The 57,265-nt window shown below is 69.7% G+C and carries 53 protein-coding genes and 1 riboswitch (1 of these 54 cut by a window edge); of the genes, 34 read left to right on the forward strand and 19 right to left on the reverse strand.

The genetic code is table 11. The features are described from left to right. The first annotated feature begins 33 nt into the window (after nt 1-33). On the forward strand, nt 34-747 hold the full coding sequence (locus tag ASD43_RS06575; protein ID WP_056415089.1) for a TrmH family RNA methyltransferase: 714 nt from the start codon (nt 34-36) through the stop codon (nt 745-747). Nucleotides 748-855: 108 nt separating this feature from the next. Here ASD43_RS06575 and ASD43_RS06580 read toward each other — a convergent pair whose 3' ends face one another. Further along, a complete protein-coding gene (locus ASD43_RS06580) occupies nt 856-2,175 on the reverse strand; it encodes an MATE family efflux transporter (protein WP_056415090.1) in 1,320 nt (439 codons plus the stop codon). Nucleotides 2,176-2,326: 151 nt separating this feature from the next. On the opposite strand from ASD43_RS06580, the gene ASD43_RS06585 reads away from it, so the two are divergent. The 4 genes from ASD43_RS06585 (at nt 2,327) to ASD43_RS06600 (ending at nt 6,494) form a co-directional block, all read left to right on the forward strand. Further along, nucleotides 2,327-2,902, forward strand: a complete 576-nt coding sequence (locus ASD43_RS06585; protein WP_056415094.1) for a J-domain-containing protein — start codon at nt 2,327-2,329, stop codon at nt 2,900-2,902. Nucleotides 2,903-2,952: 50 nt separating this feature from the next. Further along, entirely contained in the window at nt 2,953-4,917 is a 1,965-nt protein-coding gene (locus ASD43_RS06590) for a M13 family metallopeptidase (RefSeq protein ID WP_056415096.1), read from the forward strand. A 154-nt stretch (nt 4,918-5,071) separates the two neighbouring features. Continuing rightward, nucleotides 5,072-5,995 (forward strand): serine hydrolase, encoded by a 924-nt coding sequence (locus ASD43_RS06595; RefSeq protein ID WP_056415099.1) that lies wholly within the window; start codon nt 5,072-5,074, stop codon nt 5,993-5,995. 103 nt (nt 5,996-6,098) lie between these two features. Further along, nucleotides 6,099-6,494 (forward strand): hypothetical protein, encoded by a 396-nt coding sequence (locus ASD43_RS06600; protein WP_056415103.1) that lies wholly within the window; start codon nt 6,099-6,101, stop codon nt 6,492-6,494. A gap of 33 nt (nt 6,495-6,527) precedes the next feature. Here the strand turns inward: ASD43_RS06600 and ASD43_RS06605 are convergent, their stop codons facing one another. Then, nucleotides 6,528-7,970: an MFS transporter gene (locus ASD43_RS06605; protein WP_056415107.1), complete on the reverse strand. Its 1,443-nt coding sequence runs from the start codon at nt 7,968-7,970 to the stop codon at nt 6,528-6,530. An 83-nt stretch (nt 7,971-8,053) separates the two neighbouring features. Beyond that, complete coding sequence (locus ASD43_RS06610) at nt 8,054-9,517, reverse strand: peptide MFS transporter (RefSeq protein WP_056415110.1); 1,464 nt, start codon at nt 9,515-9,517, stop codon at nt 8,054-8,056. Between the two features lie 89 nt (nt 9,518-9,606). Here ASD43_RS06610 and ASD43_RS06615 point away from each other — a divergent pair, with 89 nt between their 5' ends. Beyond that, complete coding sequence (locus ASD43_RS06615; RefSeq protein ID WP_056415113.1) at nt 9,607-10,296, forward strand: GNAT family N-acetyltransferase; 690 nt, start codon at nt 9,607-9,609, stop codon at nt 10,294-10,296. A gap of 89 nt (nt 10,297-10,385) precedes the next feature. Further along, nucleotides 10,386-11,771 (forward strand): glycine--tRNA ligase, encoded by a 1,386-nt coding sequence (locus ASD43_RS06620; RefSeq protein ID WP_056415115.1) that lies wholly within the window; start codon nt 10,386-10,388, stop codon nt 11,769-11,771. 33 nt (nt 11,772-11,804) lie between these two features. On the opposite strand, the gene ASD43_RS06625 is transcribed toward ASD43_RS06620, so the two are convergent. Continuing rightward, complete coding sequence (locus tag ASD43_RS06625; RefSeq protein WP_056415117.1) at nt 11,805-12,374, reverse strand: HhH-GPD-type base excision DNA repair protein; 570 nt, start codon at nt 12,372-12,374, stop codon at nt 11,805-11,807. Between the two features lie 34 nt (nt 12,375-12,408). Next, nucleotides 12,409-13,719, reverse strand: coding sequence for a glutamyl-tRNA reductase (locus ASD43_RS06630; RefSeq protein WP_056415120.1), 1,311 nt, complete (start codon nt 13,717-13,719; stop codon nt 12,409-12,411). A 61-nt stretch (nt 13,720-13,780) separates the two neighbouring features. On the opposite strand from ASD43_RS06630, the gene hemE reads away from it, so the two are divergent. From hemE to ASD43_RS06685, 11 genes are all read left to right on the forward strand, one after another. Beyond that, on the forward strand, nt 13,781-14,803 hold the full coding sequence (gene hemE / locus ASD43_RS06635) for a uroporphyrinogen decarboxylase (protein ID WP_056415122.1): 1,023 nt from the start codon (nt 13,781-13,783) through the stop codon (nt 14,801-14,803). A 172-nt stretch (nt 14,804-14,975) separates the two neighbouring features. Continuing rightward, nucleotides 14,976-15,314, forward strand: coding sequence for a metalloregulator ArsR/SmtB family transcription factor (locus ASD43_RS06640; RefSeq protein WP_056415125.1), 339 nt, complete (start codon nt 14,976-14,978; stop codon nt 15,312-15,314). Between the two features lie 59 nt (nt 15,315-15,373). Further along, on the forward strand, nt 15,374-16,951 hold the full coding sequence (gene hemG / locus ASD43_RS06645) for a protoporphyrinogen oxidase (protein WP_056415128.1): 1,578 nt from the start codon (nt 15,374-15,376) through the stop codon (nt 16,949-16,951). 205 nt (nt 16,952-17,156) lie between these two features. After that, nucleotides 17,157-17,564: a hypothetical protein gene (locus ASD43_RS06650; RefSeq protein WP_056415131.1), complete on the forward strand. Its 408-nt coding sequence runs from the start codon at nt 17,157-17,159 to the stop codon at nt 17,562-17,564. A 1-nt stretch (nt 17,565) separates the two neighbouring features. Continuing rightward, complete coding sequence (locus ASD43_RS06655; RefSeq protein WP_045253313.1) at nt 17,566-17,973, forward strand: phage holin family protein; 408 nt, start codon at nt 17,566-17,568, stop codon at nt 17,971-17,973. After that, nucleotides 17,960-18,241 carry a hypothetical protein gene (locus ASD43_RS06660; protein WP_188042287.1) on the forward strand — a complete coding sequence of 94 codons (282 nt, stop codon included), beginning with the start codon at nt 17,960-17,962 and terminating at the stop codon, nt 18,239-18,241. The genes ASD43_RS06655 and ASD43_RS06660 overlap by 14 nt, the downstream gene beginning before the upstream one ends. Nucleotides 18,242-18,335: 94 nt before the next feature. Beyond that, nucleotides 18,336-19,013, forward strand: coding sequence for a hydrogen peroxide-dependent heme synthase (gene hemQ, locus ASD43_RS06665; RefSeq protein WP_045253314.1), 678 nt, complete (start codon nt 18,336-18,338; stop codon nt 19,011-19,013). Between the two features lie 7 nt (nt 19,014-19,020). Beyond that, entirely contained in the window at nt 19,021-20,037 is a 1,017-nt protein-coding gene (gene hemC / locus ASD43_RS06670; RefSeq protein ID WP_056415134.1) for a hydroxymethylbilane synthase, read from the forward strand. Next, nucleotides 20,034-20,825 carry a uroporphyrinogen-III synthase gene (locus ASD43_RS06675; protein ID WP_056415136.1) on the forward strand — a complete coding sequence of 264 codons (792 nt, stop codon included), beginning with the start codon at nt 20,034-20,036 and terminating at the stop codon, nt 20,823-20,825. Before hemC ends, ASD43_RS06675 begins: the two co-directional genes overlap by 4 nt. Beyond that, a complete protein-coding gene (hemB, locus tag ASD43_RS06680) occupies nt 20,822-21,799 on the forward strand; it encodes a porphobilinogen synthase (protein WP_056415140.1) in 978 nt (325 codons plus the stop codon). Before ASD43_RS06675 ends, hemB begins: the two co-directional genes overlap by 4 nt. A 292-nt stretch (nt 21,800-22,091) precedes the next feature. Next, nucleotides 22,092-23,444: a glutamate-1-semialdehyde 2,1-aminomutase gene (locus tag ASD43_RS06685; protein ID WP_056415143.1), complete on the forward strand. Its 1,353-nt coding sequence runs from the start codon at nt 22,092-22,094 to the stop codon at nt 23,442-23,444. A 209-nt stretch (nt 23,445-23,653) separates the two neighbouring features. Here ASD43_RS06685 and ASD43_RS06690 read toward each other — a convergent pair whose 3' ends face one another. Then, nucleotides 23,654-24,928 carry an HNH endonuclease signature motif containing protein gene (locus tag ASD43_RS06690; protein WP_056415148.1) on the reverse strand — a complete coding sequence of 425 codons (1,275 nt, stop codon included), beginning with the start codon at nt 24,926-24,928 and terminating at the stop codon, nt 23,654-23,656. 147 nt (nt 24,929-25,075) lie between these two features. On the opposite strand from ASD43_RS06690, the gene ASD43_RS06695 reads away from it, so the two are divergent. Then, nucleotides 25,076-25,525, forward strand: coding sequence for a hypothetical protein (locus tag ASD43_RS06695; RefSeq protein ID WP_056415150.1), 450 nt, complete (start codon nt 25,076-25,078; stop codon nt 25,523-25,525). Nucleotides 25,526-25,606: 81 nt separating this feature from the next. Here ASD43_RS06695 and ASD43_RS16975 read toward each other — a convergent pair whose 3' ends face one another. After that, nucleotides 25,607-27,106 (reverse strand): ATP-binding cassette domain-containing protein, encoded by a 1,500-nt coding sequence (locus ASD43_RS16975; RefSeq protein ID WP_082539297.1) that lies wholly within the window; start codon nt 27,104-27,106, stop codon nt 25,607-25,609. A 121-nt stretch (nt 27,107-27,227) separates the two neighbouring features. Here ASD43_RS16975 and ASD43_RS06705 point away from each other — a divergent pair, with 121 nt between their 5' ends. The 3 genes from ASD43_RS06705 (at nt 27,228) to ASD43_RS06715 (ending at nt 32,425) form a co-directional block, all read left to right on the forward strand. Beyond that, nucleotides 27,228-28,289, forward strand: a complete 1,062-nt coding sequence (locus ASD43_RS06705) for an enoyl-CoA hydratase/isomerase family protein (RefSeq protein WP_056415153.1) — start codon at nt 27,228-27,230, stop codon at nt 28,287-28,289. Nucleotides 28,290-28,457: 168 nt separating this feature from the next. After that, nucleotides 28,458-30,185, forward strand: a complete 1,728-nt coding sequence (locus ASD43_RS06710) for an ABC transporter ATP-binding protein (RefSeq protein ID WP_056415155.1) — start codon at nt 28,458-28,460, stop codon at nt 30,183-30,185. Continuing rightward, complete coding sequence (locus ASD43_RS06715) at nt 30,182-32,425, forward strand: ABC transporter ATP-binding protein (protein ID WP_056415158.1); 2,244 nt, start codon at nt 30,182-30,184, stop codon at nt 32,423-32,425. The genes ASD43_RS06710 and ASD43_RS06715 overlap by 4 nt, the downstream gene beginning before the upstream one ends. Before the next feature lie 84 nt (nt 32,426-32,509). Here the strand turns inward: ASD43_RS06715 and ASD43_RS06720 are convergent, their stop codons facing one another. Next, on the reverse strand, nt 32,510-34,132 hold the full coding sequence (locus ASD43_RS06720; protein ID WP_056415161.1) for a D-alanyl-D-alanine carboxypeptidase family protein: 1,623 nt from the start codon (nt 34,130-34,132) through the stop codon (nt 32,510-32,512). 82 nt (nt 34,133-34,214) lie between these two features. Then, nucleotides 34,215-34,324, forward strand: a riboswitch (TPP riboswitch). On the opposite strand from ASD43_RS06720, the gene ASD43_RS06725 reads away from it, so the two are divergent. From ASD43_RS06725 to ASD43_RS06745, 5 genes are all read left to right on the forward strand, one after another. Continuing rightward, nucleotides 34,318-34,986: an ECF transporter S component gene (locus ASD43_RS06725; protein ID WP_056415164.1), complete on the forward strand. Its 669-nt coding sequence runs from the start codon at nt 34,318-34,320 to the stop codon at nt 34,984-34,986. (Overlaps the previous riboswitch by 7 nt.) After that, the gene (locus ASD43_RS06730) at nt 34,983-36,443 is read left to right on the forward strand and encodes an ABC transporter ATP-binding protein (RefSeq protein WP_235564057.1); all 1,461 of its coding nucleotides are present in this window, start codon (nt 34,983-34,985) and stop codon (nt 36,441-36,443) included. Before ASD43_RS06725 ends, ASD43_RS06730 begins: the two co-directional genes overlap by 4 nt. Continuing rightward, nucleotides 36,440-37,237, forward strand: coding sequence for an energy-coupling factor transporter transmembrane component T family protein (locus tag ASD43_RS06735; RefSeq protein WP_056415167.1), 798 nt, complete (start codon nt 36,440-36,442; stop codon nt 37,235-37,237). Before ASD43_RS06730 ends, ASD43_RS06735 begins: the two co-directional genes overlap by 4 nt. Nucleotides 37,238-37,457: 220 nt before the next feature. Continuing rightward, nucleotides 37,458-38,489, forward strand: coding sequence for a TerC family protein (locus ASD43_RS06740; RefSeq protein WP_056415170.1), 1,032 nt, complete (start codon nt 37,458-37,460; stop codon nt 38,487-38,489). A 94-nt stretch (nt 38,490-38,583) separates the two neighbouring features. Then, on the forward strand, nt 38,584-39,885 hold the full coding sequence (locus ASD43_RS06745) for a hemolysin family protein (RefSeq protein ID WP_056415172.1): 1,302 nt from the start codon (nt 38,584-38,586) through the stop codon (nt 39,883-39,885). 3 nt (nt 39,886-39,888) lie between these two features. Here ASD43_RS06745 and ASD43_RS06750 read toward each other — a convergent pair whose 3' ends face one another. Further along, the gene (locus tag ASD43_RS06750) at nt 39,889-40,614 is read right to left on the reverse strand and encodes an aminoglycoside 3'-phosphotransferase (protein WP_056415176.1); all 726 of its coding nucleotides are present in this window, start codon (nt 40,612-40,614) and stop codon (nt 39,889-39,891) included. A gap of 182 nt (nt 40,615-40,796) precedes the next feature. On the opposite strand from ASD43_RS06750, the gene ASD43_RS06755 reads away from it, so the two are divergent. Both ASD43_RS06755 and ASD43_RS06760 read left to right on the forward strand, forming a co-directional pair. Further along, on the forward strand, nt 40,797-41,558 hold the full coding sequence (locus ASD43_RS06755; RefSeq protein WP_056415179.1) for an SDR family NAD(P)-dependent oxidoreductase: 762 nt from the start codon (nt 40,797-40,799) through the stop codon (nt 41,556-41,558). A 56-nt stretch (nt 41,559-41,614) separates the two neighbouring features. Next, nucleotides 41,615-42,445, forward strand: a complete 831-nt coding sequence (locus ASD43_RS06760; protein ID WP_056415183.1) for an SDR family oxidoreductase — start codon at nt 41,615-41,617, stop codon at nt 42,443-42,445. 36 nt (nt 42,446-42,481) lie between these two features. On the opposite strand, the gene ASD43_RS06765 is transcribed toward ASD43_RS06760, so the two are convergent. Beyond that, entirely contained in the window at nt 42,482-43,231 is a 750-nt protein-coding gene (locus ASD43_RS06765) for a sulfite exporter TauE/SafE family protein (RefSeq protein WP_056415185.1), read from the reverse strand. Between the two features lie 22 nt (nt 43,232-43,253). Continuing rightward, on the reverse strand, nt 43,254-43,829 hold the full coding sequence (locus ASD43_RS17520) for a ribosomal protein L7/L12 (RefSeq protein WP_056415187.1): 576 nt from the start codon (nt 43,827-43,829) through the stop codon (nt 43,254-43,256). A 70-nt stretch (nt 43,830-43,899) separates the two neighbouring features. Between ASD43_RS17520 and rlmN the strand changes: the two genes are divergently transcribed. Further along, nucleotides 43,900-45,204, forward strand: coding sequence for a 23S rRNA (adenine(2503)-C(2))-methyltransferase RlmN (gene rlmN, locus ASD43_RS06775; RefSeq protein WP_188042288.1), 1,305 nt, complete (start codon nt 43,900-43,902; stop codon nt 45,202-45,204). Here the strand turns inward: rlmN and ASD43_RS06780 are convergent. Further along, entirely contained in the window at nt 45,153-45,791 is a 639-nt protein-coding gene (locus ASD43_RS06780; RefSeq protein ID WP_056415193.1) for an NAD(P)H-dependent oxidoreductase, read from the reverse strand. The two genes, rlmN and ASD43_RS06780, sit on opposite strands and share 52 nt — an antisense overlap. 66 nt (nt 45,792-45,857) lie before the next feature. Between ASD43_RS06780 and ASD43_RS06785 the strand changes: the two genes are divergently transcribed. From ASD43_RS06785 to ASD43_RS06795, 3 genes are all read left to right on the forward strand, one after another. After that, entirely contained in the window at nt 45,858-46,427 is a 570-nt protein-coding gene (locus ASD43_RS06785; protein ID WP_056415196.1) for a TetR/AcrR family transcriptional regulator, read from the forward strand. Nucleotides 46,428-46,571: 144 nt separating this feature from the next. Beyond that, nucleotides 46,572-48,203: a DUF4407 domain-containing protein gene (locus tag ASD43_RS06790; protein ID WP_056415200.1), complete on the forward strand. Its 1,632-nt coding sequence runs from the start codon at nt 46,572-46,574 to the stop codon at nt 48,201-48,203. An 80-nt stretch (nt 48,204-48,283) separates the two neighbouring features. Next, nucleotides 48,284-49,297 (forward strand): aldo/keto reductase family protein, encoded by a 1,014-nt coding sequence (locus tag ASD43_RS06795; RefSeq protein ID WP_056415203.1) that lies wholly within the window; start codon nt 48,284-48,286, stop codon nt 49,295-49,297. A gap of 92 nt (nt 49,298-49,389) precedes the next feature. Here the strand turns inward: ASD43_RS06795 and ASD43_RS06800 are convergent, their stop codons facing one another. From ASD43_RS06800 to ASD43_RS06815, 4 genes are read right to left on the reverse strand one after another with little or no spacing between them, the layout of a single operon-like run. Then, nucleotides 49,390-50,301 (reverse strand): carbohydrate ABC transporter permease, encoded by a 912-nt coding sequence (locus tag ASD43_RS06800; protein WP_200946574.1) that lies wholly within the window; start codon nt 50,299-50,301, stop codon nt 49,390-49,392. Continuing rightward, complete coding sequence (locus tag ASD43_RS06805) at nt 50,298-51,248, reverse strand: carbohydrate ABC transporter permease (RefSeq protein WP_045253334.1); 951 nt, start codon at nt 51,246-51,248, stop codon at nt 50,298-50,300. Before ASD43_RS06805 ends, ASD43_RS06800 begins: the two co-directional genes overlap by 4 nt. Before the next feature lie 3 nt (nt 51,249-51,251). Beyond that, a complete protein-coding gene (locus tag ASD43_RS06810) occupies nt 51,252-52,565 on the reverse strand; it encodes an ABC transporter substrate-binding protein (protein ID WP_082539298.1) in 1,314 nt (437 codons plus the stop codon). Between the two features lie 52 nt (nt 52,566-52,617). Next, nucleotides 52,618-53,853, reverse strand: a complete 1,236-nt coding sequence (locus tag ASD43_RS06815) for an aminotransferase class V-fold PLP-dependent enzyme (protein ID WP_056415206.1) — start codon at nt 53,851-53,853, stop codon at nt 52,618-52,620. Between the two features lie 165 nt (nt 53,854-54,018). Here ASD43_RS06815 and ASD43_RS06820 point away from each other — a divergent pair, with 165 nt between their 5' ends. Beyond that, complete coding sequence (locus ASD43_RS06820; protein ID WP_056419277.1) at nt 54,019-54,732, forward strand: FadR/GntR family transcriptional regulator; 714 nt, start codon at nt 54,019-54,021, stop codon at nt 54,730-54,732. A gap of 53 nt (nt 54,733-54,785) precedes the next feature. Here the strand turns inward: ASD43_RS06820 and ASD43_RS06825 are convergent, their stop codons facing one another. The 3 genes from ASD43_RS06825 to ASD43_RS06835 form a co-directional block, all read right to left on the reverse strand. After that, complete coding sequence (locus ASD43_RS06825) at nt 54,786-55,298, reverse strand: glycine cleavage system protein R (RefSeq protein WP_056415209.1); 513 nt, start codon at nt 55,296-55,298, stop codon at nt 54,786-54,788. A 269-nt stretch (nt 55,299-55,567) separates the two neighbouring features. Continuing rightward, complete coding sequence (locus ASD43_RS06830; RefSeq protein ID WP_157550878.1) at nt 55,568-56,137, reverse strand: hypothetical protein; 570 nt, start codon at nt 56,135-56,137, stop codon at nt 55,568-55,570. 92 nt (nt 56,138-56,229) lie between these two features. Continuing rightward, nucleotides 56,230-57,265, reverse strand: the 3' portion of a protein-coding gene (locus tag ASD43_RS06835) for a PLP-dependent cysteine synthase family protein (protein ID WP_056415216.1). Its footprint extends 23 nt past the window's final position; only the last 1,036 of its 1,059 coding nucleotides appear in the window; its start codon lies off the right edge, out of view — the gene reads right to left on this strand; it ends in the stop codon at nt 56,230-56,232.

Consider the following 57,265-nt stretch of genomic DNA (forward strand, 5'->3'; position numbering starts at 1 on the left):
TGCGAGCCGTCGTGCGGCGGATAGCCTGACGGGATGGATGAGCAGACGCCCGCAGGCCCGGCGGAGACGGGCGACACCTCGGGGACAGGCGACACGTCGGAGACAAGCAGATCCTCAGACGCAGGCGGATCGTCGGCGCAGCCCGGGTACGGGGTAGGCCCCTGGCCCGGAGGACCCGTGGAGTGGCCGCAGGGGGAGCAGTACGACCCCGAGTTGCTCGCCGCCGGTGACACCCGCAACGTGATCGATCGCTATCGGTACTGGCGGATGCCGGCGATCGTCGCCGACCTCGACACGAAGCGGCATCCGTTCCACGTGGCCATCGAGAACTGGCAGCACGACATGAACATCGGCTCGATCGTGCGCAGCGCCAACGCATTCCTCGCCGACACCGTGCACATCATCGGTCGTCGCCGCTGGAACAAGCGCGGCGCCATGGTGACCGACCGCTACCAGCACGTCGTCCACCATGAGGATGTGCAGACCTTCGCGGCGTGGGCGGCGGCCGAGGGCATCCCGATCATCGCCGTCGACAACGTCGAGGGGGCGGTGCCCGTCGATCGTGCCGAGCTGCCGCAGAGCTGCGTCCTGCTGTTCGGGCAGGAGGGGCCGGGTCTCTCGGACGAGGCGCTCGCCGCGGCATCCGGGCACATCGAGATCACCCAGTACGGCTCGACCCGGTCGATCAACGCGAGCGCGGCCGCAGCCGTGATCATGTACGAGTGGTGCCGGAGGCACGCGGGCTGAACCTCGGGTTCCTGCGCAGCCGTCAGTCCCGGTCCAGGGCTGCGCGGCCCACCTGTCCGGGATTCCGAGATACGTGGAGAACGTCGAGTCCTGCGCGTGTGTGCAGGATCAGACTCCGGCGGTGAGCCAGCGTCCTGAGCGCACCCGCCAGCCGAGAGTGCCGAGGCGAGCGAGCAGGTACACGCCGAAGAACGCGACGGCGAGCCAGATGAGTCCGGGGGCACCGTCGACGCCGGTCGCGGCGATGATCCAGAGCGCGGGGAGGAACGGCAGGAGGTTGAGCACGCCGGCGAGTGCGAGGTATCGGGCGTCGTTCGCGCCCATCAGCACGCCGTCGAGCACGAAAACGACACCGGCGATCGGCTGGGCGACCGCGAGGATCAGCAGCGCCGGCTGCACGAGCGCCGCGATGTCGGGATCGCCGGTGAACACGATGCCCAGCACGCCGGACAGGACGGCGATCAGCGCCCCCACGATCACCCCGAACCACACGCCCCACGCGACCGTCCGTGCCAGCACGCGCTGCACCTGCCTCTGGTCGCCGGCGCCGAGCTCCTTGCCGATCAGGGCCTGCGCGGCGATCGCCAGCGCATCGAGGGCGAAGGCCGCTGCCGAGAAGATCGTGAACACGATCTGCCAGCCGGCGAGCTCGTCCGTGCCGATGCCCGTGGCCACGGCGACGGTCACGAGCAGCGCTGCCCGCAGACTCACCGTGCGCAGGAACAGCCAGCCCCCGGACCGCGCGGTGCGGCCCATGCCCTCGCGCTTCACCGTCAGCGAGGCATCATGGGTCACGGCGAGCCGTCGGATGACCAGCACGTAGGCGCCGACCATCCCCCACTGCGCGACCACGGTGCCCGCCGCGGAGCCGGCGATGCCCCAGCCGAGCCCGTAGATGAAGACGACGTTGAGCAGGGCGTTCGCCCCGAACCCCAGCCCGGCGATCCACAGCGGCGTGACCGTGTCCTGCATCCCGCGCAGCAGTCCGGTCGCCGCGAAGACGATCAGCATGGCGGGGAGACCCCACATCGATACGACGAGGTAGTCGTTGGCCTGGGCGGCGACGGCATCGCTCGCTCCGAACAGCGACACCAGCCACGGCGAGGCCACGGCGCCGGCCGCCGCGAGCACGGCGCCGAGTGCCAGCGCCAGCCACATGCCGTTGATCCCGACCGACACGGCCTCGCCGGGGCGGCCGGCCCCGAACAGGCGAGCGACCGCGGGCGTCGTGGAGTAGGCGAGGAAGACCATGAGCCCGACCACCGTCTGCAACACGGCGCCGGCGATGCCGAGTCCGGCCAGCGGCGTCGTGCCGAGGTGCCCGATGAGCGCGGCGTCGACGATGAGGAAGGCGGGTTCCGCGATCAGCGCGCCGAGCGCGGGGACGGCGAGGCGCAGGATCTCGCGGTTGAGGGTGCGCTCGGTCATCCTCAGAGCCTATGGGCTGACACCGACCGACCCGCGTCGACACCGACGTGTATGGACTCCATCGACGTGTATGCACTCCACCGACGTGTATGGCCTGACACCGACCGACCCGTGTCGTCGCCTCCGGCCGTACCCTGGAATCACCCACCGGATGCCAGGGAGGTGCATCGTGTCGGACCCCCGCGAGGCCGCAGCCCGATACCGCGCGCGGCAGCAGAGCGACGGCGCGGAGGATGACGCGGAGTCCGCCGAGGCTCCGGGCATCGCGGCCGCCACCGATCGCGCGGCGTTCATCGAGACGGCCATCCAGGTCGCGATCCGGCGGGGCGACTTCGACGATCTGCCCGGCGCGGGCAAGCCCCTCGACGGGCTCGGCACCCACCACGACCCCGACTGGTGGATCCGCCGCAAGATCGAGACCGAGAACCTCACCGGGCTCGGACCGCCCGCGATCCTGCTCCGCACCGAGGATCGCGAGCTCGACGCCCAGCTCGACCTCCTGGGGCGCGAGAGCGACGTCCGTGATGTCCTCGTCGACTTCAACAGGCGCGTCGTCGACGCGCGACGGCAGCTGCAGGGCGGCCCGCCGGTCGTGACGAGCACTCGCGACGTCGACGCCGAGGTCACCGCCTGGGCCGAACGGCGCGCCGCCAGGCTCGCCGCCCGTGCCGCGGAGCCGCCGGAGCAGCCGCGGCGTCGGAGATTCGGTCTCGGACGCCGGGCCTGATCCTCGCGCCCGCCGACCCGGATGTCGGACCGGCGCATAGGCTGGGTCGCATGACAGATGTGCTCCCTTCCGGCCTCGAGATCGCCGAGTTCAGCTCCGACATCCGCCCGCAGGACGACCTGTACCGCCACGTCAACGGCGCGTGGCTCGCGCGCACCGAGATCCCCGGCGACAAGGCGCGATGGGGGTCCTTCCACCTCCTCGCCGAGCAGGCGGAGAAAGACGTCCGCGCGATCATCGAGGAGTCGCAGGATGCCGAGGTCGGCACCCTCGCGCGCAAGATCGGCGACCTGTTCGCGAGCTTCATGGACACCGAGCGCATCGCGGCGGCGGGGGTGTCGCCGCTGGCGGAGACGCTCGCCGAGATCGACGCCATCGACGGCATCCCCGCGTTCCTGCGCACCGTGGGTGCGTACGACCGCGATGGCCGTGCCCACCTGATCGGCTTCTACGTCGACGGCGACCCCGGCAACCCGGAGCGCTATCTGCCGGTGGCCGTGCAGTCGGGTCTCTCGCTGCCCGACGAGAGCTACTTCCGGCTCGACACCTTCGCCGAGACGCGTGCGGCCTACCGCGCGCACCTCGAGCGACTGCTCGGTCTCGCCGGGATCGCCGAGCCGACCGAGGCCGCCGATCGTGCGATCGCGCTCGAGACCGAGCTCGCGGGGCACCACTGGGACAACGTGCGCAGCCGCGACGCGGTCGCCACCTACAACCTCCTGTCCTGGGCCGAGATCCAGGAGCTCGCGGGTGTCGACCTCGAGCCGTGGCGCGACGCGGTGGCCCCCGGGCACCCCGACGCGTTCGCCGAGGTCATCGTCTCGCAGCCGAGCTTCTTCGAGGGACTGGGATCGCTCCTCGTCGCCGAGCGGCTCGACGACTGGAAGGCGTGGCTGCGCGCCCAGGTCGTGCACGCCGCGGCTCCCTACCTCACCGACGACATGGTGCAGGAGAACTTCTCGTTCTACGGCACCGAGCTCACCGGAGTGCCGACGATCCGCGAGCGCTGGAAGCGCGGTGTCTCGGTCACCGAGAGCGCGCTGAGCGAGGCCATCGGCAAGGTGTACGTCGAGCGGCACTACCCGCCGACGGCCAAGGCCGAGATGGACGAGCTCGTCGCGAACCTCATCGAGGCCTATCGCCAGAGCATCACCGACCTCGAGTGGATGACGGCGGAGACCCGCGAGCGCGCGCTGGCGAAGCTGGATTCGTTCACCCCGAAGATCGGTCACCCCACCGTGTGGCGTGACTACTCCACCCTCGAGATCGACCGCGACGACCTGTTCGGCAACGTGCGGCGCGCGGCGATCTTCGAGCACGACCGCAACGTCGCGAAGGTCGGGCAGCCGATCGACCGCGAGGAGTGGCACATGCCGCCGCAGATGGTCAACGCGTACTACAACCCGTCGATGAACGAGATCGTCTTCCCCGCGGCCATCCTGCAGTACCCGTTCTTCGACGCCTCCCGCGACGCGGCGGCGAACTACGGCGGGATCGGCGCCGTGATCGGACACGAGATCGGACACGGATTCGACGACCAGGGCAGCCGGTACGACGGCGCGGGCAAGCTCGAGGACTGGTGGACGGATGCCGACCGGTCGGCGTTCGAGGAGCGCACCAAGGCCCTCATCGCGCAGTACGACGAGCTGGTCCCTGAGGGTCTCGACGCCGAGCACCATGTGAACGGCGCCCTGACGATCGGCGAGAACATCGGCGATCTCGGTGGTCTCGGCATCGCGCTCAAGGCGTACGAGATCTCGCTCGACGGTGCCGAGGCCCCGGTCATCGACGGGTACACGGGCGTGCAGCGCCTGCTCCTGTCGTGGGCGCAGGTCTGGCAGCAGAAGAGCCGCGACGCCGAGACGCTGCGACTGCTCACCATCGACCCGCACTCGCCGAACGAGTTCCGCTGCAACCAGATCGTCCGCAACATCGACGCCTTCTACGAGGCGTTCGACGTCTCCCAGAACGACGCGCTCTGGCTGCCGCAGGACTCCAGGGTCACGATCTGGTGAGACGCGGGATGCCCTGCAGGCTCCCATGTGACGATCTGATGACCGAACGTCGCAGTCTGTAGGGCATCCTCACCGGCCGGGGTTACGATATCCGTGCTGTGGGGGACGGACCCCGCAGCATCCCGCCTGTCCAACCCCCCTAGAAGGATCACGCGTGGGTGCTCACGAGCCTGTCGAAGGGCCGCCTCTGGCCTCGCTGCGCCGCTCTCAGCGGACCAGCCGTCGCCTGCCGCGCCGTGCCGCCTCCGGGCGGAGGTCGTTCACCTCGACGCTGCGGGCGCTCGAACAGCTCGCGGATGCGGGTGCCCAGGTCTCGGTGCACGTCGTCGATCTCGACACCCACGTGCACGTGCTCGCCGGCGACGATCACGTCACCATGCCCGTCGCGGGTCTGGGTGTCGTCCCTCTTCTGATCGAGGTCGCGGCCGCTTTCGAGGACGGCTCTCTCGACCCGCTCGAGATCGTCGAACGGAGCACCATCGACGCGGTGTCGACGTCGGGTGTGTGGCGGCATCTGCACGCGCCCGCTCTGCCGCTCGAGGACCTCGCGGTGCTCGCGGCCACCGCCGGAGATCCGATCGCCGTGAACGCATTGCTGCAGCGCGTCGGCCACGAGCGGGTGCGCGATCGCATCGAGGCGCTCGGCCTGCGTCGTACCGCCCTGCTCGACCGCTTCCGCGACGAGCGCGGACCCGACGACGCCCCGCAGGTCGCGGTCGGCTCCGCACGCGAACTCGCCGGTCTCTTCTCGGCCCTGGTGAACTCCCAGGTGGTTGACGCCCCCGTCAGCGCCCAGGTGTCGGAGTGGCTCAGTCTGAATCAGGACCTCAGCCTCGTCGCCGCCTCGACGGGCCTCGACCCCTTCTCGCACGAGCACGACGCGCACGGACTGCTCTTCATCAACAAGACCGGCCGTGACCGCGGAGTCCGGGCGGAGGCAGGAGTCCTCGCCGGCCCGCGGGCCGGCGTCGCCTATTCGCTCATCGTCTGCTTCGACGACCTGTCCATCGCCCATCGACTGCGCGCCCACGACGCCTTCAGGGTTCTCGGCGTCGAGCTCATGGAGTACACGCACTGACAGCCCGCGCGGGGGCTGACAGCCCGCGAGGTGGCAGACAGCCCGCGAGGTGGCAGGCGCCCGGCCCCCGGTCAGCCCGCGCCGGGGTCGCTAGCCTGGAGGCATGCCCCGCCCCGACTGGACTCCGCATCGCCGTGATGACCGAGAGCTGCTCGGGTGGATCCACCCTGACGGCGACGACTGGGTGGCCGTCGACGTGCTCGGGCGTCCGGCATCCGCTCCCACGGAGTGGCTCGACGCCGAGGCCGCTCTCGAGGCGAGGGGTCTCGCCTGGCTCGCGGATCCGTGGATGCTCGAGGGCGAAGCCGATCGGCCGCTTCGCGTGCGCATCCTCGAGGTCACTCCCGATGACGACGGCGTTCCCGGGCGCATCGTGGTGAAGATCGATGACTTCGGCGACGTCACCCGTCCGCCTGTGCAGCAGTACGTGCTCGAGTGGCCGATCCCTGCGCGGTTGCGACCGCCGACGGACACAGATCCCGATCCGCGGGTGATCTGACAGCGACTGACCTGCGATCAGCCCGGCCCTCGGTCAGCCCGGCAGCGACGGATGCTGTTCGACAGCGCGCTGACGGGGGATGAAGAGCGACAGCACGAGCGCGAGGATCCCCGCGGCGATGGCCAGCCAGAAGCACAGGTCGAAGGCCGCTCGCGTCGGAACCGACACCCCGCCGATGTCGGTGCTCATGGCGGCGAGAACTCCGCCCATGACCGCCGACGCGCTGGAGGTGCCCACGGAGCGGAAGAGCGCGTTCAGGCCGTTCGATGCCCCCGTCTCCCTCGCGGGGACGGAACGCATGATGATCATCGGCATGGCGGCGAACGTGAAGCCGATCCCGACGCCGATCAGCACGTTGCCGACCAGGATGTGCCAGACCTCGCTCGACCACAGCAGCACGAAGAGGTAGGCGAGCACGATGGCACCGGCGCCGACCGTGAAGAGGGGGCGCGGGCCGACGGCCCGTTCGAGCCAGCCCGACAGCGGAGAGATCACCATCATCACCAGACCGGCGGGCATGACGATGAGCGCGGCCGAGACCATGTCGAGCCCGAAGCCCGAGCCCGAGGCGACGGGTCCCTCGAGCAGCTGCGGGAACGTCACGTTCGAGGCGAACAGGGCGAATCCCATGCCGATCGCGGCGATGTTGGTGAAGAGCACGGCCGGCCGGGCGGCGACGCGCAGGTCGAGCAGCGGGTCGGTCGTGCGCAGCTGGTACCAGCCCCAGACCAGCAGCACGCCGACCCCGCCGATGATGCAGGCGAGGGTCAGGGGTGCGGTCCAGCCCCACTCGGCGCCTCGCGAGACGAACAGCAGGATGCCGGTGAGGCCGATCGCGAGACCGATCGCGCCGAGCACATCGAGGCGGCCGGGGAAGCGCAGCACGTCTTCCGGCACGACGAGGAGCACGAGGGCGAGCCCGACGACCCCCAGAGCGGCGGCCAGCCAGAACAGCCAGTGCCAGTCGGCGTTCTCGGCGAGCAGGGCGGCCACCGGCAACCCGATCGCACCGCCCACGCCCATGGTCGCGCTCATGAGCGCGACCGCCGAGCCGAGGCGCTCAGGGGGGAGGATGTCGCGCATGATCGCGATGCCGAGCGGCACCACTCCGGTGACGGCGCCCTGCAGCGCCCGGCCGATGATGACGCCGACGATCGACCCCGAGAGCGCGGCGACCAGCGAGCCGACGATCAGCAGAGCGAGCAGCACGATCACCACGCGGCGCTTGCCGTACATGTCGCCGAGGCGACCCGAGATGGGTGTGGCGACCGCGGCGACCAGCAGGGTGATCGTGACGACCCAGGTGGTGTCCTCGCGGGAGGCGTTCAGCAGCCTCGGCAGCTCGGCCTGCAGTGGCACGACGAGCGTGAACATGAACGACGCACAGAGCCCTGCGAACGCCAGCACGGCGATGACGGCCCATCTCGGAGCCTTTCGGGAGAGTCGTCTGCGCGCGCGATCTTCGTTCTCTCCCATCCCTTCAGGCTATCGGCGTCCGAGACACCCGAGGCGCGGGGAGGGCGGATCGTGCTCAGCGGATCGTGCTCAGCGGATCGTGCTCAGCTCACACCCTTCATCAGGCGCAGCACGGGCTTGACCGAGAGCAGCAGACCGAGGCCGACGACGATCGCGATGCCGCCGAGGATCGAGAAGTACGGCACCTCGTTCTTCGGGTCGTAGAACTGCACGAGCCAGCCGGAGATCGCCGTGCCGAGCGCGATCGAGAGGAAGAACAGCGCGACCATCTGCGTGTGGAACGCCTTCGGCGCGAGCTTGGTCGTCACAGAGAGACCCACCGGCGAGATCAGCAGCTCGGCGATCGTGAAGACGAGCAGGATCCCGACGATCGCGAGCAGCGGTGTCGAGTTCGGCCCGCCACCCGCGAAGGGGAGGAACAGCAAGAAGGCGGAGCCCATGATCATCGCCCCCAGCGCGAACTTCACCGGCGTCGACGGCTGGCGGGTGCCGAGACGCGTCCAGATCGCGGCGAACACCCCGGAGAGGATGATGATGAACACCGGATTGATCGACTGGACCCATGAGACCGGCATCACGAACCCGAGGATGTTGCGATCGAGTCGCTCGTCCGAATAGACCGTGAGCACGGTGAACTGCTGCTGGTACAGCGACCAGAACGCGACGCTGGTGACGAACAGCGGCAGGAATCCCCACACGCGCGAGCGCTCGGTGCCGTCGATGAGGGGGCTGCTGAGGATCACGGCGAAATAGGCGACGGCCGCGACGACCGTGCCGATGATGACGATGGTCGACAGGTTGTCGGCCCTGATCACCCCGACCAGCACCAGCACGACGATCGCGGCGATCGCGGCCAGCGCGATGATCGCGACGAGCGGGTAGCGCGACGAGGGCAGCGGATTCGGCACGCGTCGGGCCTCGTCGGGCAGAGCGCGGCGCCCGAACGAGTACTGCACGAGACCGAGGGTCATGCCGATCGCGGCGAGGCCGAAGCCGTAGTGGAATCCGAGCGAGGATTGCAGGATGCCGGTCAGGATCGGCCCCATGAACGCGCCGAGGTTGATGCCGAGGTAGAACAGCGAGAAACCGGCGTCGCGGCGGGTGTCGTCGGCGCTGTACAGGGTTCCGACCACCGAGGTCGCGTTCGCCTTGAGACCGCCCGAGCCGAGGGCGACCAGGACGAGACCGACGCCCACCCCGAGGAACCCGGGGAGCAGGGCGAGGGCCACGTGCCCCGCCACGATGACGATCGCGCTGAGGAACAGCACCCTCTCCGAGCCCAGCATCCGATCGGCGATCCATGCCCCGAGGATGGTGGAGAGATAGACGGATCCGCCGTACGCACCGACGATGCCGCCGGCGACGGCCTGGGAGAGCCCGAGCCCGCCCTCGCTGACCGAGAAGTACAGGTAGATCAGCAGGATCCCCTGCATGCCGTAGAAGCTGAAGCGCTCCCACATCTCGACGCCGAAGATGTGGACGAGAGCCCAGGGCTGCCCGAAGAACCGGGTGTCGGACTTCTCGGCGGTGGTGTCGCTGATTGACATCCCTCCACGGTACGCCCGGCGCGCCCGCCGTTTCGCCCGTTCGGGGCGGGCGATTCCGAAATCGGCGGTGGGGAGGGCAGACTGGGGGCGTGCGAACCATCCGTGATCTCGACACCGTTGAACTCATCATCGACGCGCAGGGGCTGCTCGACTCCATCCGTGGACCCGAGCGAGTCATCGACGCGGGGACGCTGCGCGCGCTGCAGCAGTCCGGCAACTACGTCGTCGGCCTGTTCGACGCCGAGGGCGGGGAGGAGCGGATGGTCGGTGCGTCGATCGCCTTCTTCGGTGCTCCGGCGCGACGGGCGATGCACTCCCACATCACCGCGCTGCGGCCCGAGTACCGCGGACGCGGCTGGGGTCGCGAGCTCAAGGAGCACCAGCGTCAGTGGGCCTTCTCCCGCGACGTCGGCCGCATCACCTGGACGTTCGATCCGCTCGTCGCCCGCAACGCGCACTTCTTCCTCACGGTGCTCGGCGCCCGCGCGACCGGATACTCGGTCAACCGCTACGGCATCTTCGGCGGTGGCGACGCGGGAGATGAGAGCGACCGGCTCGATGTCGAATGGGCCCTCGCCGACATCGCCAAGCCCCCGGCATCCGAATCCGTCGTGGAGACGCTGGAGATCCCGTCCGACATCGAGACGATCCGCGTCGAGGATCCGCAGGCCGCGCACGAGTGGCGCACCCGCCTGCGCGCGCAGATGGAGGGGCTCCTCGGCAGCGGCCTCACCCTCACCGGATTCGACGTCGCGAAGGGCTACCTCTTCACGGCCTGAGAGTCGTGGCCCCGTGACGGCTCGTGTCGCGCGGATAGGATCGAAGTGCCCGTCGTCACGGGCTCGCCCCTGCGACCTCTGGAGCCACCGTGGCCGAACAGTCCCGCCTCGACAAGGTCATCGCCCTTGCTCGCCATCGCGGGTTCGTCTTCCAGACCGGTGAGATCTACGGCGGCTCCCGGTCGGCGTGGGATTACGGGCACCTCGGCACCGAGCTCAAGGAGAACATCCGCCGCCAGTGGTGGCAGACGTTCGTCCGTGGCCGCGGCGACATGGTGGGACTCGACTCGAGCGTCATCCTTCCTCGGCGGGTGTGGGAGGCCTCGGGCCACGTCGCGACCTTCAGCGACCAGCTCGTGGAGTGTCTGAACTGCCATCGCCGCTTCCGCGCCGATGCCGTCGTGGAAGACGCCGCCAGGCGCCCGGACCACACCCTCGACGGCGCTCTCGCGGTCGCCCCGTGCCCGAACTGCGGAACCCGCGGACGGTACACCGAGCCCGCATCCTTCTCGGGACTGGTGAAGACCCATCTCGGCGTCGTGGACGACGAGTCGGGCCTGCACTACCTGCGTCCGGAGACCGCGCAGGGCATCTTCGTCAACTTCTCGAACGTGCTCACCACCAGCCGCAAGAAGCCGCCGTTCGGGATCGGGCAGGTCGGCAAGGCGTTCCGCAACGAGATCACCCCCGGCAACTTCATCTTCCGCACCCGAGAGTTCGAGCAGATGGAGGTCGAGTTCTTCACGGCGCCGACCGACGCGCAGACGTGGTTCGCGCACTGGGTCGAGGCCAGCTGGGACTGGTATCTCGATCTCGGCCTCGACCCTGCCAACCTCCGCCGGGTCGACGTGCCCGACGGCGACCGCGCGCACTACTCGGCCGCCACGGTCGACGTCGAGTACCGCTTCGGATTCGCGGGCAGGGAGTGGGGCGAGCTCATGGGGGTGGCGAACCGCGGCGACTACGACCTCGCCCGTCACAGCGAGGCGTCGGGGCAGAGCCTGACGTACTTCGACCAGGCGACGGGCGACCGGTACACCCCGCACGTGATCGAGCCGTCGTTCGGGCTGACGCGCTCGATGCTGGCCTTCCTCGTCGACGCCTACCGCGAGGAGGAGGCGCCCAACGCCAAGGGCGGCACGGACGTGCGCACGGTGCTGCGGCTCGACCCGCGCCTCGCTCCCGTCAAGGTCGCGGTGCTGCCGCTGAGCCGGAACGAGCGGCTGTCGCCGCTGGCGCGCGAGGTGGCGGATGCGCTGCGGGGCTCCTGGGCCGTGGACTTCGACGATGCGGGGGCGATCGGCCGACGCTATCGACGCCAGGACGAGATCGGGACTCCGCTGTGCGTGACCGTCGACTTCGACTCGCTCGACGACCACGAGGTCACCGTGCGCGATCGCGACAGCATGGCGCAGGAACGCATCCCCATCGACCGCCTGCACGACCACCTCGCCGCGCTCCTGCGCGGCGCCTGACTTCCCGGTCCTGACTGCCCCGCGCCCGGCTCGCTATTTCGTCTTCGCCGCCGCCTTCATGGCCTTCTTGTGCTCGCGGACCTTCGTGAGCGACTCGGGCGAGACGATGTCGGCGACACTGCGGAACGATCCCTCGACGCCGTAGTCGCCCGCCGCCTCACGCCATCCGTCACCGGTGAAGCCGCACTGCTTGCCCAGCAGCGCGAGGAAGATCTTGGCCTTCTGCTCCCCGAAGCCCGGCAGGGCCTTGAGGCGTCCGAGCACCTCGGCCCCCGAGGGATCGCCGTCCGTCCAGATCGCGGACGCGTCGCCGCCCCACCGGTCGACGAGCTCCTGACAGAGCGCCTGCACACGGGCCGCCATCGACCCGGGGAACCGGTGCACGGCGGGCGTGGTCTTGAAGGCGTCGAGGAACTCGTCCGGGTCCATCCGGGCGATCGTGACGGCATCCGCGGCCCCGGTGCGCTGTTCGATCTTGAGCGGACCGGCGAACGCCGTCTCCATCGGCACCTGCTGATCGAGCAGCATCCCGACGAGCAGCGCGAGCGGGTTGTCGGACAGCAGGGCGTCGGCGTCGGAGTCGCCGGTGATGTGCAGGGCCATGCGACCAGTCTGACATCGGTCAGACGAGAGCGGGTCAGGCGGTCGCGGCGTCGTCAGACACGGCCTGGGCCCGGTCGATCCCGTGCTGGTCGATCCCGTACAGGGTCGACAGTGCCGCCGCGAACTCGTCCGCGCGGCCGGTGGCGGCCAGCTCGTGCGCCCGCGTCGTGGGGGTGTGCAGCAGGACGCCGGTCAGGTGTCGGAGCGCCTGCTCGACACGTCCGTCCTCGTCGCCCCGGGCGCGGGCCCGGGAGATCTCGGCCTCGAGAAGACCGAACATGTGCGACCGCAGTGCCACCACCGAGGGGGTGACGCTCTGTCGGCTGCCGACGACGTGGAAGGTCTCGGCGGCCTCGCGCACGACCGAGCGGGCCGCATCCGTCGCCTGCAGCTCTTCGAGCGGTGCGTGCAGGCTGATCGTCTCGAGGTCGAGGAGGGCGACCCCTTCGAGGGCGGCCACGGCGGGGTCGACGTTGCGGGGCATCCCGAGGTCGACGACGAGCTGGCTGTGCGATGCCACGGGGCATCCCTCGACCGCGATGCCGGTGGGGGCGTGCAGGTGCTCGGGTGTCAGCACGGGTGCGGTCGCGGTGGTGCAGGTGATCAGCAGGCTCGAGCGCGATGCGACCCGCGCGTAGTCGGCCTCGGCGACGGGGCGGATGCCGTGCTTCGCCGCGAACTTCTCGGCTCGCCCCGACGGCGAGTACACCGAGATGTTGACGGCACCCCGCTCGCGCAGCGTCGCAAGCGTGACCGCGGCGTAGGCGCCGGTGCCCACCAGCAGCACCCGCTCGGTCGACCAGTCGACGACGCGGCTGTCGGCGAGCTCGAGTGCGAGGCGCACGAGCGAACGGCCGGCGCGGCCGAGCGCCGTGACGTTCTTGACCTTGCGCTGGGCCTGGCTCGCCCGCTGGAACAGGCGCTCCAGCTCGGGGGAGGTGGTGCCCTCCTTGCGAGCGGACTTGAGTGCACGGCGCACCTGGCCGGCGATCTCGCCCTCGCCGGAGACGACGGATTCGAGGCCGGAGGCGACCGAGAAGAGGTGCTCGGCCACGCGGCGACCGGCGTGCACCTCGTAGGCGCCCTCGAGTTCCTCGGCGCGGATGCCGGTCGACGATTCGACGGCCTCCAGCACGGCCTCGACACCGATCGCACCCGCTGCGGTGACCGGTTCGTCCATCTCGACGTAGGCCTCGAAGCGGTTGCAGGTAGCCAGAACGACCGCACCCTGCACGCAGGACGCCATGTCCACCACGGTGGAGGCGACGTCTTCGGGGGTGCGGCTCAGTCGTTCGAGCAATTCGAAGGAGGCGGTCTTGTGACTCGCCGTGACAACCAGCAGCACAGATCGATTCTACCTGAGCCGCAGGGCACGTCGGCCCGGACGCGGGTGGGAGGATGGAGGCATGGCTCTCTCCGACGCTCCGCTGCTGCGCGCCCTCACCGGCCCCCGCCCCGAGCACGCCCCCGTCTGGTTCATGCGACAGGCCGGACGATCGCTGCCCGAGTACCGCGAACTGCGCGTCGGCACGCGGATGCTGGACGCCTGCCTCACCCCCGATCTCGCGGCGGAGATCACGCTGCAGCCGGTGCGCCGCCACGGCGTGGACGCCGCGGTGTTCTTCAGCGACATCGTGATCCCGCTGCGTCTCGCCGGGGTCGATGTCGAGATCGAGCCCGGCCGCGGACCGGTGTTCGCGAACCCCGTGCGCTCGGCCGCGGACGTCGATCGTCTCACCGCGATCGATCCGCTCTCGCTCGACGGCACGGCCATCGCCGAGGCCGTCGGCATCGTCACCGCCGAGCTCGGCGACACCCCGCTCATCGGCTTCGCGGGCGCGCCGTTCACGCTCGCCGCCTATCTCGTCGAGGGCGGCCCGTCGAAGGAGCACCTGCGCGCGAGGGCGATGATGCACGCCGACCCGGACTCCTGGAACCGGCTCGCCGGCTGGCTCGCCCTGGTCTCGCGTCGCTTCCTCGAGATCCAGCGCGACGCCGGAGCCTCCGTCGTCCAGCTTTTCGATTCGTGGGCGGGGTCGCTGAGCACCTCCGACTACCGGAGGTTCGTCGCTCCCCATTCGCGCGTGGCGCTCGACGCCATCGGCGTGCCGAGCATCCACTTCGGTGTGGGCACGGGGCCGTTCCTGCAGGACATGCGCCTCGGCGGCATCGCCGACGCGGTGGGGGTCGACTGGCGGCTTCCTCTCGACGAGGCGGCGGGGATCCTCGGACCCGACGTCACGGTGCAGGGCAACATCGACCCCGCGCTGCTCGGTGCGCCCTGGCCGGTGCTGGAGGCGCACGTGCGCGATGTGGTCGAGCGTGGGCGCGCGGCGCGCGGTCACATCGTGAACCTCGGACACGGCGTGCCGCCCGAGACCGACCCCGACCAGCTGACGCGCATCGTCGAGCTCGTCCATTCGATCTGATCCCGGCCCCGGACGCTCTGATCTGATCCCGGTCCCGGACGCCCCGACCAGCTGACGCGCATCGTCGAGCTCGTCCACTCGATCTGATCTGATCCCGGGCCCGGACGCTCCGACCATCGCTCCTGCCGGACCCGCGGCCCTCGCAATATAGCCTGAGTGCTAGATTGCGAACATGGCAGATGACGCGTCGGACATCTTCTCGGCGTTGGCCCACCCGACGCGACGGCAGATCCTGCAGGATCTGAAGGAGGGTGAGCTGGCGGCGGGCGAGATCGCCTCGCGGTTCTCGTCGAGCGGCCCCACCATCTCGCGTCACCTGGGTGTGCTGCGCCAGGCGGGGCTCGTCACCGAGCGGCGCGACGCGAACCGCATCCTGTACTCGCTCGTGGGGGAGCGCCTGGCGCTGTCCGTCGGTGACTTCCTCTCGACGGTGTGCCCGGAGCAGATCGTGCTCCGCGAGGTGCGCAAGCGCGGCGCCGGGAGCAGCGCGCACACCCCCGCCGAGGCGTGATCCGGTTCTTCCGGCTCGAGACCGGATCGACGCCGCGTGGTGGATGAAAGGATTGATCCATGACCTCGAAGCCCGCGCCCGCGAACAGTGAGTCGTCCCGCCCCGAGCCCGTCGACCTGGCCGCCCGTGCCGCGACGCGGCACATCGTCGTGGTCGGCGGGGGCGTCGGCGGACTGATCGCGGCACGCGAATGCGTCAAGGTCGGCATGCACGTGACGCTGCTGGAGGCCTCGGATGCCGTCGGCGGTGCGATCCGGCGCGCGGAGCTCGACGGGGTCGTGGTCGATGCCGGCGCCGAGAGCTACGCGACGAGGGGCGGGCGGGTCCGCGCGCTGCTCGCCGAACTCGACCTCTCCGATCGCATCGTCGCCCCGGCGGCAGGAGGAGCCTGGCTGGCCGGCATCCCCGGAGTCGGCGCCGCTCCGCTTCCGGTCGGCGGGATCCTCGGCATCCCCGGCAACCCGTTCCAGGAAGACGTCCGCCGCGTCATCGGATGGTCGGGAGCGTGGCGGGCCTACCTCGACCGCATCCGCCCCCCTCTGACGATCGGCCACAACCAGAGCCTCGGCAGACTCGTCTCGTCGCGCATGGGGGCGAAGGTGCGCGATCGCCTCGTCGCCCCCGTCACGACCGGCGTCTACTCTGCGTCACCCGACGACGTCGACGTCGACATCGCCGCCCCCGGACTCAACGCGGCGCTCACGAGCGTCGGCTCGCTGTCGGGAGCCGTCCAGGCGCTCCGCGAGCAGGGTGCCGCGCGCGCCGCCCAGGCGCAGGTCGCGGCCCAGGCGCCCGGCGCCGCGGTGGAAGGGCTCGAGGGCGGGATGACGGTGCTCGTCGAGGCGCTCGTCGCCGACATCGAGAAGCTCGGCGGCGTCGTGCGCACCGGGGCCCGAGTGACGCGGATCGCGTCGTCGGGGGACGGCTGGGTCGTGCGCGCGGACGCCGCGGATGTCGGCCTGAAAGATGGCGACGCCACGGATGCCGACGCCACGGCGGGACTCGCCGAGGAGGCGACGGAGCAGCTCGACCTCGCGGCCGACGGGGTCGTGCTGGCCACGTCGGAGCACGCCGCGCGACGTCTTCTCGAGGCGGTCGCACCGGAGCTCTCCCTGACGACGGCGGCGGATGCCCCGGAGATCGAGATCGTGACGCTGCTGCTCGCCGCCCGGGCGCTCTCGGGCGCTCCACGCGGTACCGGTGTGCTGACCGTCCCGGGGAGCCACACCGCCAAGGCGCTCACCCATTCGAGCGCGAAGTGGGACTGGGTGCGCGAGGCCGCCGGCGACCGTCACCTGGTGCGCGTCTCCTTCGGCGCGCAGGGCGAGCCTGCTGCGACGGCCGGGCTCGATGACGCCGCCGCCGCCCGAGTCGCTCTGCGTGAGGCGTCGGCCCTGCTCGGGGTTCCGCTGGTGGAGAGCGATCTCGTCGACGCGCACCGAGCGCGCTACGTGCAGTCCCAACCCGCGTCGATCATCGGCTCCGGCGCTCGACGCGAGGCCGCACGCCGCACGATCCAGGCGGTGCCCGGCATCGCGGCGGTGGGGGCGTGGCTCGCCGGAACAGGTCTCGCGCAGGTTATCCCCGATGCGCAGGAGGAAGCGGATCGGCTGCGTCGATCGCTGCTCTGGGACTGACGGCGACTCCCTGGGCGGACCGACGAGCCGCGGATGCGGGAGCACGGGTGACCCGCAGGATGAAGCGGAAAGTCGGCCCGCTGTCAACCCTCTGCCCCGGTAGATGCCGAATTCGGCATACGGGGCTACGCTGGACTCCTGCCAGGCGGCACCGGGCCGTCAGTTCGCCCCAGGGCGTTCTACCGGAACAACGTGAGGAGACCCCATGAAGGGGAAGATCGGACTCGTCGTAGGGCTCGGAGCGGGATACGTCCTCGGAACGCGCGCGGGCCGCGAGCGCTACGAGCAGATCAAGACGCAGTGGCTCAAGGTCTGGAACCTCGACCCGGTGCAGGAGCAGGTCGACAAGGTCAAGGGCTACGTCGGCGACAAGGCCGCCGCGGTGCCCGGCGCGATCTGGAACGGCGTGCAGAAGGTCGTGAAGTCGGTCGGCGGGAACGACAAGACCGCCGGACAACGACTGGACTCCGCCGTCGCCGCGGGCAAGAAGGCTGCGGACGACATCGTCGATGCGACCGAAGACGCCGTCGACGAGGCGAAGGACACCGCGAAGAAGCCCGCCGCGAAGAAGCCGGCCTCATCGCGGTCCACCGCCGCGAAGTCCGGGAGCTGACATGCCCCGCGGATACCGCGATCGTGCAGAGGACAGCCTGCTGTCGCTGATCGGCGACCTCCCGGAGCTCATCACGAGCCTCGTCAAGGCCGAGATCAACGCGGCCAAGGCCTGGGTCTCGCGCGTCGCGAAGGATGCAGGCATCGGATCCGTCTGGTTCCTCGTCGCGCTGTTCTTCCTGTTCTGGGCCGTGCCGGTGATCCTGGTCTTCGCGATCGCCGGGTTGTCGTCGTGGTGGCCGGTCTGGCTGTCGGCGCTCGCCGTGCTCGGCATCCTGATCCTCGCCGTGCTGCTGTTCGCACTGCTCGGCATCCTGAAGTTCCGCAAGGTGCTCGCTCGGAAGAACCCCGTCCAGGCGGTGGGCGAGGACGTCCGACTCGTGAAGGAGGCCGGCCGTGACGAACTCTGACATCACGAGATCGCTGCCGAAGACCGCGGTCCCCGCAGGGATCGTCGACCCCGTCGAATCGGCGCGCGCCGAGCTGAAGGCCGCTCTCGCGGCGATCGAGGTCAAGGGCAACTTCCCCCGCCGCATCGACAAGGCGTCGAAGCGCGCCGTCGCCAAGGCGCGGGTGCTCGCCGACCGCAACCCGGGTGCCGCCATCGCCGGTGCAGTCGGTGTCGCCGTGGTCGTCGGCGGGGCCGTCTGGGCGATCGCTCGGGCACTCGCCCGCTGACCGAACGCCCGTCGACCAGACGCCCGACCGACGGCACATCAGCGCAATCCGACTCGCGTTCGCGAGCTCTCCACGAAGGGGGCAGACTGGAGCCATGTCCGATGAACGCGAAGAGAACCCGTCCGGCTTCACCCTCTGGGCGGTCTGGCGACGGAACCCCGATGTTCCGGTCACCGAATCCGATTCCACCGAACTCGAGACGATCGTCTCGTACGTCGAGGATTCCGGCGTCACGGTCCGCGGCTTCTACGACGTCTCCGGCCTGAAGGCCGACGCGGACCTGCTGGTCTGGCTGCACGGCGACACGGCGGAGGGCCTGCAGAAGGCGCTGCGTCGCCTGCGTCGCACGGAGCTGCTGCGCACCCTCCTCCCCGTCTGGAACGTGATGGGCGTGCACCGTGACGCGGAGTTCAACCGCGCGCACGTTCCCGGATTCCTCCGCGGGGTGGAGCCCAAGGACTGGCTGTGCCTGTACCCGTTCGTCCGCACGCCCGAGTGGTATCTCGCACCGGAGGAAGAGCGTCGCAAGATGCTCGCCGACCACGGTCGCAAGGGTGCCGCGTTCACGGGCGTCATCGCGAACACGGTCGCGGCCTTCGCGCTCGGCGACTACGAGTGGATCCTTCCGCTCGAGGCCGACGAGGTCACCGAGCTGGTCGACCTCATGCGGGACCTGCGGTACACGGATGCGCGTCTGTACGTGAAGGAGGAGATCCCCTTCTACACGGGACGTCGTCTCCGGTTCGACGAGATCGCAGACGTGCTGCAGTAAGTCGACCATGAGCATTCTTCGCACCAGGACCGCCCCGATCCGACTGGGGACTCGACGCAGCGCGCTGGCGCAGGCCCAGTCCGGTCACGTGGCCGCGGCTCTCGAGAAGATCACCGGGCATCCGGTCGAGCTCGTGCCGATCACCAGCGAGGGTGACACCAATCGTGCATCGCTGTCGGAGATCGGTGGACAGGGTATCTTCGCCACCCGTCTGCGCGAGGCGCTGCTCGCGGGGGAGTGCGACTTCCTCGTGCACTCGCTGAAGGACCTGCCGACCGCGATCCCGGACGGTCTCGTGATCGCGGCGACGCCCCGTCGCGAGGACGCCCGCGACGTGGCGATCACCCGCGGAGGCACACCGCTGCACGCGCTGCGTGCGGGCAGCCGAGTGGGCACGGGTTCGCCGCGTCGCATGGCGCAGGTGCACCGCCGGGCCCCGCATGCCGAGGTGGTCGACATCCGCGGCAACGTCGACTCGCGTCTGCAGCGGGTCGCGTCGGGGGAGCTCGAGGCCGTGATCCTCGCCGCCGCGGGCCTCTCGCGTCTGGGCTCCGATTCGCCGCTGCGGCGTGAGGAGCTCGGCCTCGCCGAGTGGCCGACCGCGCCCGGGCAGGGCTCGCTCGCGGTGGAGACCCGCACCGATGCTCCGGCCGACCTTCTGGCCGCGCTCGCCGAGCTGGACGATCACGACACCCGTGTGGCCGTGACCGCGGAGCGCGCCGTGCTCGAGGGACTGGACGCCGGATGCCAGGCTCCGATGGCCGCTCATGCGGTCGTCGAGGGAGGGGATATCCGCGTGCGGGCGGTCGTCTACGCCTCCGACGGGGGCCGTCGGATCGGGCTCGACGTCACCGAACCCCTGAACGGGGAGTATATTCGTCGGAACGGCAGCGGCAACGGAGCGGATGCTGCCGATGGTGCACCCCCGATGCACGCGGCACGCGAGATCGGGTTGTCTGTCGCCCATCGGCTGCTCGATCAAGGGGCGGCCGACCTCGTCTCCCGAGAGCATCCTTCATCATGACCAATACGAAGCAGGACCGACCGTTGGACGGCTGGCGCATCCTCGTTCCCCGTGGGGGCCCGTGGGGCGACAGCGTCGCCGCGAGCCTGCGCGCGCAGGGTGCTGTGCCCGTCGTCGCGCCGCTGATCAACTTCGCGCCGACGACCGACCAGGCGGCGCTGGACGTCGCCCTCGAGCAGCTCGCCGCCGGATCGTACGACTGGCTGACGGTCACGAGTGCGACGACCGTCGACGTCATGTTCGCGCACCGGGCGGTGGTGCCGCGCAGCACGCGGATCGCCGCTGTCGGCGAGACCACCGCGGCGGCGCTGCAGGCGGTCGGGTACGAGGTCGCGCTGGTTCCCGAGCAGGACAACTCGGCCGAGGGGATGGCGGAGCAGCTGATCGCTCTCGAGACGCAGCCGCGCCGCATCCTCGCCCTGCGCAGCGAGATCGCGAAACCCGTACTCAGTGTGCTGCTGCAGGAGGCGGGCCACGATGTCGACAGCGTGGTGGCGTACCGCACGGTCGGCGTTCCGGTGACCGATCGCATCAAGCGTGACGTCGAGAACGGCCGCATCAACGCGATCCTGATCACGAGCGGATCGGTCGCGGCACAGGTGCGCGAGCAGTTCCCCGAGATCCCCGACGACACGCTGCTGGCGGCCATCGGACCGCGCACGGCGAAGGATGCCGACAAGGCCGGCCTCCCGATCACGGTCGTCGCCGACACGCAGACCGTCGATGCGCTGATCGATGCCGTGTCGAGCTTCACCCTCCCGCACGCGGCGGATGAGCTCGCACCGTGAGTTTCCCTGACGTCCGGCTGCGCCGGTTGCGCCAGTCGCCCGCTGTACGCGGTCTCGTGCGGGAGACCTCGCTCGAACCCCGGCAGCTGGTGCTGCCGCTCTTCGTCCGCGAGGGTCTGACCGCGGCGGCACCGATCGGATCGATGCCGGGAGTGGCGCAGCACTCGCTCGACTCCCTGCGGGTCGCGGCGACCGAGGCCGCCGAGGCGGGTGTCGGCGGCGTGATGCTCTTCGGCGTCCCGGCGGTGCGCGATGCACGGGGCTCCGGCGCGGACGACCCCCAGGGCATTCTGAATGTGGCGACCGAGGTGCTGGCCGCCGAGGTCGGCGACGCCCTCGTCGTGCAGACCGATCTCTGCCTCGACGAGTTCACCGACCACGGGCACTGCGGTGTCCTCGCGGCCGACGGCTCGGTCGACAACGACGCCACGCTCGAGCGCTACGCCTCGATGGCGCTCTCCCAGGCGCGCGCCGGATCCCAGCTGCTGGGGCTCTCGGGAATGATGGACGGCCAGGTCGCTGTCATCCGCGAGGCGCTCGATTCCGAAGGATTCACCGACACTCTGCTGCTCGCGTACGCCGCGAAGTACGCGAGCGCCTTCTACGGACCGTTCCGCGAGGCTGTGGACTCCCAGCTCACCGGGGATCGCCGCACCTACCAGCTCGACCCGGGCAACCGCCGCGAAGGCGTGCGGGAAGCCGTGGTCGACGAGCAGGAGGGTGCGGACATCGTCATGGTGAAGCCGGCGATGGCCTTCCTCGACGTGCTGCGCGAGGTGCGTGACACCGTCCACATTCCGGTATGGGCGTACCAGGTGTCCGGCGAGTACGCGATGATCGAGGCGGCATCCGCGAACGGCTGGATCGACCGCCGTGCGTCGATCCTGGAGTCGCTGCTCTCGATCCGTCGGGCCGGCGCCGATGTCGTGCTGACCTACTGGGCCACCGACGCCGCCCGTTGGCTGCGAGCCTGACCTACTGGGCCACCGACGCCGCCCGCTGGCTGCGCGGCTGTCCTGCTGGGCCACCGGGACCGCCCGTTGGCTGCGCGGCTGTCCTGCTGGGCGACCGAGGCCGCCCGCTGGCTGCGCGGCTGTCCTGAGTCGGCCTGGCCGTGCCCGGGTACTTCACCAAGCCCAGGTCTCCGGGTCTGAGTCCTGTCTTCGGGTCTGAGTCCTGTCTTCGGGTCTGGGTCCTGTGCCCAGGTCTTCGGGCTAGCCTGGAGGAGATGCCGGGAGACCTCCGCGCATCGCTGAGGAGTGTGCTGTGACCGACCGCAATGACGACCTGTTCTCCGCTGCCCGTGCGGTGATCCCCGGTGGCGTGAACTCGCCGGTGCGCGCGTACGGTTCGGTCGGTGGAACGCCGCGCTTCCTCGCGTCGGCGTCGGGTGCGACGGTCACCGATGCCGCGGGCACCGACTACGTCGACCTGGTCGCGTCGTGGGGTCCTGCATTGCTCGGGCACGCGCAGCCCGAGGTCGTCGCCGCGGTGCAGGAGGCGGCGACCCGCGGTCTGTCCTTCGGCGCTCCGACCGAGGGCGAGGTCGAACTCGCGTCCGTGATCGCCGAGCGCGTGCGTGTCGGCGAGGCCCGGCCCGTCGAGCGCGTGCGTCTGGTGTCGACCGGCACGGAGGCCACGATGACGGCGATCCGTCTCGCTCGTGGTGCGACGGGACGCGACCTGCTGGTGAAGTTCGCCGGCCACTATCACGGACATTCCGACGGCCTGCTCGCCGCGGCAGGTTCGGGTGTCGCCACGCTCGCCCTGCCCGGTTCGGCGGGTGTCCCCGCACCGATCGCGGCACAGACGCTCGTGATCGACTACAACGACCCTGGGGCGCTGGAGGAGGTGTTCGCCGAGCATGGCGATCGCATCGCCGCGGTGATCGTCGAGGCGGCTGCGGCCAACATGGGCGTCGTGCCCCCCGCGCCCGGCTTCAACCGGCTGCTGGCCGACACCGCCCACGCGCACGGCGCGCTGCTGATCCTCGACGAGGTGCTCACCGGCTTCCGCGTGCATCCGGCGGGATTCTGGGGCCTGCAGGCGGAGGCGGGAGAGCAGTATCTGCCCGACATCATCACCTTCGGCAAGGTCGTCGGCGGGGGGATGCCTCTTGCTGCTCTCGGTGGACGCGCAGAGGTCATGGACATGCTGGCGCCGCTCGGCCCGGTGTACCAGGCGGGCACGCTCTCGGGTAACCCGCTCTCGGTCGCCGCGGGTCTCGCCACGCTGAGGCTCGCGACCCCGGAGGTCTACGCCACGGTCGATGCCGCGGCCGCCCGGGTCTCGGCGGCGCTCGATGCCGCGCTCACGGATGCCGGCGTGACCCACGCCGTCGCGCACGCCGGCAGCCTGTTCAGCGGGTCGTTCCGCGCGTCGTCGCCCCGCACGTACGCCGACGCACTGGCGCAGGAGTCGTTCCGCTACGCGCCGTTCTTCCACGCGATGCGTGAGCAGGGCGTCGCCCTGCCGCCGAGCGTGTTCGAAGCATGGTTCCTCACCGCCGCGCACGGCGAAGAGGAGCTGCAGAGGATCGAGGCGGCGCTGCCGATCGCCGCTCGTGCCGCGGCCGCCGCCACGGACCCGGCAGCGACTGCCCCCGCCGCGACGGCGTGAGCACGCGGCTGTCTTCGCTCTGACCGTCGCGCGAAAGTCTCGGGTCGTCGCGCATCCGTCTCGGGTCGTCGCGCATCCGTCGCGGGTCGTCACGCGAACGTGTTCGGCGTCTCGGTCTCGGGTTGTCACGCGACCGTGCCACGTCGTCATGCGAACGTCTCGGGTCGTCACGCGACCGTCCCTGGTCGTCATGCAAACCTCCCGGGTCGTCATACGAACATGACCCGGCGCGGCGGACTATCACGGTAGGTGCGTCCGAGCGGACTCCGCCAGTCGATGGTTCCGTCAGGGAGCTGGCGGGCGGTCCATCGATGGTCGTCGCCGACGTCGGGATGCTTGAGCGCATGGTGGGTCGCGCACAGGTGACCCAGGTTGTGGATCTCGGTCTTGCCGCCTTTCGCATGATCGAACGTGTGGTCGAGCTGGCATCGATGCACCGGCATCCTGCATCCCGGGAATCGGCAGTGCTGATCTCTGGCCCGCAGGAATCGTCGCATCGATTCGGTCGGGGTGTAGGCATCCGTCTCCACGACGAGCCCTGACGGATCGAGGAACAGACGCGACCACCCGCCGTTGCGTCCCGCGAGGTCGCGGGCGACGCCGGGGTGCAGTGGTCCGTGTCCGTCGAGGTGGGCAGGACGGTCATCGATCCCGGCGAGCGTCGTCGCCGCGACGGTCACCTGGATCCGAGCCTGGATGTTGTCGAGACCCGAGCCGTTCGCCGCGCTCGGGTCGGAGGTCAGGAGCAGGTCGATGAGGAGGTCGGTGCGCACCTGATCGATGGAGCGTGAGTCCGTCATCTCGACCTGGATCCCGTCGCCGTTCCGCCCCGCGATCACCACCCGCGCCAGCCGGGTGAGACGGTCGTGGATCGCCGTGGCGAGGTGTTCGGGGAGGACGACGCTCAGGACGGAGAGGCCGTCGTCGGCGGACCGCAGCGTGACGGTGCGCTCCGATGTCGCTCGTGCGTGACGCTCCACCGTCGTCGAGCCGGCGAGGGCGGCGGCGAGCTCGCGCATGTGCGCGCGGGTGCGGGCCGGCGTCTCGTGCTCTGCGACGATGACCGCCGCGCTGTCGTAGAACGGCAGCGCATCGGAGTCGGCCCGTCCGTTGTTCACGGCCTCTCGGACCACTCCCGCCGCCCGCACGATCTCGCGGACGTGTGCGGACGAGATCGCTCCGGCTCGGAACGCCTCCTGCACGCGGGGGTGGCGGCCGTCGGCGAGGAATCCCGCGTCTGTGAGCGCGTATTCGACGCTGCCCTGGCTCATCTGCCCGGCGGCCGCGTACTCCGCGACCATGGATCGATGGATCGCGTCGCGGTGGTACGGGTGCTCGTCGGACTCGGCCGTGCAGAGCCGCATCCGCTCGGCGAGGATGTCAGACGCCTCTGCCTCCAGTCGGGCGATCTGACGTCGCTTCTCGACCCAGGAATCGAGCAGCGCACCGCGCTGTTCGAGGCTGAGGTCTGTGGTCGAGGTCATACTCCGATTCTAGTACGTTTGTTCGAATGTCGAGCAGAACATCGGAATGGGAGAAAGACGTGGACACGTGGGAACCGACAAGGGATCGTTGCCTTCCTGTGAGCAAGACACAGACATCTGGGCGGGTGCCGCTGGCAGACTGGACGCATGGTGACGTTGCTGCTTGATCAGACGCGACTCGAGGTCGTGCTCTCGCCGATCGAGCGGGCTGCGAGCTTTCACCGCGACAATCTCCGCATCGAGCGAGAGACCATCGCGAAGGTGCAGCTGATCGACGACGCGTGGACGTGGCTTCGGGGAGTTCCCAATCCGGGGACGCACATTCCGGGCATCCTCGCCGCCGGAACGTGGAAGGCCGCCGGCAGTACCGACTTCGTGCTGATCCGCAGGCGGCGACCGAGCGTCGTCGTCGACCTCCTCGGCGACGACCAGTACCGGCGACTGATCCTCACCACGAGCCACGGTCTCGCACTGACGCAGGCGCTCAGGCTCGACGTGACGGATGAGCCCGCGGATGTCGAGGAGATCGTCGCCACCTCCCCGGTCCCCGTGTCGAAGGGAAGCCGGCGTCCGGTGATCCGCCCGCGTCCGGCGTGAGGCCGGGGAGCGCCGAGACTCCCTCATGAACGAGGAACGCCCTCCACCGCCGTGCGGCGTGGAGGGCGTTCACGTCAGGTCTCAGTAACGATGAGGCTCGGAGTCGTTCTGCTCCGAGTCGTCGGCAGCACCCTCGTCGGCAGCACCCTCGGGCGCAGCACCCTCGGGAGCAGTCTCGTCGATGCTCTCGACGACGCTGTTCTCACTCGACGCGTTCTCGAGCGGGTACTCCCTCGGCTCGTCCTCGTAATACGCCCGAGCCGCCTGGGCGAGCATGGAGCTGACGGCTGCGGACCGCGGGTCGTCGTCCTCCGCCTCGTCGTCTGCAGTACTCGCCGGCGTCGTGCCGAACAGGATCTCGTCGAAAGACGGTGCGGTGGCGGACTCGGCAGGTGCCTCGAATCCGGTTGACGCCGCATCCTCGGCGGACTCGGCAGGTGCGTCGGTCTCGGCTGACACCGGTTCCTCCTCCGCGGCTGCCGACTCCTCGGCAGGCGCCTCGGACTCGACAGGCTCCGACTCCTCGGCAGACGCTTCGCCCGGGACGTCGTTCTGGTCGTCCGCAGCCTCGACAGCAGGTTCAGTCTCAGCCTCGACGACCGCCTCAGCCGCGACGAGAGCCTCAGGCGTCTCGACGACGGCAGGCGCCTCGATCGCCGCAGGTGCTGCGTCGGCGCGCGGCTCGAACCGGCCGCCGCGCACGAGATCGATGAAGACGTCTTCGAGGGTGGGGCCGCGCTGCACGAGCGTGCTGAGCGCGATCCCGGCCGATGCCGCGATCGCACCGACCGTTCCGGCGTCGCTGCCGCGCACCGTGAGTCCGGAGCGGAGCACCTCGACCTCGAGCCCGGCGGCCGAGAGCGCGGTGGTGAGCGCGGCGCGATCGGCGGCGTCGACGACCACGGATCCGGACGACGGATCGGCGAGCGTCTCGATGCCGCTCGAGAGCATCAGCTGGCCCTTCGAGAGCACAAGCACGTTGTCGGCGACCTGCTCGACCTCGCTCAGGACGTGCGAGGAGACGAGCACCGTGCGACCTTCGTCGGCGAGCCGGCGCATCAGGAGACGGATCCAGCGGATGCCCTCGGGGTCGAGGCCGTTCGCCGGCTCGTCGAAGACGAGAGCGCCCGGGTCGCCGAGCAGGGCGTGCGCGACGCTCAGGCGCTGGCGCATGCCGAGTGAGAAGCTGCCGATGCGGCCCTCAGCCTCGTGCTCGAGACCGACCAGCGCGAGCACCTCGTCGACGCGGGAGAGCGGGATGCCGTTCGCCTTGGCCGCGATGGTGAGCTGGCGTTCGGCCGAGCGGCGGGGACGGTAGGCCGTCTCCTCGAGGACCGATCCGATGGTGCGCAGTGGATGACGCAGGTCGGGGAACGCGACACCGCCGATCGTCGCGGTTCCGCTGGTGGCGCGCACCTGACCGAGGAGGATGCGCAGCGTCGTCGTCTTTCCGGCTCCGTTCGGGCCGAGGAAAGCGGTCACGACGCCGGGCTCGACTCGCGCGGAGAAGTCGGACACCGCCGTCACGTCATTGAAGCGCTTGGTCACGTGCGTGAACTCCAGCACCTGTCCGTCGGGCATCTGCGACCTCTCGTTGCAGTGGGCAGTTCCGTCTATCCTGCCGGAAAAGCCGCCGGATCGCGTATTTACCCCACGAACGGCCGCCGTGGCAAGGCCGAATGTACGGGGTAGCCTGGCACCCGTGACCGATTCCCTCGACGTCCCCCGGGTCCTCGTCCGCACCGACGGCGCCCTCGGCAGGCTCACCCTGAACAGGCCCGAAGCCATCAACGCGCTCGATTTCGGGATGGTCCGGCTGCTGGCCGAGGCCCTCGAGGCGTGGCGGGACGACACCGACGTGCAGATCGTCGTCATCGACGGGGCGGGCGAGCGGGGGATGTGCGCCGGCGGCGACGTGCGGGGCCTGCATGCGCAGATCGTGGCGGGTCATGCGGACGAGGCGGCGGAGTTCTTCCGCGCGGAGTACGCGCTCAACGCGATGATCGCCGAGTACCCGAAGCCGATCGTGTCGATCGCCGACGGCATCACGATGGGCGGCGGGGTCGGGCTCTCCGGGCACGCCTCGATCCGCATCGTCACCGAGCGCTCGAAGATCGCTATGCCGGAGACTCGCATCGGGTTCACCCCGGATGTCGGCGGGACGTGGCTGCTCGGGAGGGCGCCCGGACGATTCGGGGAGTACTTCGGTCTCACCGGCGGCACCATGGACGGCGCCGATGCGGTGCTGCTCGGGTTCGCCGACCATTTCGTGCCCTCCGACCGGCTCGACGCCCTGCGCGAGGCGCTCGCCTACCGTGCGGACCCGACCGGGCCCGCCGAGATCGTGCTGCTCTTCGACGAGACCCCCGAGCCGTCCGCTCTTCCCGAGTCCCGCGGATGGATCGACGAGGCGTTCTCCGCCGACACGGTCGCGGGCATCCTCGAGCGCCTGCACGCGCACGATGCTCCCGAGGCCGCCGCGGCTGCCGAGGTGCTCGAATCCCTGGCGCCGACCGGGCTGGCGGTGACCCTCGACGCCGTCCGCGAGGCGCGCGAGCTCCCGGGGCTGCGCGCAGCGCTCGAGGGCGAATACCGGCGTGTGATGTGGTTCGTCACGCGGCACCCCGACCTCGTCGAGGGGATCCGCGCGCAGCTGATCGACAAGGATCGGAACCCGCGGTGGGATCCGGCATCCGTCGCCGACCTGCCCGCGGATGCCGGTGCCGGTGCCCGCGAGTTCGTGCCGGAGCCGCGGCTGTTCTGACGACGGCGGGGCCGCCGAGCGGGTGGCGTCGGTTCGCTGTGAGCGAAGGTCCACCGGCAGGGGGATACGAATGTCGGCGGTTCGTGGCACTCTAGCTTGTGCGCGATCGTCGGCCCGCGTCCGCCCGCCGAGAGATCAGCGACGCCATCCTTCCTAGAAAGTCCGCCTGTGCTGGGAAAAATCCTCGTCCGATATCTGTCCCGCTATAAGTGGTTGCTCGTGGCCGTGCTGGTCTTCCAGTTCGCCAGCGCGATCGCGACTCTCTACCTGCCCCGTCTGAACGAAGACATCATCAACAAGGGCGTCGCGCAGTCCGACACCGACTACATCTGGCGCACCGGGCTGTTCATGCTCGCCGTGTCGCTCGGGCAGATCACCGCGTCGGTCATCGCCACGTACTTCGCCGCGCGCGCGTCGATGAGCGCCGGTCGCGACATCCGCGCCGACGTCTTCGGAAAGGTGAGCGGATTCTCCGAGCGCGAGGTGTCGCAGTTCGGTGCGGGCTCGCTCATCACCCGCAACACCAACGACGTGCAGCAGGTGCAGATGCTCGCGATGATGGGTGCGACGATGCTCGTCACCGCGCCCCTCCTCGCGATCGGCGGCATCATCTTCGCGGTGCAGACGAACATCGGCCTCAGCTGGCTGATCGCGGTCTCCGTTCCGCTGCTGCTGATCGTGGCGGGTCTCGTCGTCAGCCGGATGGTGCCCCTCTTCCGCAGCTACCAGGGCCGGCTCGACACCGTGAACCGCGTCATGCGCGAGCAGCTGACCGGAGTCCGCGTGGTGCGCGCCTTCGTGCGCGAACGCATCGAAGAGGAGCGCTTCCGCGGCGCGAACACGGACATCATGGTCGTCGGTCGCAAGGTCGGCTCCCTCTTCGTCCTCCTGTTCCCGCTGTTCATGCTCATCCTCAACGTCACCGTGGTCGCCGTCGTCTGGTTCGGAGGGATCGAGGTCAACAGCGGCACCGTGCAGGTGGGAACGATCTTCGCCTTCATGCAGTACATCGGTCAGATCATGGGCGGCGTGATCATGGCCAGCTTCATGGCGATCATGATCCCCCGTGCGGCCGTCTCGGCCGAGCGCATCGGAGAGGTCCTCGACACGGAGTCCAGCATGGAGCGTCCGACGAACGGCGTCACCGACTTCCCGACGCCCGGATCCGTCGCCTTCGACGGCGTCGAGTTCACGTACCCGGGTGCCGATTCGCCCGTGCTCACGGGCATCAGCTTCGGCGCAGAACCCGGAGAGACCGTGGCGATCGTCGGATCGACGGGTGCGGGCAAGACCACGCTGGTGTCGTTGATCCCCCGCCTGTTCGACGCCTCGGGCGGCGCTGTCTCCGTCGGGGGCGTCGACGTGCGCGAGGCCGATGTGGAATCGCTGTGGGCGACGATCGGCCTCGTGCCGCAGCGCCCGTTCCTCTTCACCGGAACCGTGGCATCGAACCTCCGTTACGGACGCGAGGAGGCCACCGATGAGGAGCTCTGGCATGCGCTCGAGATCGCGCAGGGTCGCGACTTCGTCGAGGAGATGCCGCAGGGGCTCGAGTCGCGCATCACGCAGGGCGGTACGAACGTGTCGGGGGGTCAGCGGCAGCGTCTCGCGATCGCCCGTGCGATCGTCCGGCAGCCGCAGATCCTCGTCTTCGACGACTCGTTCTCCGCTCTCGACCTCACCACGGACGCCCGCCTGAGGCAGGCGCTGTGGCGCGAACTGCCCCATGTCACGAAGATCGTGGTCGCTCAGCGAGTGTCCTCCATCACGGATGCGGACCGCATCGTCGTGCTCGAGGGAGGCACCATGGTCGGCGTCGGCACGCACGAGGAACTGCTCGAGACGAGCACGACCTATCGGGAGATCGTCGAGTCGCAGCTGGGGGTGGACGCATGAGCGAGCAGAACACGCCGAAGACCCGACGTGGTCGCGCCGCCGCCGAGACGGACGTCGCGCAGCCGGCCGAGCCGGAACTGACCGAGGAAGAGAAGTACGAGGCCGAGCTCGCCGAGAAGGCACGCCAGAACGGCGGCGGCTGGGACAGCGTCGCACCGGGCAAGGCCGACAACTTCGGCAAGAGCTTCAGCCGGATGATCGGTCTGCTCAAGCCGTCCGCCGTGTGGTTCATCCTGGTGTCGATCGCGGGTGCCGTCGGCGTCGTGCTGACGGTGGCCGCCCCCAAGGTGCTCGGCGAGGCGACCAACCTCATCTACAAGGGCTTCATCTCCGTGCAGCTCGCGCAGGCGAACGGAGACTTCCCGGGCTTCCCCGCCGGCACCGCGAAGGACGACGTGGTCGAGGCGCTCCGCCAGGGAGGGCAGGACGACTACGCGAACCAGATCTCGGCCCTCGGCGACTTCCGGGTCGGCGAGGGGGTGGACTTCGAGGCGCTGCGGTGGGTGATCATCGCCGTGCTCGCGATCTACATCGTCGCGGCCTTCCTCAGCTGGATCCAGGGCTACGTCATCAACGTCATCATGGTGCGCACCATGTGGCGCCTGCGCGAGTCGGTCGAAGCGAAGATCAACCGCCTGCCGCTGTCGTACTTCGACAAGGTGCAGCGCGGTGACCTGATCTCGCGCGTGACCAACGACATCGACAACATCACGCAGACCATGCAGCAGTCGCTGTCGGGCGCGATCACCGCCGTGCTGACGGTCGTGGGCGTGCTGGTGCTGATGTTCTCGATCTCCTGGCAGCTCGCTCTCGTCGCCCTCGTCGCGCTGCCTCTCATGGGCGTGATCTTCGGCGTCATCGGTCCGCGATCGCAGAAGGCCTTCGGAACGCAGTGGCGCAAGGTGGGGCGCCTGAACGCCCGCGTCGAGGAGGCGTTCTCGGGACACGCGCTCGTCAAGGTGTTCGGTCGCGAGAAAGACGCCCTCGACAAGTTCAAGGACGAGAACGAGGAGCTGTTCCAGGCGAGCTTCAAGGCGCAGTTCCTCTCCGGCATCATCATGCCGGCGATGACCTTCGTCGGCAGCCTCACCTACGTCGGCATCGCCGTGCTCGGCGGTCTCATGGTCGCGAGCGGCCAGCTGCGTCTCGGCGACGTGCAGGCGTTCATCCAGTACTCGCAGCAGTTCACGCAGCCGCTGTCGGAGCTGGGCGGCATGGCTGCGGTCGTGCAGTCCGGAACCGCATCGGCGGAGCGCGTGTTCGAGCTTCTCGACACCGACGAGCAGGAGGCCGACGAGCCCGATGCGCCGATGCTCGCCGACGGCGAGGGCGTCGTCGAGTTCGAGAACGTCGCGTTCTCGTACACGCCCGATCGTCCGCTGATCACCGACCTGTCGTTCCGCGTCGAGCCCGGCCAGACCGTGGCGATCGTCGGACCGACCGGAGCGGGAAAGACGACGCTGGTCAACCTGATCATGCGGTTCTACGAGCTCGACGGCGGGCGCATCCTCCTCGACGGCCAGGACATCTCCGAGATCACGCGGGACCAGCTGCGCTCGCGCACGGGCATGGTGCTGCAGGATCCGTGGCTGTTCGCGGGCTCCATCCGCGAGAACATCCGGTACGGGCGGTCCACTGCGACCGACGCGGATGTGCTCGAGGCCGCGAAGGCGACGTACGTCGACCGCTTCGTGCACGCCCTCCCCGAGGGATACGACACCGTGCTCGACGAAGACGCCTCCAACGTCTCCGCGGGAGAGCGCCAGCTCATCACGATCGCGCGAGCGTTCGTCGCCCAGCCGTCGATCCTCATCCTCGATGAGGCGACGTCGGCCGTCGACACCCGCACCGAGCTGCTGCTGCAGAACGCGATGGCCGCGCTGCGACAGGGGCGCACGTCGTTCGTGATCGCGCACCGGCTGTCGACGATCCGTGACGCCGATCTCATCCTCGTCATGGAGCACGGAGACATCGTCGAGAAGGGCACGCACGACGAGCTCATCACGGCACAGGGCGCCTACTGGCGGCTGTACCAGTCGCAGTTCGAGCAGGCCGCGACCGACATCGATGCCGAGGACGCGCTCACCGGGACGACTCCGGTGGTCGTGAGCGGCGATGCCGACGATGCGGCGAGTGCCGCGCAGATCGGTGCGTCGGTCGGGGCGCAGGTCCCCACCGCCGAGGCGGCCGCGGCCCAGGCGGTCGTGGAGCGCCCGGATGCCGGAGAGACCACGCACTGACCGCAGACGGCGAACGCCCCACCCGATCATCCGGGTGGGGCGTTCGCTTTCTCGTTCCGCCGCCGAAGCCGCTCGCTGCCGGGGTCAGCGCTGCTCGTCGGCGAGGCCGAAGAGTTCGAGAGGGTGCGTCAGGCGCCACCAGGGACTCGGTCCCTCGACGTCGTCGACGAGGGAGACCGAGGTGGTCACGGTGTTCAGCGGACCGACGCTCGTCGCGGTGCCGATCGCCTCACCCGACTCACGGTTCTCGCCGAGGGTGAATGTCGTGGTCGTCTGCGCGGACGTTCCGTTCCACAGCACGAGTTCGGCGTCGGCATCCGTCACGACATCCGTGGTCGTACCCCATCGGGTCGTGACGGCGCCCACGACCGTGCCCTTCGGGACGGCGGGTGCCTGGCCCGTCAGTGCGGTCTCGATCTGCGAGAACAGGGAGCGCGTCTCCGCCAGCCGCTGTGCATCATCGGTCTGGCCGAGCACGGCGGCATACAGGTGCACCGTCGTGTCGTCGACGGTGATGTCCTTCGCCGTCAGCAGATTCCAGCTGTCGTCGAGCGTGCCGGTCTTCACTCCGACCACTCCCGGGTCTGCGAGCATGCCGTTGGTGTTCACGACGGTTCCGGCTCCGGGCAGATCGACCGACGGGGTGCCCACGATGCCTGCGAACACCGGATTCTGCATCGCGAGTTCGGCGAGCGCCACCAGCGCTTCCGGGGTGGCCGTGTTGCGGGCGTCGAACCCCGAGGGCGTGACGATCGTGATGCCGTCGAGACCCCGATCGCCCAGCCATTGCGTGGCGGCGGAGGTGAACGCCGACTCCGACCCCCAGATCTCGCGGGAGAGACGATCGATGTAGTTGTTCGCGGATCCGAGCAGTGTGCCCTGCAGCATCTGCAGCTCGGTGAGGGTGCCGCCCACCGGCACGTCCAGAGCGGACTGGTCGGAGCGGCGGTAGTCCCAGTAGGCGAGGTTGTCGGCGCGGGTGAAGGCGAACTCGGGACCCTGCTCGCCGACCGCGAGCGGCATCCTGTCGAGCACCATCAGGCTCGAGACGACCTTCGTGACGCTGGCGATCGCGGCCTGGTCGACGGAGGACGACGCGGTGCCGATCCCGGCGATGCCGGCGGCAGCGCTTCCCTGCCCCGGCCACGTCAACGCCGCCGCGGAGGCGGCGACCGGAGCGATCTCCACGGCCCGCACGGTCGGCGCCACCTCGTGCAGCGGCCACAGCAGGGTGGTGCCGGTGTACGCGGCGACGAGTCCGACGAGGATGCCGGCGGGCACCAGCAACCCGGGACGGGCGATCGCCGGGCGCAGGCTCGCGTCGCTCAGCAGCCCGGTCTCAGAGGTCGGATGCGGCGCGGTGTCCAGGGAGCCCGAGGACGTGTGCTCGGCGACGTCGAGCGGGTCGACCCAGGTGAGGGGAGTGCCGCCGCTGCCGGCATCCGCCCACTGCGGCTCGGCATCGACGGCCGCGGCGTGGAGCGTCTCCGCATCGATGATCTCCGCATCGATGATCTCGGCATCGAGCGCCGCAGGGGCGGCGGTCGCAGCATCGGGTGTCTCGGCGTCGACGGTCTCAGCATCCCCGGTCCGAGCATCCCCGGTCTCGGCATCGGCGGTCGCGACAGCACCGGGGGCATCGGTGCCGGGTGCATCGGCGCCGAGGGCGTCGGACGGGGTGGCCTCGGCGGAGTCGGGAGCGGTCACCTCCTCACGGTACCGAACCCGCACGCAGATCAGCGGCGCGGCAACGGAAGCAGACGGGAGTGTCGGCACTGGGTAAGATCGAGAGCACAACCACGGGAGTCCGGCGAGCCGGGCTGAGAGGGAGCGAATCGCGCTTCGACCGTCGAACCTGATCTGGGTCATGCCAGCGCAGGGAGGAGTCACTGATGAGTACATCCACGTCCGGATCCACCACCGGGTCCGCACCCGCATCGGCGTCCGCCGCCTCGGCCTCTCCGGGCCTCGGCCGCCCGGAGCTGTGGCGGTGGCGGGTCGTCGACATCGTCGTCGCCAGCGTCATCGCCGTCGCCTGCGCGCTGATCTTCCTGCTCTGGAACGTCGGGTACGAGGTGCCGAGCAGCATCCTGAAGCCCCTGCTCCCCGGAGTGCAGGGGCTCCTCGCGGGCCCCTGGCTGATCGCCGGCGTGCTCGGGGCACTGATCATCCGCAAGCCGGGTGCGGCGCTCTACACCGAGCTGGTGGCCGCGGTCATCTCGGCCCTCGTCGGCAATGCCTGGGGTCCGCTCACCATCGTGTCGGGCCTCGTGCAGGGTCTCGGAGCCGAGCTCGTCTTCCTCCTCTTCCTGTACGGGGTCTGGCGCCTCCCGGTCGCGATGCTGGCCGGCGCCGGGGCGGGACTCGCCTGCGGCATCAACGACCGCATCCTCTGGTACGCGGGGGCGGACACGCTCTTCACCACCGTCTACATCGTCTCGACCACCATCTCTGGCGCCGTGATCGCCGGGCTCGGAGCCTGGCTGATCGCCCGGGGTCTCGCGGCCACGGGCGCGCTCGGCCGGTTCGCCGCCGGTCGTGAGGTCACCGCACGGGTGTGAGCGCACCCACGACACCCGCCACCCTCGAAGCCCGTGGCTGGGGGTGGCGGTACGCCACGCGACTGCGGTGGGCCGTGCGCGCCGTCGACCTGCGTATCGAACCGGGGGAGCGGGTGCTGCTGCTCGGCTCCTCCGGTGCGGGCAAGTCCACCCTGCTCCAGGGCTTCGGCGGTGTGCTCGGCGGGGCCGACGAGGGCGAGACGCACGGCGCGCTGCTCGTCGACGGTCGTCCGGCGGCCGCAGAACGCGGCCGGGTGGGCATGGTGCTGCAGGACCCCGACTCGCAGACGATCCTCGCGCGGGTCGGTGACGACGTGGCTTTCGGGTGCGAGAACCTCGGCGTTCCCCGTCACGAGATCTGGACCCGTGTGCGGGCGGCGCTGGATGCCGTGCGGCTCGACGTCCCGATGGATCGCTCGACCTCGGCGCTCTCGGGCGGGCAGAAGCAGCGGCTCGCACTCGCCGGCGTGCTCGCGATGCGACCCGGCGCGATCCTGCTCGACGAGCCGACCGCCAATCTCGACCCCCAGGGAGTGCGTGACGTGCGGGATGCCGTGGCCGCGGCGCTCGAGGTCAGCGGCGCGACCCTCGTCGTGATCGAACACCGCATCGACGTCTGGCTGCCGCTGGTCACCCGGGTGATCGTGCTCGGCGCAGACCCCGACGGCACCGTCGTGCTCGCCGACGGCAGCCCGGACGAGGTGCTCGGGGCACGCGGCGCGGAGCTCGCGGCATCCGGGGTCTGGGTGCCGGGGCATCCGCCGATCGCGCCCCCCTCTCCCGCACACGACGCCGGGGAGCGCCTCCTCGAGGCCCGCGGCGTCACCGTCGCCCGGCAGCGCGGCCTGCCCGTCGCCGGTCCGCTCGACCTCGAGGTGCGCGCCGGCGAGGTGCTCGGGGTGACCGGTGCGAACGGCACGGGCAAGTCGACGCTCGGGCTGACCCTCGCAGGCCTGCTCCCGCCGGAGGGCGGCCGCGTCCGCGCTCTTCCCGCCCTGGCTGCAGGCGAGCGGGACGATCCCTTCCGATGGTCGTCGCGCGCGCTGCTCACCCGCATCGCGACCGTGATGCAGACTCCCGAGCATCAGCTGCTCGCGAAGACCGTGCGCGACGAGCTGGCGGTCGGCCCTCGGGCGCTGCGGATGCCGGAGCCCGAGATCACCGCGCGCGTCGACGAGCTGCTCGACCGTCTGCGACTCGCAGCGGTCGCCGGGGCGAATCCGTACACCCTCTCGGGGGGCGAGAAGCGGCGGCTGACCGTCGCCGCTGCGCTCGCCACCCGCCCACGGATGCTGGTCCTCGACGAGCCCACGTTCGGTCAGGACGCCACCACGTGGGCCGAACTCGTCGCGCTGATCGCCGATCTGCGGGATCAAGGCGCCGCTGTCGTCGCGATCAGCCACGATGAGGCCGTCCTCGAGGCCCTGCACGCCCGACGTCTCGAGGTCGTCCGGTGATCGACCCGCTGACCGCCCGCATCGAGCGGCCGGGACCCGTCGCTCCGCGCTCCGCGCTGGCGAAGCTCGCCGCCGCCCTGCTCATCGCGGTGCCGCTCGTGCTGACGATCGACGTCGTCTCGGCATCCGTCGCGCTGCTCCTGGAGATCCCGCTGCTGCTGCTCTCCGGCCTGCGTGCCCGAGAGTTCTGGATCCGCACCGCCGTGCTGTGGGTCGCGGCGCCCCTGAGCGCCGTCACCATCGCTCTGTACGGCGCGACGAGCGGCACGGTCCACTTCGAGTGGCTGGTCATGCGCGTCAGCGACGGATCGCTGGCGCTCGCCGCGGCGACCGCCGTGCGGGTGCTCGCGATCGGACTCCCCGCGGTGGTGCTCTTCGTCACCGTCGACCCCACCGATCTCGCCGACGACCTCGCGCAGCGCGTGAAGCTGCCCGCCCGTTTCGTGGTCGGAGCACTCGCCGGAATGCGGATGCTCGGGCTGCTCGCCGATGACTGGCGCGCGCTCGGGCTCGCGCGGCGCGCCCGCGGCGTGGCCGACGAGGGGCGCGTGCGCCGCGCGTTCGGCATGGCGTTCGCCCTGTTCGTGCTGGCCATCCGGCGCGGATCGTCTCTGGCGACGGCGATGGAGGCGCGCGGGTTCGGTGGCTCGACACCGAGATCCTGGGCCCGCGGGTCGAGGTGGGATCGGCGCGACACGCTGCTGGTGCTCCTCGCCGCCGTCATCCCGGCCGCCGCGATCGCGACGGCCGTGGCTACGGGGGCGTGGAACTTCATCCTCGGCCCGACCGCCTGATCCGCGACCGCCTGATCGGCGACCGCCCACCGATATTCAGCTTTCTCATAGCTGGAATGCCGATGTATTCGCTAGCATCGAGTGAACCCAAGGGGAGTACTCCACCACGGGCGGCTCGTCATTACGGATGTCCCTGCATCCCGGGTCCCCGGTCCTCGTTCGCGAGGATGGAGAAGACCTTGGCGTCGACATCGTCACGCCTACGTCTTCTGGAGACCTCTTGAACATCACGCCTCTCGTGTGGATCATCACGATCGCCGTCACGATCGCCTTCTTCGTGTACGAGTTCTTCGCCCACGTGCGAAAGCCCCATGAGCCCACCATCGGCGAGTCCGCCCGCTGGTCGGCGTTCTACATCGGCCTCGCACTGCTGTTCGGCGTCGGAATCGGCGCGGTGTCGGGCTGGACGTACGGCGGCGAGTACTTCGCCGGATACCTCACGGAGAAGGCGCTGTCGATCGACAACCTCTTCGTCTTCCTCATCGTGATGACCGGCTTCGCCGTGCCGCGCAAGTATCAGCAGAAGGTGCTGATGATCGGCATCGTCATCGCGCTGATCATGCGCGGTGGATTCATCGCGCTCGGCGCGGCTCTGATCGAGAACTACTCCTGGATCTTCTACCTCTTCGGCGCGCTGCTGCTGTTCCTCGCCTACCGCCAGGCCTTCGCCCACGGCGAGTCCGACCCGGCCAACGGCCGCTTCATGCGCCTCGTGCGCCGCATCCTGCCCGTGAGCAACGAGTACAACGGCGATCGCCTGACCGTCCAGCGCGACGGCAAGCGCTTCTTCACCCCGATGTTCCTCGTGATCATCGCGATCGGGTTCATCGACCTGATCTTCGCGGTCGACTCGATCCCCGCGATCTACGGCCTGACCGAAGAGGCGTACATCGTCTTCACGGCCAACGCCTTCGCCCTCATGGGTCTGCGTCAGCTGTACTTCCTCATCGGCGGTCTGCTGGAGCGCCTGGTGTACCTGGCGCAGGGTCTCGCGGTCATCCTCGCCTTCATCGGCGTCAAGCTCGTGCTGCACGCGATGCACGTCAACGAGCTGCCGTTCATCAACGGCGGCGAGCCGATGCTGTGGGCGCCCGAGATCCCCATCTGGTTCTCGCTCGTGTTCATCGGCGCGACCATCGCCGTGGCGACCGTCGCCAGCCTCATGAAGACGCGCCGCGACGACCGGATCGATGCGGCCGCGGCCTCGACCTCTGCACCCCTCACCACCGACACACAGAAGGAACACTCGTGAACCAGTCGCGCCGCTCCGACGCGTCCGCAGACCCTGACAGACCCGGTGCCCGAGTGACCTCGGGCACCCCCGCACCGCTCGAGGTGACCCGCTGATGGGCGATCTCGCGGTCAACATCGCCCTGGTGTTCGTGTTCGTCCTCGTCGGCGGAGTGTTCGCCGCGACGGAGATGGCACTCGTCACCCTGCGCGAGAGCCAGCTCAACGCGATCGCCGCTCGCGGCAAGCGCGGCGAGAAGGTCGCGGGCCTGGCGAGGAACCCGAACACCTTCCTCTCGGCGGTGCAGATCGGCGTGACCGTCGCCGGGTTCGCCTCTGCGGCGTACGGTGCGACCTCGATCGCCCCGTCGGTCGCGCCGCTGCTCGAGAATCTCGGCGTCGCGGCACCGCTGGCGCTGACGCTCGCGACAGTGCTGCTCACCCTCGTGATCGCGTACCTGTCTCTCGTGCTGGGCGAGCTCGTGCCCAAGCGCCTCGCCATCCAGCGCAACGCGCAGTTCGCCTACGCGGTCGCACCGGTGCTCGACGGCTTCGCCACGATCATGCGACCCGTCATCTGGCTGCTCTCGGTGTCGACGAACGCGGTCGTGCGCCTGCTGGGCGGCGACCCGAACAAGGCGGCGGACGAACTCAGCGACGAAGAGCTGCGCGACATCGTCGCGACGCACCAGAGCCTGCCCGACGAGGAGCGACGGATCCTCGACGACGTGCTGTCCCTGCGGGGACGCCAGGTGAGCGAGGTCATGCGGCCGCGGCCCGAGGTCGTCGCGCTCGACGGCGCCGCGCCCCTGGCCGAGGCGATCGCCCAGGTGCGGGAGCTGCCGTTCTCGCGGTACCCGGTGATCGACGCCTCGCTCGACGACATCGTCGGCTTCGTGCACGTGCGCGACCTGTTCGAGGCCGCGGCGGCCGATGCGGAGCGACCCGTGGTCGACCTCATGCGCCCGGTCGAGTACGTCCCGTCGACGGCCGGGGTGCTGCCGACGCTGACCCGCCTGCGGGCGTCGTCGCACCACATCGCGGTCGTCGTCGACGAGTATGGCGGAACCGACGGCATCGTGACCCTCGAAGACCTCGTCGAAGAGGTCGTCGGCGAGATCTTCGACGAGTACGACACCGAAGAGCGGATGCCGGCCGCCGGCGGCGCCCTCGACGGCCGCCTGAATCTGCAGGACTTCGCCGAGATCACCGGGATCGCTCTGCCCCGCGGGGCATCGGACACGGTCGCCGGGTTCGTCACCGAGATGCTCGGACGCCTCGCGGTGGTGGGCGACGCGGTCGAGGTGCCCGGTGCGACGATCCGCGTCACGGCCGTGGATCGTCGACGGATCTCGGAGATCCGCGTCGCGCTCCACGAGGGAGCGGATGCTCCGGTCGAACCCGCCGGCGGGAACTGACGCTCAGGTCTCGTTCCACAGCCTCCGGTAGTACTCCAGCCGCTCCCGATCGGGGGCGACGCCGTAGGCCTCGATGAGCGCATCGGCCCACCCCGGGCCGAAGTTCCACTCCGTGCTCATCGAGGCCGCGGCGAGGTCCGCCCAGCGATCGGCGACCCCGAGGGCTGCGAGGTCGACGTGCGCGAGCGGCCGACCGTCGTCGTCGAGCAGGGTGTTGGGCATGCACGCATCGCCGTGACACACCACCAGCAGGTCGATGCTCGGCGGCGTGCGCAGGTCGTCCGGCACGGCGACGCCGCGGTCGAGGGCGTTCGAGATCCGCCACTGCGGGCTCCAGTTCCAGGGGCAGTGCTCGACGGGCAGGGCGTCGTGCAGGCTCCGCAGCGCCCTCCCGACCGCGCGCACCGCCGTCGCGGGCTCGTCGGCCCAGCGGGGGTCGACGGCGCTGACGCCGGGCAGCGCCGCGGTGACCAGCCACTCGTGGGTGGCGTCCTGGCCCTGATCGAGGACCTCGGGCACCGTGATCCATCGGCGAGCCCAGCGCATGCGCGCGGCCTCGTCGCGCATGTTCGCCTCGGCATCGTGCGGACCCCACTTGATGTAGCTCCCGTCGTCGGTGCGGAAGGTCACGCCTCCGATGCCGTTCACCCAGACGGGGGCCAGTGCGGCCTCGCCGGCGAGGGTCCGCACGACGGCCGGGATCTCGACGGCCTGGCTCGGGATGCTCACGGTGCGGGTCCTCCTTCCGGTCGGTGGCGGCTGCACGACCATTCTCTCGTGCGGCCCTTCCGTCCGCCTCCCGCGGCGTAGGCTCGTGGTCGACGGGCCGCCCCGCGCGGACCGAGGCTCAGTCTGACACTCCGAATCAGCTAAGCTGACACTGAGTCGCACACGTTTCGAAGGAGAACCGCATGCAGATCCAGGGCTCGAGCGCTCTCATCACCGGCGGTGCGTCCGGTCTGGGCCTCGCCACCGCGCGCAGGCTCGCCGCCGCCGGCGCCGTCGTCACCGTCCTCGACCTGCCGTCGTCGCACGGCGCCGACATCGCCGCCGAGCTCGGCGGGGTGTTCGTCTCCGGCGACGTGACGAACGCGGACGACGCGGCCGCAGCCGCCGCCGCGGCACAGGCCGCCGCCCCGCTGCGCATCGTCGTGAACTGCGCCGGCATCGCGCCGCCCGCCAAGGTGCTGGACCGCGAGGGCAACCCCGCCGCGCTCGCCGACTTCGAGCGCGTCGTGCGCATCAACCTGGTCGGCACCTTCAACGTGCTGTCGCAGGCCGCGGCCGTCATGGCGAAGAACGACCCGACCGACGACGGCGACCGAGGCGTGATCGTGAACACGGCGAGCGTGGCGGCGTTCGACGGACAGATCGGGCAGCCCGCCTACTCCGCCTCCAAGGGCGGCGTGCATGCCATGACCCTGCCGGTCGCCCGTGAGCTCGCCCGCCACGGCATCCGCGTCTGCACGATCGCGCCCGGCATCATGGAGACCCCGATGCTGATGGGGCTGCCGCAGGCCGCCCAGGATTCGCTCGGCCAGCAGGTGCCGTTCCCCTCGCGACTCGGGCGTCCCGACGAGTACGCCGCCCTCGTGCAGCAGATCGCCGAGAACGGCTATCTCAACGGCGAGACCATCCGGCTCGACGGCGCCATCCGCATGGCACCGAAGTAGACCGCGACCCCCAGACCGCGACCCTCGCACCGCCGCCCACGCTCCAAGGAGACCGCATGTCCCTCGCAGGAAAGACCATCCTCATGTCCGGCGGCAGCCGTGGCATCGGCCTCGCGATCGCGCTGCGCGCCGCGGCCGACGGCGCCAACATCGCGATGCTCGCGAAGACCGACACCCCGCATCCCAAGCTCGAGGGCACCGTGCACAGCGCTGCCGAGCAGATCCGTGCGGCGGGCGGACGCGCGCTGCCCATCGTCGGCGATGTGCGCGACGATGACGACATCACCGAGGCCGTGCTGAAGACGCAGGGCGAGTTCGGCGGCATCGACATCGTCATCAACAACGCCAGCGTCATCGACCTCTCGCGCTCGCTCGACCTCGGCGCCAAGAAGTACGACCTGATGCAGGACGTCAACGTGCGCGGCACGTTCATGCTGTCGCGCGCGGCGATCCCGATCCTCAAGGATGCCGAGAACCCGCACATCCTGTCGCTGTCACCGCCCCTGAACCCCAGCCCGAAGTGGCTCGGAGCGCACACCGGATACACGCTCGCGAAGTTCGGGATGACGATGGTCACTCTCGGGCTCGCCGCGGAGTTCGCCCGCGACGGGATCGCCGCGAACACCCTGTGGCCGCGCACCACGATCGCGACGGCGGCGGTGCAGAACCTGCTCGGCGGCGACCGGGTGATGGCCGCGAGCCGCACCCCCGACATCTATGCGGACGCGGCATACGCCGTGCTGTGCAAGCCCGCCGCCGAGTACACCGGGCAGACGCTGATCGTCGAGGACGTGCTCGAGGCCGACGGCGTCACCGACTTCTCGGGCTATGCCGCGGTGGCCGGCACCCCGGACGCGCAGCTGTTCCCCGACATCTTCCTCGACTGACGCTCCGCCGGCACGTCCCGGGCGAGGGCGGGCGGGTCAGAAGAGCAGGTAGACGGCGCCGGCGATCGTCAGCGCGATCACGATGCGGTCGAACAGCACCTGGTCCATGCGCTTCGCCAGGCGGATGCCGCCGAGGGCGCCGATCACGACGAGCGGTGCGAGTACGGCGTCCATGAGGAGCACGTGCCCGTCGAAGAGTCCCAGTCCCGCGAGGAACGGGATCTTGACGAGGTTGATGATGGCGAAGAACCAGGCCGAGGTGCCCAGGAACACCTGCACCGGCGTGCGCGTCGCCAGAAAGTACATCGACAGGACGGGCCCGCCCGCGTTCGCGACCATCGTCGTGAAACCACCGAGCGTGCCGTAGACGCCGGAGAGCAGGATGCCGCCCGGGGCCGGTGCGACCGCATCCGCTCTGTGCTGCCGCCATCGCCGCCACAGGGTGACGGCGATCATCGCGAGCAGGATCACTCCGATCGCGCGCCGCACGATCCCATCGCCCGCGAGGGCCAGGAATGCGAACCCGGCCAGGAGTCCGGCGACCACGGCCGGGGCCAGGCGCAGCAGGGTGGGCCAGTGCGCATGCCGCCGATAGGTGATCAGGGCGAAGACGTCGCCCACGATCAGCAGCAGGAGCATCGCCGCGGTCGAGGTGCGTGCGGGCAGGACGGTCGCGAACAAAGCGATCGCCAGGATGCTGCCGCCAGGCAGCGCGGTCTTCGAGACGCCGATCGTGAGGGCCGCGACGCCGAGTGCCGCCCAGGCGAGGGGCTCGAGTCCGATCACCGTCGCGCGAGGGGACGTGCGGTCATGAGCGGTGCTGCTGCGGCCAGGACTCGACGATGTCCTTCGCGTCCTTCAGGCCGAACCCCGTCTGCTCGCGCACCACCTTGATCGCTCGGATCTTCTGATCGGACGCCACGAGGTGGTCGACCTCCGCGGCGATCGACGGGGGCAGCGCGCCGCGGACGGACGAGGGCGTCGGGGTGATCGACGATGCGGTCGCCGTGATGTTCGACGTCGCGGCGAGGTGCGGGGCCGTGGTGCTGATCGACCAGTGGTCGATCCGGTCCTTCGCCTCCTTCAGGGAGACTCCGGTGTGCTCCCGGAAGACCTTGATCGCGTGGATGCGCTTGTCGGCGGCGATGAGCCGGTCGATCTCGGCGGTCACCGTCGGCGTGAGATGAGACGGGGCCATCTGCGACGACGTGGCCGTCGCCGGCGAGGCGAAGCGGGAGGCGGTCGGCTGCGCGGTCGTCTGCTGCGGCGTGTAGACCTGCGCCTCTGGCAGCTTCGGGCGCATGGCGCGGAGTGCCAGGCCGAGCACCAGGGCCCCCAATCCGAGGAGGACGATGGTGCCGCCGACGATCAGGATGATGTCCATCCGCTCAGTCTAGGCAGCGACGCCCCCGCGCCCCAGGGCCTTCCCACCCGCCACCGCGTACCCTGGAGGTATGACCGAGACTCCCCGCACGCCCGAGACGCGCCCCGCCACGGCTCCCGCGTCGTCCCGTTCGGGGGCTGTCCGCTCCACCGGACCCGCCCAGGTGCGTCCGGCGACCGAGGGCTGGACCCAGCTGAAGGACGCCGAGGGGCGGCCGCTGCTGCAGTTCGCGAGTCCCAAGCGCGGCAAGCCGCCGGTGCACCTCGCCGATCTGACCCCTGCCGAGCGCATCGAGAAGGTCAAGGAGCTCGGCCTGCCCGGCTTCCGCGCGAAGCAGCTCTCGACCCACTACTTCCGCCACTACACGTCGGATGCGGCGGCGATGACCGATCTTCCGGCCGACACCCGCGAGCAGCTCGTCGCAGGCATGCTGCCGCCGCTGCTCACCGAGGTGCGCCGCCTCGAGACCGACCGCGGAGACACGATCAAGTTCCTCTGGCGTCTGCACGACGGCGCGCTCGTCGAGTCGGTGCTCATGCGGTACCCCGGCCGGATCACGCTGTGCGTGTCCTCGCAGGCGGGATGCGGCATGAACTGCCCGTTCTGCGCCACGGGGCAGGCGGGTCTGACCCGCAACATGTCGACCGCCGAGATCATCGAGCAGATCGTCCGCGCCAACCGTCTGATCGCCGAGGGCGGTCTCGGCGGCAAGACCCTTCGTCAGGCTCAGGGACCGGGGCAGACGCCGGAGCGCGTGTCGAACATCGTCTTCATGGGCATGGGGGAGCCGCTCGCCAACTACAAGCGGGTGATGGACGCGGTGCGTTCGATGGTCGCACCGCAGCCCGACGGCCTCGGCATGAGCGCACGCGGCATCACGGTCTCGACGGTGGGTCTCGTGCCCGCGATCAAGAAGCTCGCCGACGAGGGCATCCCGGTGACCTTCGCCCTCTCGCTGCACGCGCCCGACGATCATCTGCGCGACGAGCTCATTCCGGTGAACTCCCGCTGGAAGGTCGACGAGGCGCTGGATGCCGCTTACGACTACTACGCCAAGACCGGCCGTCGTGTCTCGATCGAGTACGCGCTGATCAAGGACATGAACGACCATGCCTGGCGTGCGGACCTGCTCGCCGACAAGCTCAATGAGCGTGGTCGCGGCTGGGTGCACGTCAACCCGATCCCGCTGAACCCGACGCCCGGATCGATCTGGACCTCTTCGGACAAGGACGTCACGGACGAATTCGTGCGCCGACTGAACGACGCAGGCATCCCGACCACCCTGCGCGACACCCGCGGCAAGGAGATCGACGGCGCATGCGGTCAGCTCGTCGCGACGACCGAAGACGAGGCCACCTCCGCCGCGATGGCCTGAGGCCCAGCGGCTCGGCTCCGATCGCGGAGGCCGTCCCGGCGACCGAGGTGCTCGGCGCGCGACAGCCATGACTCGATGCGTGCGGGGCTCGCGTCCTTGACCCCGAGCATCCGGGTGGTCCGAACGGAGCGGATGCCGCAGAACCGCAGCGTTCCTCGGGCGACGTGCGTCTGCGCCGGCAGTCCGGTGAACGGCGTGAGGAACCACGGAGTGTCCGCCAGCAGGAACAGCCGACCGTTCGCGGCGGTCAGCAGTCCCTCGGGCATCCCGAGCCTCGAGTAGCGGTACTCCTGCTGCGGCAGGAGTGCCCGATCGAAGAATCCCTTGAGCAGCGCGGGCACCGATCCCCACCAGAGCGGCGTGAAGACCACGACCGTCCGCGCCTCGGCCAGTGCGCGCTTGGCGTCGATCAGGTCGGGTTCGAGCGGCATGCGCTCGCGGTAGCCGAAGCGCAGCGACGGGTCGAAGTCGAGATCGCGCAGGGCGAGGATGCGGGCGTCGCCGTGGGCCGCGGCGTACCGCCGCGCGAGTTCTGCGGTGAGGGACCGGGCATCCGGGTGGCCGTCGATGATCAGTGCGGAAGACATGCGGACTCCTATGTTGACAGTGTCAAGCAGTGGTGGACACTGTCAAGATAAGCAACAATGTTGCTTGTGTCAAGTTCTCGATCCGGCTATCACCACGGCGACCTCGCCCACGCGCTCGAAGCGGCGGCGATGCAGCTGCTCGTCGACAGGCCGGCGCAGGAGATCAGCCTGCGCGAGGTCGCGCGCGCGGCGGGCGTGAGCCACAACGCGCCCTACCACCACTTCTCCGACCGCCGAGGTCTGCTCAAGGTGCTGGCCGAGCGGAGCATGGCCGATCTGGTCACGGCGGTGCGCACGTCGATCGAGGGCGCCTCCGACCCGGCCTCCGCCGCGGTCGAGGGCGGGGCCGCCTACATCCGCTTCGCCGTCGAGCACCCGCACGGCTTCGACGTGATCTACGACCCGACCGTGTGCATCCCCGGTGAGCCGAGCGAGACCATGGCGCCGCTGATCGCCGAGCTCGAAGAGCTGCTGTCGACCGCGTCCGCCGCCGCGGGCCTCGAGAGCGAGAGCGGCGTCACCGCCGTCTGGGGACTCGTGCACGGCCTCGGGACCCTGTGCGCCGCCGGGCACTTCTCCCTCGACGATGCGCTCGCCGCGAGTGCCGAGGCGCTCGCTCGCATGCTCTCCCGCTGACCTCCGCGCGCCCTCCCCGCTCGGGCCGCGCGCCCTCCCCGCGCCGGCCGCGCGCCCTCCCCGGGCCGGTGGAACAGCCCCGCAGAGGCGGAAACACAGGCTTCGTCCACGCTTTCCACAGGCGGCGTTTCGTAGATTATCGGAATGCCCTATTCTGCTCACCGTCCCGGACGGTTCGATTCCCAGGGTCGGATCATCCTCGACAGCGACCCGAACGCTGACACGGACGACCTCGACTTCCTGCGCGAGTACGAGCCGACCGGCGCCGATCTGCAGGAGCCGCGGCAGGCCGACCCGACCCCCGCGTCCGAGACTATGCAGGAGCAGGACGCCACGGCATCCGCTCGTCCGGTGCGTGAGCCGAAGCCACGCCGCCAGCCGCGCGAGCGCACTCCCCGCGTGCCCGGATCCCGCCTTCGTCAGCTGGCGATCCTCGGCGGAGCCGACGGCGAGATCCTCGATCGTGTGCCCGGCGAGACCCCGCGCTTCGTGCAGATGTTCTTCGTGCTCGCCGGGACCGCGCTGGTCTCGGCCATCTCGATGCTGTTCGCGCTGACCACCGGCGTGCAGGCCGCGATCTGGCTCGCCGCCCCGCTGGCGATCGTGTGGGCGCTGATCATCTTCAACCTCGACCGCTTCCTGACCTCGACCATGACCTCGACGAGGAACGTGTGGCGCCTCATCGGCCTCGCGATCCCGCGTGTGGTCATGGCGGCGATCATCGGTTTCGTCGTGGCCGAGCCGCTGGTGCTGCAGATCTTCCACAACGACATCGCCCGCGAGGTCGCCTCGACCAACATCACCCAGGCGCAGTCCGATCAGGACGCACTGGAGACCGGGCCCGAGCGCAAGGCGCTCGATGCCGCCTCCGACCGCGTCGCCGCGCTCGAGAACCAGGCGGCGACGGGGATCGTCGCCGGCACCGACTCGGCGTCCGCGAGCGAATCGGCCGCGCAGGGCACGGTCGACGACCTCACCGCCAAGATGACCGCCCAGCAGGGCGTCATCGACCAGGCGCGGGTGCTGTACCAGTGCGAGCTCACCGGCGAAGGCGCGGGCACGGTCCCCGGCTGCACCGGCGTCAACGGCGAAGGTGCGAGCTCGGATGCCGCGCAGGCGCAGCTCGCCGAGGCGCAGCAGACCTACGACGCGCTCGCCGCGCAGCTGCGCACCGCGAACGAGGAGCTGGCCGCGGCCGGCACCGCGGCCAAGGAGAACACCAGCACGTCGGAGACGCAGAACCGCGAGGAGGCGCAGTCGCAGCTGCCCGCCGCCCGTGACAGCTACGACACCGCGCTCGCCGCCTACAACGCGCGTGCCGAGTCGGTCGCCTCCGGCAACGCCGGCGCGATCGGGCTGCTCAGTCAGATCAGCGGGCTCAACAGGCTGAGCGAGAAGGAGCCCACGATCCTCTGGGCGCACATCCTGATCGCCGCGCTGTTCTTCATGATCGAGCTGCTTCCGGTGCTGGTGAAGGTGCTCACGTCGTACGGCGACCCCTCGCTCTACGAGAAGGCGGCCGCGATCCGCAAGCAGGTCGCGCTCGACCGGGTCACCGCCGAGGGCTTCCGCGACCGGGCGGCGATCGTGACCGAGCAGTCGCAGGGCATGACGGCGGATGCCGCGACCGGCGAGCCGCAGACCCGCGCCGAGCGCAGGGAGGCGACGCAGGCCGTCGACGCGCGCGCCGAGGCGCGGGAGCGCGAGCTCTCCGAGAAGCGCGCGCAGGCCCAGACGCTCGCCGAGCAGGAGCAGCTGGTCGAGCCCCGCGTCTGAGACGCGGGGGAAGGGCGCAGCTCTGAGACCGGTCACGGAGATCCGGGCCCGATGTCTGCGACGGCGGGTAGCGTTGTCCCATGGTCAACTATCGCTATCTCGGCAACAGCGGTCTCAAGGTCTCTGAGATCACCTACGGCAACTGGGTCACGCACGCCTCGCAGGTCGGCGACGACGCCGCCGTGAAGACGGTGCACGCGGCCCTCGAGGCCGGCATCACCACGTTCGACACCGCAGACACGTACGCCAACACGGCGGCCGAGGTCGTGCTCGGCAAGGCTCTCGAGGGCCAGCGCCGCGACGGTCTCGAGATCTTCACGAAGGTCTACTTCCCGACCGGTCCGAAGGGACCCAACGACACCGGTCTGAGCCGCAAGCACATCCTGCGCTCGATCGACGGCTCGCTCGAGCGCCTCGGCACCGACTACGTCGATCTGTACCAGGCGCACCGCTTCGACTACGAGACGCCGCTGGAGGAGACCTTCCAGGCGTTCGCCGACGTCGTCCGTCAGGGCAAGGCCCTCTACATCGGCGTCTCCGAGTGGACGGCGGAGCAGCTCCGCGAGGGGCACGCTCTCGCGACGCAGCTCGGCATCCAGCTCATCTCGAACCAGCCCCAGTACTCCATGCTCTGGCGCGTGATCGAGGGCAAGGTCGTGCCGGCCTCCGAGGAGCTCGGCATCTCGCAGATCGTCTGGTCGCCGATGGCGCAGGGCGTGCTCAGCGGCAAGTACCTGCCCGGCCAGCCGGTTCCCGACGGCTCGCGTGCGACCGACACGAACAGCGGCGCCGACTTCATCAAGAGCTTCCTGCAGGACGAAATCCTCACCGCCGTGCAGCGCCTGAAGCCGATCGCCGACGAAGCGGGTCTGTCGATGCCGCAGCTCGCGATCGCCTGGGTGCTGCAGAATCCCAACGTCGCCGCCGCGCTCGTGGGGGCATCGCGCCCAGAGCAGCTCGCCCAGACCGTCAAGGCCTCGGGCGTGACGCTCGACGCCGACACGCTCGCCGCGATCGACACGGCGCTCGGCGACGCGGTCACCAGCGACCCCGAGCACACCTACTCGACCTCGCCCAAGACGCGCCTGGTCTGAGACCGGTCTGCTCTGAGGCCCGCGTGGTCTGAGAGCGCACACGACGAAGGCCGTCGCCCCTCGGGGCGGCGGCCTTCGTCGTGTCGCGCGGGTTACTCCTTCACCGCGCCGGCGGTCAGGCCCTGCACGATCCAGCGGCTCGCGAGCGCGAACATCGCCATGGTCGGCAGGATCGTCAGCACGGCGGCGGCCGACATGGAGCCCCAGTCGATGTTGAACGTCGAGATGAAGCCGTTCAGCGCCGAGGGCACCGTGCGGTTCGCGTCCGTGTTCATCAGCACGACCGACAGGAACAGCTCGTTCCAGCAGTTGACGAAGTTGAAGATGAACGCGGCGATGATGCCGGGGGTCATGACCGGCACCAGCACCCGGAACAGCGCGCCGAAGCGCGAGCATCCGTCGATCATCGCCGCCTCTTCGAGCGCGTCGGGGACGTTCTCGAAGAAGCCGCGCAGCATCACGGTGGAGAACGGGATGCAGATCGCGATGTAGACGAGGATCAGGCCGGGCTTCGTGTCGACGAGGCCGAGGTCGGTCATCATCGAGTAGAGCGGTCCGAGCGCGATGAAGGCGGGGATCATCTGCGTGAGCAGGAACGCCACGAGAACCGTGCCCTTGCCGCGGAACTCGAAACGCGCGATCACGTAGGCGCTCAGCAGGGCGATCAGCGTGGCCACGGCCCCCGCGATGATCGCGACGAGCGCCGAGTTGCCCAGGAACGTCGCGAACGCGCTCTGCTGGAAGAGCGTGACGTAGTTGTCGAACGACGGCTCGCTGGGCCAGTACTCGATCGGGAACCGGTTGATGGTGCCCGGGGACTTGATCGAGGTCAGCGCGATCCAGTAGAGCGGGAACAGTGTGATCACGAGCCAGAGGCCGAGCCCCACCACGCGGACCACGCCGCCGGGGGTGATCCGCCGCTTCGGCTTCGGCCGCGGGGCCTTCGCGAGATCGGGGACGGTGAGACGCCGGGTCTCGGTGACCGTGGTACCGGTGATGGTCATCGCTGGACCCTCCGCATCGCCATCAGGTAGAACGCGCAGAACACGAACAGGAACGCGACGACGATGAGTCCGATGGCGCTCGCGATGCCGTAGTTGCCCTGCTGGGTGTAGTTGATCATCCACGTCGTGATGATGTGCGTCTGGTTCGCCGGCCCGCCGTTCGTCATCGCGTAGATGATGTCGGGGAAGTTGAAGATCCAGATGATGCGCAGCAGGATCGTGAGCAGCAGCGTCATCGAGATGTACGGGATGATGATCGAGAACAGCTGTCGGGCCTTGCCCGCGCCGTCGAGGCTCGCCGCCTCGAGCATCTCATCGGGCACGGACTGCAGGGCCGCGAGGATCATGATCGCGAAGAACGTCACGCCGTACCAGACGTTGGCCGCGATCACCGCGAACATCGCCAGCTTCGGATCCGCGAGCCACGGAAGCGGCGCCTCGATGAGTCCCGCCTTCATCAGCAGGTCGTTCACGACACCGAACTCGGCGTTGAACATCCAGCGGAACAGCATGCCGATCAGGAAGCCCGACACCGCCCACGGGAAGAACACGAGCGCCTGGTAGAGACCGCGGAAGCGGAAGCGCTTGCGCAGTGCGAGTGCGATCAGGAACCCGATCACGAGCTGCGGCACGAGCGACCCGACGACCCACAGCACCGAGTTCCACGCGACGATGGGGAAGGCCGGGTCCTGGAAGACGGTGACGAAGTTGTCGAAGCCCACCCAGGGGGTGGAGGTGAGATCCCACAGGTTCCAGTCGTGGAAGGCCATGCGTGCGCCCTGCAGCATCGGCCAGTAGGTGAACCAGCACACGAACACGATCGCCGGGGCCATGAAGGCCAGCAGCGTCAGCGCGTGGCGGCCACGGAAGGGGCGGCGCCGGCGGGATGCCGGGGAGGCCCCGCCGGCGGTGCCGACGGAGCCCCCTTCGAGTGCGGTCCGGGTCACGGATCAGCCCTTTTCCGCTGCGTACTTCTCGGTCCAGAACGTGTCCCACGATTCGAGCAGCTCGCTGGTGGACATGTTGCCCAGCAGCACGTTCTGCACGTCCTGATCGGACTTCTGGATCCACTCGGTCCACCAGCTGACACCGCGCGGCTGGCGCACGTTGACGTAGGTGTCGGGGTCCTCGGTCATGGTGACGTAGCTGGTCCACGGTCCGGTCGAGTAGAACTCGTCATCGGCCGCCTCCGAGATGATCGGCACGAGGCTGTTGGCCTGCGCGAACTCGGTGGCGGGCTCGGTCGACGAGAGGAACTCGACGAGCTTGACCGCGGCATCCTGGTGCTCGCTCTTCTCGGCGACACCCCATCCGGCGACGGCGAGCGGCTGCGCGGCCTTGCCCGAGGGGCCGACGAGGAGCGGTGCGGTGTCCCACTGGTCCTCGGTCAGCGACGAGTCCTGCACGGTCGCGATGACCTCGGGGTCCTGCAGCAGGAACGCGGTGGTGCCGTTGGTGAAACCGGCGACCATCTCGGGGTAGCCCCACGAGACGGCGGACGGCGGCGACGCCTTCTCGAACAGCGCGAAGTAGTCGTCGACAGCATCCTGCGCCTCGGGGGCGGCGAAGATCGTCGACCCGTCTTCCAGCAGGAAGGCGTCGTCGACGTCGAGGTCGTCGATCGTGTAGGCCTCGATCGCCGCGACCACGTTGCTGTTGGCGTTCGCTCCGCCGCGGAACGCGTAGCCGTAGATGTTGTTCGACGGGTCCTGGATGGCGCTGGCCTGCTCGAGCAGATCCTTCCAGCTGTGCGGCGGGCCGTCGAAGCCGGCGTCCTTCACCAGGTCGGTGCGGTAGAAGAGCGAAAGGCCGTAGAAGCCGTACGGCACGAAGTAGCTCTTGCCGTCGGCCGCGACGGACGCCGCCTGCGCGTTGTCGGTCAGCGCGTCCCAGCCGTCCCACTTCTCGAGGTCGCCCGAGATGTCGTGCAGCCAGCCGTTGTTCGCGAACGGGCCGACGGTGATGTCGCGGACCTCGAGCACGTCGACGCCCTTGCCGGACTGCAGCATCTGCTGGATCTTCTGGTCGGCCTGCTCGGTGGGCGGCGAGACGAGGTTGACCTTGATCTTCGGGTTGTCCGCCTCGAACTCGTCGAGCAGGCCGCGGATCAGGTCGGTGCGGGCGGGGTTGGTCAGGCTCTCGACCATCTGCAGGGTGACGGTGCCGTCGGCGGATTCGCCGCCGCTGCCGCCGGAACAGCCGGTGAGCGCGAGCACGGCGACGGTGCCGAATCCGGCGGCCGTCAAGATTCTGTTCTTCTTCACGAGGTGCCTCTCGATTGGTGGTTGTGGTGTGTCGGGTGAGGGATGGAGCGGGTCAGGAGACGACGATCGCGTCGGCGGTGCGGATGCCGGCGCGGCGCAGGATCTGCGGGATGCAGCGTTCGACGAAGGCCTCGAAGTCCGACGCCTCGCTGTACAGGTGCGCAGACAGGCGGAAGTAGCCGATGCCGCGGAAGCTCGTGAACGCCGTCTCGACGCCGGTCGCGTCGAGCAGGTCCATCCGCAGCGCGTCGGCCTCTTCGCGGGTGGAGCCGAGTCCGAGGGGCAGGCGCACGAGGCGCATCGACGGCACGGGAGAGGGCAGCGGGGTGAGCGGGTCGTCGTCGCCGTAGGGTCGCAGGCCCTCGGCGATGATCTCGGCGCCGGCATCCGCCATCTGCGCCATCACCCGCCGTGTGTTCGCCCAGCCGAACTCGGTCTCGATGAAGTCGATCGAGGCGGGAGTCGCGAGATAGGTCGTGGCGTCGATCGTGCCCTGAGTGTCGAAGCGCTCGGGATACGGCTCGTTCGCGGCCCAGGAGTCGATCAGCGGCCAAAGGTCGTCGCGGTCGGGCGCGGTGGTGACGAGCAGAGCCGAACCGCGCGGTGCGCAGGGCCACTTGTGCAGGTTGCCGAACCACCAGTCGCCCCCTGCGACGGCCGCCGCGTCGGCGACGAGGCCGGGGGCGTGCGCTCCGTCGACCAGTGTGCGGATGCCGCGCTCGGCGACCAGGTCGGCGATGCGGCGGGTGGGAAGCATGCGGGCGGTGGGCGAGGTGATCTGGTCGATGACGATCAGGCGGGTGCTCGGGGTCAGTGCGTCGGCGAAACGCTGCACGACCTCATCGTCGGAGGCGAGCAGCGGCAGCTCGACCGCGCGCACGGATGCTCCGAAGCGGCGGGCCAGGCGCTGCGCGCCCATCGTGATCGCGCCGTAGCCCTGGTCGGTGACGAGGATCTCGTCGCCCGCGCTCAGCTGCAGGGCGTTGTAGACGACGGTGGCGGCCGCGGAGGCGTTGGGCACGAAGGCGCTGTCCTCGGCGCGGGCGCCCACGAAGGGCGCGGTGCGCTCGCGGGCGGCCTGCACCCGCTCGGCGATGCGCGGAAACCACTCGACCGGGCTGAGGTCGGCGCGGCGACGCAGAGCATCCTGCTGCGCGACGACCGCGGTGGGCACGGCGCCGAACGAGCCGTGGTTGAGGTGGATGACGTCGGGGTCGAGGGGCCACGCGTCACGGGCTCGCAGGCCGGAGTTCAGCGTGAGCGGTGCGGGGAAAACTGGTGCGGGCATCGGTCCTCGTCGGTGCATCGGGGGGAGTTGTTGCACAACTTTGCCACAGAGGTTCCGAAATGACCATGAAAAGGTGAAGATGAAACATAGTCGTCATACGAATTTGACGAGGCCGGTATGTCCGACAGACTCTCAGAGGAATCGGGCGGTGTCAGGAGGATGTCGATGAGCGCTCTGGATACTGCTCTGCACGGACTGCGCGCGCTGATCGCGGACGGAGCGCTGCGACCCGGTGATCGGCTGCCCAGCGAGGGTGAGCTCTGCGAGCGGCTCGGCGTCTCTCGCGGGTCGCTGCGCGAGGGCATCCGCATGCTGGCCGCACTCGGCGTGCTCGAGACCCGTCACGGATCGGGCAGCTATGTGAGCGAGCTTCGCGCCGCCGACCTCATCGGCAGCCTCTCGCTCACCGTCGGGCTGCTGCCGATGGAGGGAGTGCTCGAACTGACCGAGCTGCGTCGGGTGCTCGAACCGCATGCCGCCGCGCTCGCGGCAGCTCGCATCGATGCGGCGACGGTGGAGGAACTCGGACGCCTGCTCGACGAGATCGAGGCCGGCACGGACTTCGAAGACCACTCGCGCCTCGATCATGCGTTCCACATGACGATCTCGAAGATCGCCGGCAACGACGCTCTCACGAGCCTCATCGACGTGCTGCGCTCACGCTCGCGGGCCTATCGGATTCCCGATGCGGCGGACGCCGCCGAACTCAAACTGCACTCCGACGCGGGGCACCGCGCGATCCTTCGTGGACTCGCGGCGGCAGACCCGGTCGCGGCATCGGCTGCGGCATCCGCGCACGTCGCCCAGACCGAGTACTGGGTGCGCCGGTACACCGACGTGAGTCTGATCGAACCCACGTCGGCGCCGGCATCCGACTGACCCGCGCGTCCCGGCTGTGCCTAACCGTGCCGATGGGCGGATCGACCGGAGCCTCAGGCGAGGGTGATGTCGACCTGGATCTCGGTCGCGATGCGCTCGAGGTCACGACGCAGCGCGTCGAGGTCGACAGAGGCGGGAACCCGCGCGATCACGGATGCCTCGAACAGGCGCCCGCCGGCCATCGCGGCATCCCGGGTCTCGGTGGCCAGCTCTTCGATGCTGAGCTCATGCGCGCTCAGCACGTTCGAGATCTCGCGGACGATCCCCGAGCGGTCGTTGCCGAGCACGCGGATCTCGAGCACTTCCGCCTCGGCGTCCGTCGCGGGTGAGCCGGCGAGCACCGCGAGGGTGAGCAGCCCCTGGCCCTGCAGCTCGCGTAGTGCGCTCTGCAGCCCGTCCGAGTGTTCCGGAGCGACCGAGACCTCGATCACGCCCGCGAAGGTTCCGGCGAGCTCGGCCAACGAGCTGTTCTCCCAGTTGCCGCGGTGGGCGTCGACGACATCGGCGACGGCGGCGACGAGACCGGGGCGGTCAGCACCCGCGACAGTGAGGATGAGAGTAGTCATGCGGCCAGCGTAGCTGTTCGCAATTCAGCACCCAGTGGTCTCATCCCGGGCGCTCGGGTGATCAGGTGGCAGAACGAGGGTATCCGTGCTGAATTGTGAACGAGCGGGTCAGCCGCACCGAGGGCGGCCGCTGAACTCGAGTCCGAGCGCGCGCATCTAGGGTGGGCGGATGAGGCGAAGACATCGAACTCGCGCTCGCCCACACGAAAGACGACAGGCTGAAAGGGTCGCTCCTGGTCAGCGACGACTTGCGCATCCCTCCCTGGACATCACGCCTGGTCGTTGGCGGGTTCCAGTGCGGCGACCGCGTCCAGTGCTCCGCGCACCGCGGGGATCGGCTCGCTGTGGTCGCCGTTTCGGGCGTGGATGACGCAGCTCGCGACGAACGCGGAGATCACGCCGTCGTTGGAGATGATCCATGGGCCGACGAGGATGAAAGGGTCGGTGCCTGATGTCGCTACGCCGGAAAGGCTGAAGTCCCCGTAGGTGTGGTGCGTGAATGTCACGGTCACCAGATCGCCATGTCGGACGTCGCCGGGGGATTGCTCTGCTCCCTCGCCGACATGCCCCAGCTCGGCAGGAACGGCCCTCAGCTCCGATGCGGGTTGGCGGGTGACGCTGGAGGTTCCACCGGTGGGGACCGTCTTGCGGGGGCCGCCGAGCACCTGGTCGGCGATCGCGATGTCTCCGGCGAGAGATTGGCGTGACTCACCGCGCACCGCGTAGAGCCCGTACCGAGCGGATCCGAAGACCGCGCTCAGCTGCTCGCCGATCTCCACGGATCCGAGGAACATCTTCATGCCTGCGACGTCACGCCGAGCAGGGGTAAGGGATGCCATGCGGCCAGCCTATCGAGACGGCCGGAGCGCGCCGCGACGGGCATGGTGAATCGCGCACGGGCAGGGGCGGACTCGGGACCCGAAGAAAGGGATCAGTCGACCCAGACCCCGGTCTCGAGGAGGTGGTCGAGACGGGCGCGGTGCGGGGCGAGGTCCCAGCCCTGCTCGGCGACCCAGTCGTCGTTGAAATACGTGCCGGCGTAGCGGATGCCGCTGTCGCAGATCAGTGTGACTATGCTGCCGGTCTCGCCCGCCGCGCGCATGCGCGCGATCAGCTGGAACGCCCCGTACAGGTTGGTGCCGGTCGAGCCTCCGGCGAGGTGCAGGGTGCGCTCGCGCAGCATCCGGATCGCGGCGATCGATCCGGCATCGGGCACCTGGATCATCTCGTCGATCACGGTCGGCACGAACGAGGCCTCGACGCGTGGGCGACCGATGCCCTCGATGCGGCTGGGGCGCCCGACGGGCGGATCGATCGTGCCCGCCCAGCCGTCGTAGAACGCCGAGCCCTCGGGGTCGACGACGGCGATCTGCGTCTCGTGGCGGCGGAACTTGACGTAGCGCCCGAAGGTCGCGCTCGTGCCGCCGGTGCCCGCGCCCACCACGATCCAGCGGGGGATCGGATGCCGCTCCTGCGCCAGCTGGCTGAACACGCTCTCGGCGATGTTGTTGTTGCCGCGCCAGTCGGTGGCGCGTTCGGCGAACGTGAACTGGTCGAGGTAGTGGCCGTGGCACTCGGACGCCAGGCGCTGCGCCTCGGGCGACATGTCCTCGGCGCGGTCGACGAAATGGCAGCGTCCGCCGTAGAACTCGATGAGGTCGATTTTCTCCTGGCTCGTCGAGCGCGGCACGACCGTCACGAAGGGCAGCCCGAGCATCCGGGCGAAGTACGCCTCGGAGACGGCGGTTGATCCGCTCGAGGACTCGACGAGCGTGGAGTTCTCGTCGATGCGGCCGTTCACGAGTCCGTACAGGATGAGTGAGCGCGCCAGGCGGTGCTTGAGCGACCCCGTGGGGTGCACCGACTCGTCTTTCAGGTAGAGATCGATGCCCCACTCCGGCGGCAACGGGAACAGGTGCAGATGGGTGTCGGCGCTGCGGTTGGCGTCGGCCTCCAGCAGGGCGATC

The sequence above is a fragment of the Microbacterium sp. Root553 genome, assembly GCF_001426995.1.
Taxonomy (GTDB): Bacteria; Actinomycetota; Actinomycetes; order Actinomycetales; family Microbacteriaceae; genus Microbacterium.

Coding starts and splice junctions, on each gene's coding strand:
- ASD43_RS06640 (WP_056415125.1), top strand. CDS start 14,976: ATGGCAGATGACGCGTCGGACATCTTCTCGGCGTTGGCCCACCCGACG.
- ASD43_RS06580 (WP_056415090.1), bottom strand. CDS start 2,175: ATGACCGAGCGCACCCTCAACCGCGAGATCCTGCGCCTCGCCGTCCCC.
- ASD43_RS06780 (WP_056415193.1), bottom strand. CDS start 45,791: ATGTCTTCCGCACTGATCATCGACGGCCACCCGGATGCCCGGTCCCTC.
- ASD43_RS06675 (WP_056415136.1), top strand. CDS start 20,034: ATGACCAATACGAAGCAGGACCGACCGTTGGACGGCTGGCGCATCCTC.
- ASD43_RS17520 (WP_056415187.1), bottom strand. CDS start 43,829: ATGGACATCATCCTGATCGTCGGCGGCACCATCGTCCTCCTCGGATTG.
- rlmN (WP_188042288.1), top strand. CDS start 43,900: ATGACCGAGACTCCCCGCACGCCCGAGACGCGCCCCGCCACGGCTCCC.
- ASD43_RS06585 (WP_056415094.1), top strand. CDS start 2,327: ATGCCAGGGAGGTGCATCGTGTCGGACCCCCGCGAGGCCGCAGCCCGA.
- ASD43_RS06755 (WP_056415179.1), top strand. CDS start 40,797: ATGCAGATCCAGGGCTCGAGCGCTCTCATCACCGGCGGTGCGTCCGGT.
- ASD43_RS06815 (WP_056415206.1), bottom strand. CDS start 53,853: ATGCCCGCACCAGTTTTCCCCGCACCGCTCACGCTGAACTCCGGCCTG.
- ASD43_RS06690 (WP_056415148.1), bottom strand. CDS start 24,928: ATGACCTCGACCACAGACCTCAGCCTCGAACAGCGCGGTGCGCTGCTC.
- ASD43_RS06575 (WP_056415089.1), top strand. CDS start 34: ATGGATGAGCAGACGCCCGCAGGCCCGGCGGAGACGGGCGACACCTCG.
- ASD43_RS06820 (WP_056419277.1), top strand. CDS start 54,019: ATGAGCGCTCTGGATACTGCTCTGCACGGACTGCGCGCGCTGATCGCG.
- ASD43_RS06725 (WP_056415164.1), top strand. CDS start 34,318: ATGAGTACATCCACGTCCGGATCCACCACCGGGTCCGCACCCGCATCG.
- hemG (WP_056415128.1), top strand. CDS start 15,374: ATGACCTCGAAGCCCGCGCCCGCGAACAGTGAGTCGTCCCGCCCCGAG.
- ASD43_RS06745 (WP_056415172.1), top strand. CDS start 38,584: ATGGGCGATCTCGCGGTCAACATCGCCCTGGTGTTCGTGTTCGTCCTC.
- ASD43_RS06655 (WP_045253313.1), top strand. CDS start 17,566: ATGCCCCGCGGATACCGCGATCGTGCAGAGGACAGCCTGCTGTCGCTG.
- hemE (WP_056415122.1), top strand. CDS start 13,781: ATGGCTCTCTCCGACGCTCCGCTGCTGCGCGCCCTCACCGGCCCCCGC.
- ASD43_RS06830 (WP_157550878.1), bottom strand. CDS start 56,137: ATGGCATCCCTTACCCCTGCTCGGCGTGACGTCGCAGGCATGAAGATG.
- ASD43_RS06760 (WP_056415183.1), top strand. CDS start 41,615: ATGTCCCTCGCAGGAAAGACCATCCTCATGTCCGGCGGCAGCCGTGGC.
- ASD43_RS06795 (WP_056415203.1), top strand. CDS start 48,284: ATGGTCAACTATCGCTATCTCGGCAACAGCGGTCTCAAGGTCTCTGAG.
- ASD43_RS06605 (WP_056415107.1), bottom strand. CDS start 7,970: ATGGGAGAGAACGAAGATCGCGCGCGCAGACGACTCTCCCGAAAGGCT.
- ASD43_RS06790 (WP_056415200.1), top strand. CDS start 46,572: ATGCCCTATTCTGCTCACCGTCCCGGACGGTTCGATTCCCAGGGTCGG.
- ASD43_RS16975 (WP_082539297.1), bottom strand. CDS start 27,106: ATGCCCGACGGACAGGTGCTGGAGTTCACGCACGTGACCAAGCGCTTC.
- ASD43_RS06600 (WP_056415103.1), top strand. CDS start 6,099: ATGCCCCGCCCCGACTGGACTCCGCATCGCCGTGATGACCGAGAGCTG.
- ASD43_RS06590 (WP_056415096.1), top strand. CDS start 2,953: ATGACAGATGTGCTCCCTTCCGGCCTCGAGATCGCCGAGTTCAGCTCC.
- ASD43_RS06650 (WP_056415131.1), top strand. CDS start 17,157: ATGAAGGGGAAGATCGGACTCGTCGTAGGGCTCGGAGCGGGATACGTC.
- hemC (WP_056415134.1), top strand. CDS start 19,021: ATGAGCATTCTTCGCACCAGGACCGCCCCGATCCGACTGGGGACTCGA.
- ASD43_RS06715 (WP_056415158.1), top strand. CDS start 30,182: ATGAGCGAGCAGAACACGCCGAAGACCCGACGTGGTCGCGCCGCCGCC.
- hemQ (WP_045253314.1), top strand. CDS start 18,336: ATGTCCGATGAACGCGAAGAGAACCCGTCCGGCTTCACCCTCTGGGCG.
- ASD43_RS06825 (WP_056415209.1), bottom strand. CDS start 55,298: ATGACTACTCTCATCCTCACTGTCGCGGGTGCTGACCGCCCCGGTCTC.
- ASD43_RS06625 (WP_056415117.1), bottom strand. CDS start 12,374: ATGGCCCTGCACATCACCGGCGACTCCGACGCCGACGCCCTGCTGTCC.
- ASD43_RS06695 (WP_056415150.1), top strand. CDS start 25,076: ATGGTGACGTTGCTGCTTGATCAGACGCGACTCGAGGTCGTGCTCTCG.
- ASD43_RS06610 (WP_056415110.1), bottom strand. CDS start 9,517: ATGTCAATCAGCGACACCACCGCCGAGAAGTCCGACACCCGGTTCTTC.
- ASD43_RS06800 (WP_200946574.1), bottom strand. CDS start 50,301: ATGACCATCACCGGTACCACGGTCACCGAGACCCGGCGTCTCACCGTC.